The 57671-nt window shown below is 36.9% G+C and carries 48 protein-coding genes (1 of these 48 running past the window's edge); 28 read left to right on the top strand and 20 right to left on the bottom strand.

The annotated features are described in order from the left end of the window. On the top strand, positions 1-58 hold the 3' portion of the coding sequence (locus CWS31_RS13235; RefSeq protein ID WP_101342716.1) for a GNAT family N-acetyltransferase. 410 nt of this gene lie to the left of the window's left edge; the window shows 58 of its 468 coding nt (coding positions 411-468); the start codon falls outside the window, past its left edge; the stop codon is at positions 56-58. 95 nt (positions 59-153) lie between these two features. On the opposite strand, the gene CWS31_RS13230 is transcribed toward CWS31_RS13235, so the two are convergent. The 11 genes from CWS31_RS13230 to CWS31_RS13180 form a co-directional block, all read right to left on the bottom strand. Next, the gene (locus CWS31_RS13230; protein WP_101342717.1) at positions 154-1623 is read right to left on the bottom strand and encodes a M28 family metallopeptidase; all 1470 of its coding nucleotides are present in this window, start codon (positions 1621-1623) and stop codon (positions 154-156) included. A gap of 56 nt (positions 1624-1679) precedes the next feature. Further along, a complete protein-coding gene (locus CWS31_RS13225) occupies positions 1680-2213 on the bottom strand; it encodes a YaeQ family protein (RefSeq protein WP_101342718.1) in 534 nt (177 codons plus the stop codon). Positions 2214-2387: 174 nt separating this feature from the next. Further along, positions 2388-2807, bottom strand: a complete 420-nt coding sequence (locus CWS31_RS13220) for a VOC family protein (protein ID WP_101342719.1) — start codon at positions 2805-2807, stop codon at positions 2388-2390. Between the two features lie 221 nt (positions 2808-3028). Then, complete coding sequence (nth, locus tag CWS31_RS13215) at positions 3029-3691, bottom strand: endonuclease III (protein WP_101342720.1); 663 nt, start codon at positions 3689-3691, stop codon at positions 3029-3031. 105 nt (positions 3692-3796) lie between these two features. Next, the gene (locus CWS31_RS13210; RefSeq protein ID WP_101342721.1) at positions 3797-4615 is read right to left on the bottom strand and encodes an electron transport complex subunit E; all 819 of its coding nucleotides are present in this window, start codon (positions 4613-4615) and stop codon (positions 3797-3799) included. After that, positions 4605-5297 carry an electron transport complex subunit RsxG gene (rsxG, locus tag CWS31_RS13205; RefSeq protein WP_211355835.1) on the bottom strand — a complete coding sequence of 231 codons (693 nt, stop codon included), beginning with the start codon at positions 5295-5297 and terminating at the stop codon, positions 4605-4607. The genes CWS31_RS13210 and rsxG overlap by 11 nt, the downstream gene beginning before the upstream one ends. Then, a complete protein-coding gene (gene rsxD / locus CWS31_RS13200; protein WP_101342722.1) occupies positions 5297-6358 on the bottom strand; it encodes an electron transport complex subunit RsxD in 1062 nt (353 codons plus the stop codon). Before rsxD ends, rsxG begins: the two co-directional genes overlap by 1 nt. Positions 6359-6428: 70 nt before the next feature. After that, positions 6429-8696 carry an electron transport complex subunit RsxC gene (gene rsxC / locus CWS31_RS13195; RefSeq protein WP_101342723.1) on the bottom strand — a complete coding sequence of 756 codons (2268 nt, stop codon included), beginning with the start codon at positions 8694-8696 and terminating at the stop codon, positions 6429-6431. Positions 8697-8702: 6 nt separating this feature from the next. Next, a complete protein-coding gene (gene rsxB / locus CWS31_RS13190; RefSeq protein ID WP_101342724.1) occupies positions 8703-9272 on the bottom strand; it encodes an electron transport complex subunit RsxB in 570 nt (189 codons plus the stop codon). Between the two features lies 1 nt (position 9273). Further along, positions 9274-9855 carry an electron transport complex subunit RsxA gene (gene rsxA / locus CWS31_RS13185; protein ID WP_101342725.1) on the bottom strand — a complete coding sequence of 194 codons (582 nt, stop codon included), beginning with the start codon at positions 9853-9855 and terminating at the stop codon, positions 9274-9276. A 203-nt stretch (positions 9856-10058) separates the two neighbouring features. After that, entirely contained in the window at positions 10059-11963 is a 1905-nt protein-coding gene (locus tag CWS31_RS13180) for an EAL domain-containing protein (RefSeq protein ID WP_101342726.1), read from the bottom strand. A 653-nt stretch (positions 11964-12616) separates the two neighbouring features. Here CWS31_RS13180 and rimP point away from each other — a divergent pair. The 9 genes from rimP to CWS31_RS13135 all read left to right on the top strand — a co-directional run bounded on the left by rimP (position 12617) and on the right by CWS31_RS13135 (position 24849). Beyond that, positions 12617-13072, top strand: a complete 456-nt coding sequence (rimP, locus tag CWS31_RS13175) for a ribosome maturation factor RimP (protein ID WP_101342727.1) — start codon at positions 12617-12619, stop codon at positions 13070-13072. A 44-nt stretch (positions 13073-13116) separates the two neighbouring features. Then, on the top strand, positions 13117-14610 hold the full coding sequence (gene nusA / locus CWS31_RS13170; protein WP_101342728.1) for a transcription termination factor NusA: 1494 nt from the start codon (positions 13117-13119) through the stop codon (positions 14608-14610). Positions 14611-14631: 21 nt separating this feature from the next. Continuing rightward, positions 14632-17313, top strand: coding sequence for a translation initiation factor IF-2 (gene infB / locus CWS31_RS13165; RefSeq protein WP_101342729.1), 2682 nt, complete (start codon positions 14632-14634; stop codon positions 17311-17313). A 220-nt stretch (positions 17314-17533) separates the two neighbouring features. Then, positions 17534-17977, top strand: coding sequence for a 30S ribosome-binding factor RbfA (gene rbfA, locus CWS31_RS13160; RefSeq protein ID WP_101342730.1), 444 nt, complete (start codon positions 17534-17536; stop codon positions 17975-17977). A 3-nt stretch (positions 17978-17980) separates the two neighbouring features. After that, on the top strand, positions 17981-18928 hold the full coding sequence (truB, locus tag CWS31_RS13155) for a tRNA pseudouridine(55) synthase TruB (RefSeq protein WP_101342731.1): 948 nt from the start codon (positions 17981-17983) through the stop codon (positions 18926-18928). 388 nt (positions 18929-19316) lie between these two features. After that, complete coding sequence (rpsO, locus tag CWS31_RS13150) at positions 19317-19586, top strand: 30S ribosomal protein S15 (protein ID WP_101342732.1); 270 nt, start codon at positions 19317-19319, stop codon at positions 19584-19586. A 408-nt stretch (positions 19587-19994) separates the two neighbouring features. After that, positions 19995-22109, top strand: a complete 2115-nt coding sequence (gene pnp / locus CWS31_RS13145) for a polyribonucleotide nucleotidyltransferase (protein ID WP_101342733.1) — start codon at positions 19995-19997, stop codon at positions 22107-22109. Between the two features lie 125 nt (positions 22110-22234). Beyond that, positions 22235-23197 carry a lipoprotein NlpI gene (gene nlpI, locus CWS31_RS13140; RefSeq protein ID WP_101342763.1) on the top strand — a complete coding sequence of 321 codons (963 nt, stop codon included), beginning with the start codon at positions 22235-22237 and terminating at the stop codon, positions 23195-23197. Positions 23198-23274: 77 nt separating this feature from the next. Further along, the gene (locus tag CWS31_RS13135) at positions 23275-24849 is read left to right on the top strand and encodes a hypothetical protein (protein ID WP_148747766.1); all 1575 of its coding nucleotides are present in this window, start codon (positions 23275-23277) and stop codon (positions 24847-24849) included. Positions 24850-25054: 205 nt separating this feature from the next. On the opposite strand, the gene CWS31_RS13130 is transcribed toward CWS31_RS13135, so the two are convergent. Then, on the bottom strand, positions 25055-25417 hold the full coding sequence (locus CWS31_RS13130) for a hypothetical protein (protein ID WP_101342735.1): 363 nt from the start codon (positions 25415-25417) through the stop codon (positions 25055-25057). A 196-nt stretch (positions 25418-25613) separates the two neighbouring features. Here CWS31_RS13130 and CWS31_RS13125 point away from each other — a divergent pair, with 196 nt between their 5' ends. After that, entirely contained in the window at positions 25614-27329 is a 1716-nt protein-coding gene (locus tag CWS31_RS13125) for a SufS family cysteine desulfurase (protein ID WP_101342736.1), read from the top strand. A 49-nt stretch (positions 27330-27378) separates the two neighbouring features. Here CWS31_RS13125 and tcdA read toward each other — a convergent pair whose 3' ends face one another. Continuing rightward, entirely contained in the window at positions 27379-28209 is an 831-nt protein-coding gene (gene tcdA, locus CWS31_RS13120; RefSeq protein WP_101342737.1) for a tRNA cyclic N6-threonylcarbamoyladenosine(37) synthase TcdA, read from the bottom strand. Positions 28210-28686: 477 nt separating this feature from the next. After that, positions 28687-29973 (bottom strand): citrate synthase, encoded by a 1287-nt coding sequence (locus CWS31_RS13115; RefSeq protein WP_101342738.1) that lies wholly within the window; start codon positions 29971-29973, stop codon positions 28687-28689. Positions 29974-30621: 648 nt separating this feature from the next. Between CWS31_RS13115 and sdhC the strand changes: the two genes are divergently transcribed. The 9 genes from sdhC (at position 30622) to nadN (ending at position 43173) form a co-directional block, all read left to right on the top strand. Beyond that, on the top strand, positions 30622-30996 hold the full coding sequence (gene sdhC, locus CWS31_RS13110) for a succinate dehydrogenase, cytochrome b556 subunit (protein WP_101342739.1): 375 nt from the start codon (positions 30622-30624) through the stop codon (positions 30994-30996). Continuing rightward, the gene (gene sdhD, locus CWS31_RS13105) at positions 30990-31337 is read left to right on the top strand and encodes a succinate dehydrogenase, hydrophobic membrane anchor protein (protein WP_101342740.1); all 348 of its coding nucleotides are present in this window, start codon (positions 30990-30992) and stop codon (positions 31335-31337) included. The genes sdhC and sdhD overlap by 7 nt, the downstream gene beginning before the upstream one ends. Further along, a complete protein-coding gene (sdhA, locus tag CWS31_RS13100; protein ID WP_101342741.1) occupies positions 31338-33104 on the top strand; it encodes a succinate dehydrogenase flavoprotein subunit in 1767 nt (588 codons plus the stop codon). Positions 33105-33115: 11 nt separating this feature from the next. Next, positions 33116-33823, top strand: coding sequence for a succinate dehydrogenase iron-sulfur subunit (locus CWS31_RS13095; protein ID WP_101342742.1), 708 nt, complete (start codon positions 33116-33118; stop codon positions 33821-33823). A gap of 96 nt (positions 33824-33919) precedes the next feature. Beyond that, on the top strand, positions 33920-36730 hold the full coding sequence (locus CWS31_RS13090) for a 2-oxoglutarate dehydrogenase E1 component (RefSeq protein ID WP_101342743.1): 2811 nt from the start codon (positions 33920-33922) through the stop codon (positions 36728-36730). 23 nt (positions 36731-36753) lie between these two features. Beyond that, on the top strand, positions 36754-38241 hold the full coding sequence (odhB, locus tag CWS31_RS13085) for a 2-oxoglutarate dehydrogenase complex dihydrolipoyllysine-residue succinyltransferase (RefSeq protein ID WP_101342744.1): 1488 nt from the start codon (positions 36754-36756) through the stop codon (positions 38239-38241). A 322-nt stretch (positions 38242-38563) separates the two neighbouring features. Then, positions 38564-39730 (top strand): ADP-forming succinate--CoA ligase subunit beta, encoded by a 1167-nt coding sequence (gene sucC / locus CWS31_RS13080; RefSeq protein WP_101342745.1) that lies wholly within the window; start codon positions 38564-38566, stop codon positions 39728-39730. Beyond that, complete coding sequence (gene sucD, locus CWS31_RS13075; RefSeq protein ID WP_101342746.1) at positions 39730-40602, top strand: succinate--CoA ligase subunit alpha; 873 nt, start codon at positions 39730-39732, stop codon at positions 40600-40602. The genes sucC and sucD overlap by 1 nt, the downstream gene beginning before the upstream one ends. Positions 40603-41247: 645 nt before the next feature. Then, the gene (gene nadN, locus CWS31_RS13070; RefSeq protein ID WP_101342747.1) at positions 41248-43173 is read left to right on the top strand and encodes an NAD nucleotidase; all 1926 of its coding nucleotides are present in this window, start codon (positions 41248-41250) and stop codon (positions 43171-43173) included. Positions 43174-43310: 137 nt separating this feature from the next. Here the strand turns inward: nadN and trxC are convergent, their stop codons facing one another. Then, positions 43311-43748: a thioredoxin TrxC gene (trxC, locus tag CWS31_RS13065; RefSeq protein ID WP_101342748.1), complete on the bottom strand. Its 438-nt coding sequence runs from the start codon at positions 43746-43748 to the stop codon at positions 43311-43313. 300 nt (positions 43749-44048) lie between these two features. Between trxC and CWS31_RS13060 the strand changes: the two genes are divergently transcribed. The 3 genes from CWS31_RS13060 (at position 44049) to CWS31_RS13050 (ending at position 49222) form a co-directional block, all read left to right on the top strand. Continuing rightward, on the top strand, positions 44049-44483 hold the full coding sequence (locus CWS31_RS13060) for a CBS domain-containing protein (protein ID WP_101342749.1): 435 nt from the start codon (positions 44049-44051) through the stop codon (positions 44481-44483). Positions 44484-44646: 163 nt separating this feature from the next. Beyond that, on the top strand, positions 44647-48807 hold the full coding sequence (hrpA, locus tag CWS31_RS13055; protein ID WP_246143530.1) for an ATP-dependent RNA helicase HrpA: 4161 nt from the start codon (positions 44647-44649) through the stop codon (positions 48805-48807). 115 nt (positions 48808-48922) lie between these two features. Further along, positions 48923-49222 carry a PilZ domain-containing protein gene (locus tag CWS31_RS13050; RefSeq protein ID WP_101342751.1) on the top strand — a complete coding sequence of 100 codons (300 nt, stop codon included), beginning with the start codon at positions 48923-48925 and terminating at the stop codon, positions 49220-49222. Positions 49223-49312: 90 nt separating this feature from the next. Here CWS31_RS13050 and CWS31_RS13045 read toward each other — a convergent pair whose 3' ends face one another. Continuing rightward, positions 49313-50503, bottom strand: coding sequence for a class I SAM-dependent methyltransferase (locus CWS31_RS13045; RefSeq protein WP_101342752.1), 1191 nt, complete (start codon positions 50501-50503; stop codon positions 49313-49315). A gap of 154 nt (positions 50504-50657) precedes the next feature. On the opposite strand from CWS31_RS13045, the gene CWS31_RS13040 reads away from it, so the two are divergent. Next, positions 50658-50927 carry an acylphosphatase gene (locus CWS31_RS13040; protein WP_101342753.1) on the top strand — a complete coding sequence of 90 codons (270 nt, stop codon included), beginning with the start codon at positions 50658-50660 and terminating at the stop codon, positions 50925-50927. Positions 50928-50949: 22 nt separating this feature from the next. Here CWS31_RS13040 and CWS31_RS13035 read toward each other — a convergent pair whose 3' ends face one another. The 4 genes from CWS31_RS13035 to CWS31_RS13020 all read right to left on the bottom strand — a co-directional run bounded on the left by CWS31_RS13035 (position 50950) and on the right by CWS31_RS13020 (position 53469). Beyond that, entirely contained in the window at positions 50950-51159 is a 210-nt protein-coding gene (locus CWS31_RS13035) for a DUF1653 domain-containing protein (RefSeq protein WP_101342764.1), read from the bottom strand. Positions 51160-51213: 54 nt separating this feature from the next. Further along, positions 51214-51705 (bottom strand): hypothetical protein, encoded by a 492-nt coding sequence (locus tag CWS31_RS13030; protein WP_246143529.1) that lies wholly within the window; start codon positions 51703-51705, stop codon positions 51214-51216. Between the two features lie 172 nt (positions 51706-51877). After that, the gene (gene cysK, locus CWS31_RS13025; protein WP_101342754.1) at positions 51878-52858 is read right to left on the bottom strand and encodes a cysteine synthase A; all 981 of its coding nucleotides are present in this window, start codon (positions 52856-52858) and stop codon (positions 51878-51880) included. Positions 52859-53016: 158 nt separating this feature from the next. After that, entirely contained in the window at positions 53017-53469 is a 453-nt protein-coding gene (locus CWS31_RS13020; RefSeq protein ID WP_101342755.1) for an META domain-containing protein, read from the bottom strand. 369 nt (positions 53470-53838) lie between these two features. Here CWS31_RS13020 and CWS31_RS13015 point away from each other — a divergent pair, with 369 nt between their 5' ends. From CWS31_RS13015 to CWS31_RS13000, 4 genes are all read left to right on the top strand, one after another. Then, a complete protein-coding gene (locus CWS31_RS13015; protein ID WP_101342756.1) occupies positions 53839-54582 on the top strand; it encodes a DUF599 domain-containing protein in 744 nt (247 codons plus the stop codon). Then, positions 54572-55060, top strand: coding sequence for a DUF2919 family protein (locus tag CWS31_RS13010; protein WP_101342757.1), 489 nt, complete (start codon positions 54572-54574; stop codon positions 55058-55060). The genes CWS31_RS13015 and CWS31_RS13010 overlap by 11 nt, the downstream gene beginning before the upstream one ends. 95 nt (positions 55061-55155) lie before the next feature. After that, entirely contained in the window at positions 55156-55926 is a 771-nt protein-coding gene (gene dnaQ, locus CWS31_RS13005; protein ID WP_101342758.1) for a DNA polymerase III subunit epsilon, read from the top strand. Further along, entirely contained in the window at positions 55917-57308 is a 1392-nt protein-coding gene (locus tag CWS31_RS13000) for a TIGR03503 family protein (protein WP_246143528.1), read from the top strand. The genes dnaQ and CWS31_RS13000 overlap by 10 nt, the downstream gene beginning before the upstream one ends. Positions 57309-57671 lie beyond the last annotated feature (363 nt).

The following is a 57671-nucleotide window of genomic DNA, read 5'->3' as shown; positions in this document are numbered from 1 at the left end:
AAAGAAAAATAGATTAGAGTTTCAATTACGTTGCCCATTAGAGGTTATAGCCGCCTAATGTGACATTAACCATTAACCATTAACCATTAACCATTAACCATAACCGAAGCTGAACCGGTAATCCCCCAAAAAAATAACACAATTAGCCCAACACTAGTAAATTAAGCCCTTATTATCAACCTTGGTGGCATCTATACGTAACGGGGTCATTGTGCCTTTAGCGAGTGGTGTAGTCGCTAACGCCAGTGTTTTTATTACGGTTAACATTGACGGTAAATTCAAGCTATTAATATCATCAGTGGCTTGATGATAATGCGGGTCTTTATCTAGTTGGGTACTACTAAAGCTATGCGCTGGCACACCTAAACGCGCCAACGTGGCATTATCCGAGCGATAAAATAAATTTTCTGTAGGGTAGGGATCGGCATAAACTTTTAGATGATCAGCGGCTAAAGTTTGGTTTAATTGCTCACCTAAATTTGAACGATCCATACCTGTCATCCAAACACTACCTTCACCAAACATTGAGGGTTTTCCTATCATTTCAATATTTATCATTGCAGTGATCTTGTTAGGATTTATTTGCTCAGAGAAATAACGCGATCCAAAACCACCTATTTCTTCAGCACTAAAGGCAGTAAACATTAATGTTCTTTCATTATTATCTGTTTTAGCAAAATAATTGGCTAAGTTAATGATGGCTGAAACACCTGATGCATCATCATCTGCACCATTGAAAATATCACCAGTTACTTGCTTAGCGCCAACAGGGGGAGTACTTTCTTTAACACCTAAATGATCATAATGTGCTGAATAAAGCACGATCTCATTTGCTTTACTTTTACCTGGTAAGATACCCACAACATTACTTAACTGGGTGTTTTTAACAGTCGCCTTAGCGTTTACGGTTAATTGCTTTACTTTACTGATATCAGTTAAAGCAATAATAATAACGCCATTATGTTTAACTGCTGACTTAGTAACGAGTGAAGTTAGACCGTTGGCAAAGTAACTTTGGTAGCGCTTGAAGCTCTTTTCATGTTTGGGATGAAGCAATACTAAATGTTGGCCACCTTGGTGGTTTAATTCACTCAAAGCTTTACGCATATTGACGTTTTCACCAATTATCTCAAGGTTAACTGCTGAGGCACTTACCGTAGCAGTATTTGGTATTGAGTTAATGGCTAGTGAATTGGTATCCCAGTTAACCTTTGCAACTGTAGTTGCCATAGCTAATGAATTTTGCTTAATAATTTGTCCATTAATTTTTACTTCAATGCTGCTAGGTTTAATCTGTTGTACAGTGTAATTTTGCTTAAAATTGGGTGCGCTTGGGGCAGGTGTTAACCCCACTTCACTAAAACGCTGAGCGATATAGTCGGCAGCAATGTGAATTTCGGAAGAAAAATTATCTCTACCTTGCATCGCATCACTCGATAAATAAGCGACATCATTACTAACTTGCGATAGCGTGATGGTGTTATCAAGTGTTGGGGATGGCGTGTGATTTACCTGACTCTGATCATAGCCCAAATGAGTACAACTAGTGAGTACTACACTGGTAACGGTAAATAGCGTTAGCTGTGTTACAACATTTAGTGGTTTGAATTGTTGATTAGTCATAAGTAGCCTTTAATAAGCGATATTTTAATGTATTAGCTAATATTGTTAAACACAGTTTATTTGAGTTTCAGTGTTTCCACCAATAAGGTTTCATCGCCTGATGTTAACCACAATTGGCCATCTTGAATGCTACATTGAAAATCCATATTGCGGCTGAGTAAATTTACTAAAGCGTCACAGGTAGATTGCTCAAACTGCTCTACAGTTAATTTATCAAATTTTTTCAAACTTTGCTCTGTTTGTGACCACCAGGTATTAACACTGCTGCCGTAACAATATAACTTGACGTTTTTAGCTTGATTAGAAGCTTTCTTTAAGCGTTTCTCATCTAATTGACCAAGTTCAATCCATAATTCAATTTCATCGCTATAGTTAACTTGCCAGATAGTGGCTTCATTTTCATCACTCAAACCTTTACCAAATTGTAAGTCTTCATGCGCGTTAAGAATATAAGCGAGTATACGCACCATTAATCGTTGTGGTGTTTCTGATGGGTGTTGAGCAACGGTTAGTTGCAAGCTTTGATAATAATTGCGATCCATATCGGCAAGTTCGATATTGGCTTTGTATATAGTTGCTTTTAGGGCCATGATGTTTCTGGATTAGAAAATAAAGGCTTATCATAACAGTATGAAGCCCACATACCAAAAGGCTATGATCATCAATAATGATATTCAGAGCCTTTTATTTTTATTTAGTGGTTAAGTTAAATGCTTTTTAGCGATTTATGTTGCGATGCTAAATAAGAAGGCCAAGTACTAACGTTACCAAGTGCCAATATTTTCCATACTCAACCATGGCTCTTGTGGTGCTAATGGTTTACCTTTTTGTAATAACTCAATTGATATGCCATCAGGTGATTTAATGAAAGCCATATTTCCACAGCGAGGAGGGCGGTTAATAGTAACACCATTGTCTTGAAGATTTTGGCAAGTTTGATAAATATCATCAACTTCAAAAGCTAGATGGCCGAAACTTCGACCCGTATCATAATTTTCGGTAGAGCCCCAGTTGTATGTAAGCTCAACTTCTGGCGCACCTATTTCTGTCGCTAGATAAATAAGTGTGAACTCACCTGCAGGCACTTCGATACGTTTAGTTTCAATTAAACCAAGTTTACTAACATAGAAATCAAGTGACTGGTCTAAATCACGTACACGTACCATGGAATGTAAAAACTTCATAAGGTTCTCTTATAGTTAGGATTGATAAGTTAAAAAATAAATTGAATAAAATAACATATAATACATGGCTTTCGTGATGTGTTTTAAGCGAAGAAGGTTTATTAATCTGAGCTTGGGTAATAACTTGCATTCTAACCGCTGTTTTTCCTTATTACCGTATCAAATTTAATATCAATAGACTCGCTATTGACGCGCAAATTTTTCATGTACTTACAGGTTTATTAGTTTTCAGACTTTTCTTTAAACTCACAAAGATCTTCAATAATACACGAGCCACATTTAGGTTTTTTGGCGGTACAGGTATATCTACCATGCAATATAAACCAGTGATGTAAGTTAAACATAAACTCGGTTTTGTTAGGGGTAAGCTTGATGATATTAGCTTCAACTTGTTCAACCGTTTTACCTGGCGCATATTTAGTTCTGTTGGCAAGTCTATAAATATGAGTATCAACCGCTAAAAAGTATTTACCTTCATTATCTTTTAACCAACCAAAAGCGGTATTTAGCACAACATTGGCAGTTTTACGACCAACGCCTGGTAAAGCTTCTAAAGCAGCTCTGTTTTCAGGTACTTCTCCGCCGTGTAAATCAACTAACATTTGACAGGTTTTAAGGGTGTTTACCGCTTTGGTATTAAATAAACCAATGGTTTTGATATAGCTTTTTAAGCCATCAAGACCAAGATCTAATATAGCCTGGGGCGTATTCGCTATAGGGTAAAGTTTATCGGTAGCTTTATTAACCCCAACATCGGTTGCTTGCGCTGACAAAAGTACAGCAATGAGTAATTCAAACGGCGTAGAAAAATTTAACTCTGTGGTTGGTTCAGGATCATTGTCACGAAGTCGTGTTAAAATTTCTATGCGTTTGTTTTTATTCATTATCTACTCTGTGCTGTTATTCGTTATTTTTTATTCGTTATTTTTTATTCGTTATTGGAAAAGTAAAGCATGGTTATAAGCGACTACAGTTAAGGTTAAAATTAACTAAGAGTCGAAGTTAACACGTACTCGTTCAATAACTTTTTCACCTTTTACCGCTTGTTTAGCTTTTATATGACTGTCTATAGCGTTTTTAAGTGCAATTAAGATACCCATAGCGATAAAGGCACCCGGGGGTAAAATAGCCAATAAAAACTGTGTATCAAGTTGCATTACTTGTATTTTTAAACCGCTTGCCCAGTCACCTAACAGTAACTCAGCACCGTCAAATAAGGTACCTTGACCTAATATTTCACGTATAACACCCAATAAAATTAAGATCAATGCGAAACCTAGCCCCATCATAAGGCCATCGAATGCAGCTTGTTTAACGGGGTTTTTAGATGCATAGGCTTCAGCTCTACCGATAATGGCGCAGTTGGTCACAATTAGCGGCAGAAAAATACCTAATGATTGGTAAATTCCGTAAGTAAACGCATTCATCAGTAATTGTACACAAGTAACAAAAGCGGCAATGATTAATACAAAAATAGGTATTCTAATATCTTTTGGAACCCAGTGGCGGATCGCTGATACGGTAATGTTTGAACAAATCAATACAAGCAAGGTCGCCAAGCCTAAACCTAATGCGTTGGTCACGGTTGATGTTACAGCCAATAGTGGACATAAGCCAAGTAGTTGTACTAAACCAGGATTGTTTTTCCATAAGCCTTGAATAGCGAGTTCTTTGTATTCAGCTTTGGCTGCTAATTTCAACTCTGCTTTACGTGCTGCTTCTTGAGCTGCATCAGCTGCAATTGTGTCGTTTACTTGCTCAGTGTTTATGTCTGAGTTAGTGCTTTGTGGGGCTATATTATTGCTCATTAGCAGCCTCATTTATTGCGATGTCTTTAGCGCAGGCATTAGGGGAGTTTAATAAATTCACTTTGTTTTCGTTAAAATAAAGTAAAGTGTTTTTTACACCTTTGACCACAGCGCGGGGGGTAATAGTTGCTCCAGTGAACTGATCAAATATACCGTTGTCTTTTGTGACCGCCCATCTACTATCGTCTTCAGATTGTATACGTTTACCAGTAAAACTGTTGATCCAATCACTTTTTCTTAATTCTATTTTGTCACCTAAACCAGGAGTTTCTTGATGCTTTAGTACGCGAACACCATTAACACTGCCATCATTATTAATGGCCATGATGAAGTCAATATTGCCATTATAACCTTGTGCCGCAGTACTTGTAATTGCTACGGCGACCACTTGTCCTGCTTTTCGAGCGATATAAGCCGTGTTGATTTTATCTGTGCCTAATTCTGGAGAGTTCATTAAAATACAATCGTTGGCTATGTCGTTATCATAACGACTGGGATCAATAATTGAATGTAAAGTATTTAATAGCTGTTGTTGCTCTTGTACTTTAATCCGATCTTTGGTGAGTTCGCTTACGGCACTTACCGTTAACGTACAGGCAATAGCGAATAAGGCTAAAATTTTTGTATTTTGTGTTATAGCTAAAGTTAATGGTGAGTTAGTTTTACTTTCTTTATCAGACATTATTTTTCTCCCTTAGCATGGCCATAAGTGCGAGGGCGTGTGTATTGATCAATTAATGGTGCTGACATATTACAAAGTAAAACAGCAAAAGCTACCCCATCAGGATAACCTCCAAGGGTGCGAATTAAATACACTAATAAGCCCGCAAGAGCACCGACAATAAGCCTACCTTTATTACTCGTAGCACCCGTTACCGGATCGGTTAAGATAAAAAAGGCACCAAGCATAGTAGCACCAGAAAACCAATGAAACATAGTAGAAGGGTTTGCATCAGGATTGATGCTATAACCGATAAATGAACAAACAAAGATACTTAATAAAAAGCTTACTGGTGTTTGCCAAGCAATGGCTTTTTTGGTGAGTAGAAATAAACCACCAAGTAAAAATCCCGCATTTACCCATTCCCAACCTAACGAGAAGTTCTCGCCAAATACCGGGCTAGTAATAGTTTCAAGTACAGTAAAACCTAAACCTAAATTTGTTTTTAAAGTATCAAGGGGGGTTGCCATGGTAATACCATCGATACTGGTACGTACTTGTTCAACTGAATAACCTTCAACGGTAAAACCGGTTAAAATCGTGGTTAAGGTATTGGCAAAATTTAAATCAACCGTTAATAAACTTAAGGGAGGTTGCCAAAGTGTCATTTGTATAGGGAAAGACACTAGGAGCATGACATAACCCGCCATTGCAGGGTTAAATGGATTATGTCCTAAACCACCATAAAGTTGTTTAACAATAACAATCGCAAATAGGGTACCAATAACTGATATCCACCAAGGCGTTAATGCCGGTAAACAGATACCAATTAAAAGTGCGGTTAATAGACCACTACCATCTAATAAATGGTGGGCGATTGGTTTTTTACGTAGCGATAGGACGATAAATTCACTAAGCAGAGCGGTAATCATTGCTAAACCAATATGAATTAAGTTACCCCAACCAAAGAAATACCATTGAGCAAAAACACCTGGTATTGTAGCTAAAATAACCAAACGCATTAAATTTGGGGTTTTGGTATGGTTATGATTATGTGGTGAACTTGCTATCCAAAATGCCATTATTTATATCGACTCGTTGGTTTATTTCGCGGGTGATGATTGTTTAAATCTAGTATTGTCGGCTTCATAATTAATTGCTGTCTTTTTTATCTTCATTGAGTAAAATCGCAGCTGATTCTTTTGTTGCCGCATCTTTTAATTTTTTCTTCGCTTTTGCTTTAGCGATAGCTGCGGCCATTTTAGCCTTTTTATCTATAGCAGCGGGTATAGCCGCATGCACCAATTCACTTGCTATATCGTTAGTATTAGTAATGTTAGCGTTGCTTATGTCACTAATGTCACTGGTATTAGTGTCGGTATCAGTATCGATATTGGTGTCGCTATTATGTTTTCCGGCTTTAGCAAGGTCCGTTTTGCCAGTATGTTTTTTTTCAGAGATACTTTTTTCAGGGATAGTTTCTTTACCGATAGTGTTTTCAGTTACCGTGGTAATTTCAGTCTCTGTATTCTTTGTCTCTGCTTGTTGTGCGCTAGCTTCTTTCAATTTCTTTTTTGCTTTAGCCCTGGCTATTGCGGCGGCCACTTTTGATTTTTGATCTGTTGGCTGCTCAGTTTCTGCGTTATTTTCACTAATTTTATTAGGTTCAGTATTTGTTGTACTAGCTTCAGATTGCTGAGCACTAGCTTCTTTCAGTTTCTTTTTTGCTTTAGCTCGAGCAATTGCAGCGGCCACTTGTGATTTTTGATCGTTTACTATTTCAGTAGCCGAAACTTCAACTGTTGACACTTCAGCTGAATCCACTGGTTTTGTTACTTCAGGATTTTCTTGGGCGGCTTTTTTAGCTTTTACTCTCGCTAACGCGGCAGCAACAGCTGATTTAGCGCCCGTTGCTTCTGGTGTAGCTTTATTCATGGCCGCTTTGCGTGCTGCCGCGGCTTTTTTGTTTTTTTCTTGGCGAGCTATTTTTTCTTTTTCTAAACGCATTTTTCGCGCTTCAAAACGAACTTTGGCTTTTTCTGCTTTTAAATCGAGTTGATGCTGCTCTCTGATTTCTGCTTTAGCAATTCGATAGTAATGTACGAGTGGAATTTGACTTGGGCATACGTAAGCACAAGCACCGCATTCAATACAGTCACTTAAATTGAGTTTCTGTAATTGAGGGTGATCTTTTGCTTTTGCGCTCCATTGCAACTCTTGTGGTAATAAGTTACTTGGACACACATCACTACATTGGCCGCAACGAATACATTCTACCTCTTGGCTTTCTTTTTCAAATGCGCTTGGCATTTCTTTTTTACTAGGTACTAAAATACAGTTACTAGTTTTAATAATTGGCACAATGTCACTTGCAATACTAAAGCCCATCATTGGGCCGCCCATAATGACCGGTTGTTTAACATTTTCAATGGCTTCAACTTCACATTGTTCAAGTAAGAAGTTAATTGGCGTGCCAATTAATGCCCAAACGTTTTGTGGTTTATTCAAGGCTTGACCAGTAACAGTAACAACACGGCGAATAAGCGGCGTGTCATGTCTGACTGCTTCATTAATAGCAAAACAAGTCGCCACATTTTGCATGACAATACCACTATGAATAGGTAATTGACCAGCAGGGACCTCTTGGCCCGTTAAGGTGTGAATTAACTGTTTTTCGCCACCAATAGGGTATTTTGTTGGTACAACACAAACTTTTATCTTTTCATTATCTTTAGTAGCTTGTTGTAATGCTTTGATCGCTTTAGGCTTATTATCTTCTATGCCAATTAAAATAAAGGCAGGGGATAATAATCTATCAAGTATTTCTATGCCATCAACAATGGCAATACTTTGCTCCATCATTAATAAGTCATCAGAAGTAATATACGGTTCACACTCAGCGCCATTGATTATTAGAAAGTTAATATCAGGCTTACTGTTGGCTTTTATATGCGTTGGAAAACCAGCACCACCCATGCCAGCAATACCTGAATCAGCTATTTTTTCAATGATTTCGTGGTTTGATAACAAAGATAAATCAGGACAAACAATGCGTTTACGCCAAGTATCTAAACCATCAACATCAAGAAATATACATAATTGCTCTAAGCCTGAAGGGTGTGCAATAACCGACATTTTTATTGCAGTAATAGTACCACTAGTTGGTGCATGAATTGGCACCTCCATTGGGTTAGTACTGCCTGTTAATGGTTGGCCTTTTAATACATGCTCTCCAATGCTTACCAACACATCGCCTTCAAGGCCAATATGTTGCTGTAGAGGAATAATTAACTGTTTAGGTAACGTAAGCTGTTTTATGGGCTTTGTTGAGGTTAATGTTTTTTGTTCAGGCGGGTGAATGCCACCATGAAAGTCCCAGAACTGACCACGCGTGATACGTGCTATGACTGATTCCATCATAATCTCCTAATTTACCTGTTTGACTGGAATACTGTTTAAATCCCATTGCCAATTATGTATGGTTTCTGGTATCTCACGCATTTCAATACAATCAACAGGGCAAGGAGCAACACATAAATCACAGCCAGTACATTCATCAATTATAATGGTATGCATCTGTTTTGCGGCGCCAATAATAGCGTCAACAGGGCAGGCTTGAATACATTTGGTACAGCCAATACAGTCTTCTTCAATAATAAAGGCGACTTTCGGTCGATTACTTTGCGCAACATCGCCTTTTACATGACTTTCATCCAATGGTTGAACTTCAACACCCATTAAATCGGCTATTTTTTTAATGGTATCTTCACCGCCAGGTGCACATTTATTAATAGCTTCACCGTCAGCAACGGCTTGAGCGTATGGTTTACAGCCAGGGTAACCACATTGACCACATTGAGTTTGGGGTAGTAGGGCATCAAGTTGTTCAACAATAGGATCGGCATCAACTTTAAAACGAATAGAAGCATAACCGAGTAATGCACCGAATACGGCAGCAATACCGCCTAATACTAAAATAGCAAGAAGGATATTCATGTTAAATATTCACCAAACCGGAAAAACCTAGAAACGCTAATGACATTAAACCGGCAGTGATCATTGCAATTGCCGTACCTTTAAAAGGACTTGGCACATCGGCGTTGGCTAATTTTTCGCGCATCGCTGAAAACATAATTAACACTAAAGAGAAGCCGAGTGCGGCACCAAAACCGTAAATAATTGATTCAAAAAAGCCATGCTCTAACCTTAAATTAAGTAAAGCAACACCTAATACCGCACAGTTAGTCGTAATTAGTGGTAAGAAAATACCTAATAAGCGGTAAAGACTCGCACTGGTTTTATGCACAACCATTTCAGTAAATTGCACGACAACGGCAATCACTAAAATAAAGCTCATAGTAGTAAGGTACTCAAGATTAAGTGGTACCAATAGATAGGTTGTAACTAAATAACTTAACAATGAAGCTAAGGTCATAACAAACACGGTAGCAAATGACATACCTATAGCAGTTTCAGTACGAGAAGAAACGCCCATAAAAGGACATAGTCCAAGGAATTGCACTAAAACAAAATTATTTACAAGGACGGTGCCAACGAGTAGTAATAGGTAATCAGTCATTTACTTATAAGGTCATTAGGTTATTAATAATAAAGCAGCTATTATCCGCGTTTTTCAATTATATAACAACACTATCGGTAGTAAGGGTATTGGTATTTATTTAACTTTTGCTGTGTTGTGTTGCTCAAAGAGTAATATTAAAGTGTATAAAAAAGCCGAATAACATAATTATTCGGCTTTATGGTATTAGTCAATAACCATGTTTACAAATCAGAAGGCTTGCCAACATAGTAACCTTGGCAACCATCAATAAAGAGTTTCTCTAATGTATGTTTCTCTTCTTGGCTCTCTACACTTTCAGCAAGAACACTTATGCCAAGTCGATGGGCTAAATCTACCATCAAGCGTAAGAAGTATTGGTTATTTTTATCATCATCAATATCACGTGTATATGAGCTGTCCATTTTAATATAATCAGGCGTTAAATCCCTAAAAAACTTAAATGAAGTTAAACCAACTCCAAAACGCTCAACCGTTACTCGTGAACCAACACGATGTAATACAGCTACCAAACGCTTTGCTGTTTTAATATTTTGTTGTAAACCAAGCTCTGATATTTCAAATACTAAACGCGGCGCAGCAGCAGGTTCACGTAATAATTTTCGCTCTAACCAAATCATAAAATGTTCATCATTAATACTACGAGAACTAATATTAATCCCAAAACTGCTGTCTAGCATGTTTTTCGTGGTGATTTCTTTAATGGCTGTTTCTATTATAAGACGATCTACTTCAATAATTTTATCGAGTTTTTCAGCCATCGCAATAAAGGTAGCAGTAGGTAACATATCATCGTTAGCATTTAAGAATCGCGCTAAAATTTCACTGTATACTTTACTATTACGACCACTTGGCTGAATTGGTTGTAGTAAAAGTTTTACTCGACCTGCAGCCAAAACGCTTTCAATTTCTTGTCGCCAATTTTGACTGCCAAAATTAGCACTATTATTTGTTAAAATATTAACATCTGTTTGTGAATACCAAGAGTTGGTTTTTTGCGTTTGTGCAATACTTACTCCAGTATCTGCTAACGCCAATAATTCACCTAATGGTTTTGATTTATCAAAATAGACTAATCCGCTAAAAGCGACTGAATCTAGTTCATTAACGCGTTGGTAATCATCAAATTTAATTTTTAATTCACTTGCAAAATCTTCAGCAGCTTTAAGTTGTTCATTAGGTAATATTGTGGCGAAATCAGAGCTGTTTAAACGGAAAACTTTCCCTGTTGGCTTATTTATTAAAGTTTTCTTGATGATCTCAACAACTTTTAATATGTATATATCACCAGAATTGTAACCTTGAACTTGGTTAATAGTTTGTAATTCAGTACAGCGGGTAATAAGTAAAACACCGTAATTAACTGGGCTTTCGCGTACTATTTCATTTTCATAATACTGTACAAAGCGGTTTCTATTATCAAGACCAGTTAAATTGTCTACATGTGCTTCAACTTCTAAATTTGAAGTGTTTTTAAATTGTTCGGTCATCAAAGCACGTATTTCATCAATTCCTTCTTGTAACGCGGGTATTTCGAAAGATTTATTAATAACGCTCTTTTTAGTAATGAAATCGCCATTGTTAATTTGTGCCAGTTCGTTACTTATTTCTTTCCCAATAACTTGGAAAATTATAGTTTGCAGTTTGTAATTTAATTTTGCCGCGATAAAAGCAAAAATAAAAGTTAAAATTAAGACACCAATAAATAATTGCGTTAAAAAGTGAATAACCTCAGAAAAGCTTAATTGGTATTGAATTTGTAAGCCGAGCTTGCCCGCAGAAACTGTTTTACGTTGCGCTAAGAAAGAATCAATAAGATGAAGTTCTGTATTTTCATAATTGAATAATACATTGCTATTATTTTTAATTACTAAGGTTTGATAATCCGCACTTGTTGTTAATACTGAGGCAAATTGACGCGCAACATCTTCGATTGGTTGTTCGTTACCAACAAAAACTTGACTAATAGCTTGTATGCTTTGTTGATGTTTTTGAGTTTTATTATCAACATAGCCAAAAAGCAAAGAAAATAAGATAGCAGAAAATACTATAATAAAGATCAGTGAAAATGTGAGGTTTTTAAAAAATAATTTAGAAAATTTATACATAATGAAATTAAATACTCCGTTTAAAATCTAGCTAGAGGAGGTATCCTCAGTACTATTAACACACTCGCACTATACTGGTATTACTCTGGCGTTACTCTGGAATTAAACCGGCATCATACTGTAATTAATTGTATAAAATAATAGCTATATTATAGGTTCAATAGTAACGCATTGTAAAATATAAATTATATTAATCTATCTATTTAAATTAAGTGGTTCTGTATTTTAGGTTTAATTAAGTCGTTAAATAAGTAAATTTTATCAATGATAATGCCATATGCCTCTTGCGCTTATTAATACGTCACGATATAATTTACCTCAATAGAACTTGGTAAGATGTCACTGAATAAACATAGAGAACGTTGTTCACACCGCGTAATAATGTTTATATTCTTATTAATATTTTTAATAGTATTACTATTAATAACTAGATTAAGCTTATTATATTTTGCTTTTCTAGGGGGAAACAGTGAATTAAGCCCCTGTTTTGGGGTTTTTTGTTTTTTAAAGACTGAATTTTTATTACGAAAAGCAGTAATTAAAGAACAATAATTGAAAGATTTCGACGGGCTATATGCCCTTTTTTTATATCTAAAATTTATATTATGTCATGATGAATTCTAACCATCGGGCAAAGTAACAGGAGAAACCGCTTGGCTAAATTTGAGCAAAAACTAACTGAGTTATTAAGACCAGCCGTTGAAGAAACAGGTAAAAGCTTGTTAGGTATTGAATACCTTAGTGCCGGTAATAATTCGGTTTTACGTTTGTTTATTGACCATGAAAATGGCATTAATGTTGATGATTGCGCAGAAGTAAGTCGCCAAGTAGGTGCCTTACTTGATGTTGAAGATCCTATTAGCAGTGAGTATAGCCTAGAAGTTTCATCACCAGGCGTTGATCGTCCTTTATTTGAATTAGCCCATTACCAAGAAGTTATTGGTGAAACAGTTAATTTAAAATTATCGATGCCATTAAACGGTCGTCGTAAATTTAAAGGGCCTTTAGTTGCCATTGAAAATGATACCCTAATAGTAGAAGTTGACGGCATTGACTATGAACTTGCTTTTAGCAATATAGTTAAAGCGAATCTTGTCGCAAAATTTTAAACCTTAAATCAAATCAGATCACATAAAAATAAAGGCTAAGTAGCATGAGTAAGGAAATATTACTGGTTGTTGATGCTGTTTCTAATGAAAAAGCATTACCACGAGAAAGCATTTTTGAAGCAATGGAAACAGCTTTAGAAACAGCTACCAAGAAAAAATACGAAGGTGACATTGAAGTACGTGTTGCTATTGACCGCATTAGTGGCGAATTTGATACTTTTCGTCGTTGGTTGATCATTGAAGATGGTACGCCAATGGACAACCCATATGCAGAAATTGGTCTAGCGGCAGCGCAATTTGACGACCCATCATTAAATGTGGGTGATTATGCAGAAGATCAAATTGAGTCAGTTAAATTTGACCGTGTAACAACACAAACAGCAAAACAAGTTATTGTACAAAAAATTCGCGAAGCGGAACGTGCTTTAATTGTTGATGCATATCAAGACCAACTTGGTGAAATAGTTACTGGTGTTGTTAAAAAAGCAAGCCGTGAAAGTGTAATTATTGACTTAGGTAACAATGCTGAAGCGATTATTTATCGTGACGACATGTTACCACGCGAAACATTCCGTCCAGGCGATCGTGTTCGTGGTTTATTATATGAAATTAAACCAGAAGCACGTGGCGCACAATTATTTGTAAGCCGTACTAAACCTGAAATGCTTATTGAGCTTTTCCGTGTTGAAGTACCAGAGATTGGCGAAGAAATGCTTGAGATAAAGGGCGCAGCTCGTGATCCTGGCTCTCGTGCGAAAATTGCCGTGAAAAGTAATGACAAACGTATTGACCCAGTAGGTGCTTGTGTTGGTATGCGTGGTTCACGTGTACAAGCCGTATCTAGTGAGTTAGGTGGCGAGCGTGTTGATATCGTATTATATGATGACAACGTAGCACAATATGTTATCAATGCTATGTCTCCAGCTGAAGTTGCCTCAATCATTGTTGATGAAGATAAAGGTACGATGGATATTGCTGTTGAAGAAAGCAACTTAGCAATGGCCATTGGTCGTAGTGGTCAAAACATTCGTTTAGCTAGCCAATTAACTGGTTGGGAACTAAACGTAATGACAGTTGCTGCTATGAAAGAAAAGCATCAAGCAGAAAATGATAAAGTTTTAAACTTATTCATTGATAAGTTAGACCTTGATGAAGACTTCGCTACTTTACTTGCTGAAGAAGGTTTCACTTCTTTAGAAGAAATAGCGTATGTCCCTGTTTCTGAAATGTTAGACATTGATGGTTTAACGGAAGAAATTATCGAAGAGCTTCGTGAACGCGCTAAAGAAGCGTTAACAACACAAGCACTCGCTAGCGAAGAAACATTAGAAGGTGCAGAGCCTGCACAAGACCTACTTGACCTTGACGGTTTAGAACGTCACTTAGCCTTTGTTTTAGCAAGTCGTGGAATTCGCACCTTAGAAGACTTAGCTGAACAAGGTATCGATGAAATAAGCGATATTGAAGAATTAGATGAAACCAAAGCGGGTGAGCTAATCATGGCCGCACGTAATATTTGTTGGTTTAACGAAGAATAATAACACCGGAGAATTATATAGATGGCAGAAATAACAGTAGCAGAACTTGCCAAAGAAATCGGAACGCCGGTGGATCGCTTAGTTAGTCAATTAGCTGACTCAGGCGTGAATAAATCGGCTACCGATGCTATTTCGCAAGATGAAAAGGAAGCCTTACTAGGCCACCTTAAAAAACAACATGGTGACGATTCGGAATCAAAACCGAATAAACTTACCTTAAATCGCAAAACTAAATCTACCTTGACTATGGGTCATGGTAGTAAAGCAAAGTCAGTTAATGTTGAAGTACGCAAAAAACGCACTTACGTTAAGCGTAGCGATGTTGAAGATGAAAAGTTAGCGGAAGAAGCGGCAAAAGCAGAAGCTGAAGCAATTAAAGTAGCAGAAGCGGCAGCAGCAGCTGAAGCGGCAAAGGCAGAAGCAGCAGCTAAAGAAGCAGAAAACGCTAAAGGCGTTGCAGCAGCTAAAGCAGAAGTTGAAGCTGAACGTAAAGCGGCGGCAAAAGCAGAAGCAGCAGCTAAAGCTAAGCAAGCTGCGATTGAAAAATCTAAAAACATTGAAAAAGCACCAGAAAAAGTTGCTGAAAGCGAAGAAGCTAAAAAACTTCGTTTGATCCAAGAAAAAGAACTTGCGGCTAAAGTTGAAGCAGAAGCAGCAGCAGCGGCAGAAGCAGCTAAAAAACTAGCAGAAGAAAACGAAGTTCGTTGGAAAGAGCAAGAAGCTGAACGTAAAGCGAAAGAAAAAGAAGTAGTTCATGTAACTTCTTCAAAATACGCACAAGAAGCTGAAGATAAAGTTGATGCTGCAGATGAAGGCGCTGGCCGTCGTCGTAAGAAAAAACCTAATGATAAAACAGCTGCCCGCGGCGGTCGTAATCCTAAAGGTCGTAAGCAAACGTTATCAGCACCACAAAGTTTAAAACATGGTTTTACTAAACCTGTTGAAACTAAAGTACAAGATATTCGTATCGGCGAAACTATTTCAGTTGCAGAACTAGCGAATAAAATGGCTAAGAAAGGCGCTGAAGTAGTTAAAGCAATGTTCAAGTTGGGCGCTATGGCGACCATCAACCAAGTTATTGACCAAGAAACTGCAGCGCTTGTTGCTGAAGAAATGGGCTTTGAAGTAGTACTTGTGAAAGAGAATGCTTTAGAAGAAGCTGTACTTGCTGATCGCAGTCATACTGGTGAAGAAATTACACGTGCACCAGTTGTTACTATTATGGGTCACGTAGATCACGGTAAAACGTCATTACTTGATCACATTCGTGAAGCGAAAGTAGCAGCAGGTGAAGCTGGCGGTATTACTCAACATATTGGTGCTTACCATGTAGAAACTGGTCACGGTATGATCACTTTCTTAGATACTCCGGGACATGCTGCCTTTACAGCAATGCGTTCTCGTGGTGCTAAAGCAACAGATATTGTAATTATTGTTGTTGCTGCTGATGATGGTGTTATGCCACAAACAGTTGAAGCGATTCAACATGCGCAAGCATCTGAAGCGCCAATTATTATTGCAGTAAACAAAATGGATAAAGAAGGCGCAGATCCTGATCGTGTTAAAAGTGAATTATCACAACACGGTGTGCTTTCAGAAGAGTGGGGTGGAGACGTTCAATTCTGTCATGTATCTGCTAAAACTGGTTTAGGTATTGATGAACTACTTGATGCTATTTTACTACAATCTGAAGTATTAGAATTAACGGCTGTTGTTGATAAAATGGCAAGTGGTGTTGTGGTTGAATCTAAACTAGATAAAGGTCGTGGTCCAGTTGCTACAATTCTTGTACAAGAAGGTACATTAAACCAAGGTGATATCGTGCTTTGTGGTTTAGAGTATGGTCGTGTACGTGCTATGCGTGATGAAAATGGTAAAGATATTAAATCTGCCGGTCCATCTATTCCTGTAGAAATTATTGGTTTAAGTGGTGTTCCAGTTTCGGGTGATGAAGCAACTGTTGTAAAAGATGAGAAAAAAGCACGTGAAGTTGCTCTATTCCGTCAAGGTAAGTTCCGCGATGTGAAACTTGCTCGTCAACAAAAAGCTAAACTTGAAAATATGTTTGCAAGTATGGCTGATGGTGAAATTTCAGAAGTAAATGTTGTTATCAAGTCTGATGTTCAAGGTTCACTTGAAGCAATTACTGATTCATTACTTAACTTATCTACTGAAGAAGTTAAAGTAAGAATAATTGGCTCAGGTGTTGGTGCTATCACTGAAACAGATGCTACTTTAGCTGCTGCGTCTAACGCGATTGTAGTTGGTTTTAACGTTCGTGCTGATGCTTCAGCGCGTAAAGTTATTGATTCAGAAAATATTGATTTACGTTACTACAGTGTTATCTATGCATTAATTGAAGAAGTTAAAGCGGCAATGAGCGGTATGCTAGCGCCAGAATTCAAGCAAGAGATCATTGGTTTAGCCCAAGTTCGTGATGTGTTTAAATCACCAAAAATTGGTGCTATTGCTGGTTGTATGGTTACTGAAGGTCTTATTAAACGTAGCGCACCAATTCGTGTATTACGTGATAACGTGGTTATTTACGAAGGTGAACTTGAATCATTACGTCGCTTTAAAGACGATGTTCAAGAAGTTCGTAACGGTACTGAGTGTGGTATCGGTGTTAAGAACTACAACGACGTGCGAGTTGGCGATCAAATAGAAGTTTTCGAAACAGTCGAAATCAAGCGCTCGCTGTAACTTTATATTATTGCTAATTTTGCCGATAGCGGCATCGGTAGTACTCATTGACATTCGTCAATTCCGTGCTTCCTCTTTGCTCTCGACAAAATTAACTTCAATCTAAAGCAACAGAAAGTTAATAGTAAATGTTAAAAGGGGCTTATGCCCCTTTTGTGTTGATTACTTATTTATTATTGAAAGTTATTTTTAAAAGTTAATAACTTCAAAGGAGTATACGATGGCTAGAGAATACGCCCGTACTGACCGTGTAGGTCAGCAAATCCAAAAAGAAATCGCGACTATTTTAATGCGCGAAATTAAAGATCCACGTTTAAGTATGACAACAGTTTCTGCTGTTGAAGTAACTCGTGATTTAGCTTACGCAAAAATTTTTGTTACTTTTTTTAACGACGATGCAGAAGAAATTAAAGCATCACTAGATGTATTAGCAGAAGCTGAAGGTTATATTCGCTCGTTATTGGGTAAACGTTTACGTGCGCGTATTATGCCGCATTTACGTTTTGTTTATGACAGCTCGATGAGTGAAGGTGTTCGCATGAGTGCCCTGGTTGCACAAGCAGTTGCAAGTGATAAGCATGCTGACGAAGCTGAAAATATTTCAGACAATGATGAAGATAACGATTCAGGCATTGAAAGTTCTGGTAGCGAGCAGGATAAATAAGGCATGGCAAAAAAAAGAAAAGGTCGTGCAGTTAACGGTGTCTTACTTTTAGATAAACCGCATGGATTATCGTCTAATCATGCATTGCAAACGGTTAAGCGAATTTATTTTGCACAAAAAGCCGGACATACCGGTGCTTTAGATCCTCTTGCAACGGGTATGTTGCCAATCTGTTTAGGTGAGGGAACTAAATTTTCTCAATATTTACTTGATACCGATAAAACCTATCAAGTAACCGCAAAGCTTGGAGTTCGTACTACTACCAGTGATGCTGGTGGTGAAGTGGTTAGCGAAAAAGATGTTAGTGTAAGTGATCAGCAATTGGCTACCGCACTAGATAGCTTTCGCGGCACTACTCAACAAGTTCCTTCAATGTACTCAGCGCTTAAATATAAAGGTCAACCTTTGTATAAATATGCAAGAGAGGGGATTGAAGTTCCACGTGAAGCGCGTGATATCACAGTGTTTAATCTTGAATTATTACGTTTTGAAGGTGATGAAGTTGAGTTAAGTATTCATGTATCGAAAGGGACTTACATTCGCACCATTGTTGATGACTTAGGTGAGTTACTCGGTTGTGGAGCACATGTGGCACACCTTAGACGTTCTGCAGTGGGTAATTACCCTATTGCTAAAATGGTTACTTTAGCTGAGCTTGAAGCATTACTTGAAAAAGCAATTGCTGATGAGGTAACCCCTTCAGAAGTACTTGATCCATTATTACTGCCGATGAATAGTGCAGTCGATGGTATGCATTGCGTATATGTTGATGATATGTCGGCTAACTTTTTACGTCATGGAAATCCAGTACAAGCTTATAACGCACCAAGTGATGGCAGTGTACAAGTATATATTGGTGATGACGAAAATGATCCGGATGCAGAGTTTATTGGTGTTGGATTCATTGATGATAATGGTTTAGTAGCCCCTAAACGCATTGTTGTTTTATAGAACTATTGTTAAAACAGCTCTATAAATTGTTTGTTAAGCACTTATCTTTTTCTGATGCTTTATCGTTTAATTGGCACTGCCAAAGTTAGTTTTACTTTGGCTTTGATATTAAATAACCTGAAAACTATATTTATTACTTAATTTTTATGTATTTATAAAGTTTATTAGTCAGTATTTAGGCTAAATAAAATGGTTACGCATAAGAATGATATTAGTAATGACTAATTACTTGCTTTTTAGTCATTGGCTGATAGAATACGCGCTCTTCGTCATCAAGGCTGAATTAGTGTTTGGCTTGATGATTATTTAATGCTCTTATTTCAATAGCTAGTTAACTGATATGTTAATTAATGTAGAGTTGAGAGTTATAACACACTAAGGATACATTATGTCTTTAAATGCTACAGAAAAAGCTGCAATCGTTGCAGAGTACGCTCAATCAGAAGGTGATACTGGTTCTCCAGAAGTTCAAGTTGCTTTGTTAACTACACAAATCAACCACTTACAAGGTCACTTTAAAGCACACATTCATGATCACCATTCACGTCGTGGTTTATTACGTATGGTTGCTCAACGTCGTAAGTTACTTGATTACCTTAAAGGTAAGAATGTTGACCGTTACGGTGCGTTAATTGCTAAATTAGGTTTACGTCGTTAATAGCAGATTTTGCTAAAAACTGATATAAACAACTAAAAAAGGAGCCAATTGGCTCCTTTTTTGTTTTTATTTTAAACATGATTACAAATTTATACCCAATAAAGCCTGCTTTCATTCAATAATTGCCTTTTCGCTCTAGCATTCAGTCTTTTACTTAGTATAATAACCGAGAAAATTTTTAACCTTAAATTCGTTAGCATTTAATTGATGATAATTAGTTACTGTTAAACTTTTAAAGTAAATTTTCAAAATAAACCAATCCAAACTGTATAATTTTTTGTTCGACTTGGCTGACATTCAACATAGTTGTTGCTCAAGCTACAGTGAATAAATAATTGTACAGATTGGTGAAATATTAATAATAATTATTTAAGCGATGTAAGCTTATTTAAAAAGGAAAAGAATTAAATGTTAAATCCAATAACTAAAAAATTTCAACTTGGTAAACATACCATTACTCTAGAAACAGGTGCAATTGCACGTCAAGCATCAGCTGCTGTAATGGCAAGCATGGACGACACTTGTGTACTTGTTTCTGTTGTAGGTAAAAAAGATGCGAAAGAAGGTCAAGACTTCTTCCCATTAACAGTTAACTATCAAGAGCGTGCATACGCTGCTGGTAAAATTCCAGGTAGTTTCTTTAAACGTGAAGGTCGTCCTTCAGAAGAAGAAACGCTTATCGCACGTTTAATTGACCGTCCAATTCGTCCATTATTCCCAGAAGGGTTTACTAACGAAGTTCAAGTTATCATTACAGTTGTTTCAGTTAACCCTGAAATTGCACCAGACATCATCTCTTTAATTGGTACTTCTGCAGCACTTGCTGTTTCTGGTTTACCATTTAGCGGCCCAGTTGGTGCAGCACGTGTTGGTTATACTGATGGTCAATATATTCTTAACCCACTTCAATCTGAATTACCAACAAGTCAATTAGACTTAGTTGTTTCAGGTACTGATTCAGCAGTATTAATGGTTGAATCTGAAGCTGACGTTTTATCTGAAGAAGTTATGCTTGGTGCTGTTGTTTATGGTCATGAACAAATGCAAACCATCATTTCAGCTATTAAAGAGTTTAAAACTGAAGTTAACACGCCTGAGTGGGAATGGACTGCACCAGTTAAAAACTCTGCATTAGCGGCTAAAATTGCTGAGTTAAGTGAAGCACAAGTAAATGAAGCTTACCAAATTACTGAAAAAGCTGTACGTTATGAAAAAGTTGCTGAAATCCGTAATGCAGTTGTTGAAGCGTTACTCGCACAAGATGCTGAACTTAATGTGCAAGAAGCAAAAGATTTATTCCACGATTTAGAAAAAACAGTTGTACGTGGTCGTATTACAGACGGCCACCCTCGTATCGATGGTCGTGATCCTGAATCAATTCGTGGTTTAGACGTGATGACAGGTGTATTACCAAGAACTCATGGTTCAGCAGTATTTACACGTGGTGAAACACAAGCATTAGTTACTGCTACTTTAGGTACACAACGTGATGCACAACGTCTTGACACATTAATGGGTGATAAAACTGACCCATTCATGCTTCATTACAACTTCCCTCCATACTGTGTTGGTGAAACTGGTTTTGTAGGCAGCCCTAAGCGTCGTGAAATCGGCCATGGTCGTCTAGCTAAACGCGGTATGTTAGCTGTTATGCCTACTATTGAAGAATTCCCGTACGCGGTACGTGTTGTTTCTGAAATCACAGAATCAAATGGTTCATCTTCAATGGCATCAGTTTGTGGTACTTCATTAGCACTAATGGATGCTGGTGTTCCAATTAAAGCATCTGTAGCTGGTATCGCGATGGGTCTTGTTAAAGAAGGCGAAAAATTCGTTGTTCTTTCAGATATCTTAGGTGATGAAGATCACTTAGGTGACATGGACTTTAAAGTAGCTGGTACTACTGGTGGTATTACTGCACTTCAAATGGACATCAAAATTGAAGGTATCACCCAAGAAATCATGCAAATTGCTTTAAACCAAGCAAAAGCAGCGCGTACTCACATTTTATCTGTTATGGATGAAGCTATCGGTGGTCACAGAACTGAAATTTCTGAATTTGCGCCGCGTATTCATACAATGAAAGTTAGCCAAGATAAAATCCGTGACATCATTGGTAAAGGTGGTGCAACTATCCGCCAACTTACTGAAGAAACGGGTACTACAATTGAAATCGAAGATGACGGTACAGTTAAAATTGCTGCTACTTCTGGTGAGCAAGCTGAAGATGCTATTAATCGTATTAAAGCATTAACCGCAGAAATTGAAGTAGGTACGCTATACACAGGTACTGTTGTACGTATTGTTGACTTTGGTGCGTTTGTAAATGTACTTCCAGGTAAAGATGGTTTAGTACATATTTCACAAATCTCTGATGAGCGCGTTAATAACGTAAGTGAAGTACTAACTGAAGGCCAAGAAGTTAAAGTTAAAGTATTAGAGGTTGACCGTCAAGGCCGTGTACGTTTGAGTATTAAAGAAGCAATGGAAAAGCCAGCTACAGAAGAAGCAGCCGCTGAGTAATTGCCTACCAGTGATAATGTAAAAAAACTTTTACAATTCATGTGTTAAAAAGGAGCCTACTGGCTCCTTTTTTGTTTATAATAAAGGTACTTTTATTGTTCGCTATTTATTTACAAGGCGCGTTTGTGCATTCTTTTATCAAAATATCTCTGCTTAGCTGCTTGCTATCTAGCCTTTTAATCGCACAAGGCTGTACTGCGATTAGCTCTTCCTTACACAGTTCAAACGACACAAATGATACAAGTACTATTTTAATTGATAACTTGGTTATAGCAGAGCCATTAGCGGTGAATTTCAAAAGTGAAATTGCTATTGCTCGTTTAACAGAAGTACTAAATTTAGCGCAAATTAGCGATGAACAAAAAGCGCAATTATTTTACGACCGAGGGGTTTTATACGATAGCGTAGGATTACGTGCTTTAGCCCGCTTTGATTTTTCACATGCGCTAAAATTAAATCCAACGTTAATTGACGCCTATAATTTTTTAGGTATTCATTTTACCCAATTACAGGAGTTTTCACAGGCTTACGAAAATTTTGATTCGGCATTAGAATTATCACCAGAGCATGAATATGCATACTTAAATCGCGGTATCGCTTTATATTATGGCTCTCGTCCTGAGCTTGCGGCAATAGATTTTCAAGCCTTCCATGAAAAACAGCAAGATGATCCTTATCGTGTATTATGGCTATACTTAACAGAGTTTAATATTGATGCGACCATGGCACAATCTTCATTAAAGCAAAGAGCTGAATTAGTAGATGATAGAGTATGGGCGAAACAAGTCATTAATCTTTATCTCGGCAATATATCGCAAGTTGAATTTTTAAAAAGCTTAACCATGAATGTCCATTCGAATAAAGAACTAACCGAGCGGTTATGCGAAGCTTACTTTTATTTAGGAAAATATAATCAAACACTCGGTAATAATGCAAGTGCGGCTAATTACTTCAAGCTTGCTTTAAGCACCAATGTTTATGAATTTGTCGAACATAGGTATTCAAAACTTGAATTAGACTTAATGAGAACAGAACAAGCTGAAGCACTTGAACCTGAGCCTGAACTTGAAGTAGAACAAGAGCAGTAATTTACAACTCGACAGATGAGCTAATTGTAACTTTGCATATTAAACACTTTACTATTTTATTCATAATGATGAGCTCGATGATGTTTTTATCATCGAGCTCATTTTTTTTATCGGCGTATTTAACGAAAAAAATTATCGCCCATGAATTTAGTGCTAAGCAGTTTGCTTATGCATTAAAAAGCAATAATTTAGCGGCGTTAACACTTGCTGAGCGTTCAGCAGAAGTAGGCGGGGAAGATTGGCTTTTTTTTAATAGAAAATTAGCTAAAACTCAGAAAAAAGCCGCACTTACACTTGCCAATTGGTATATTAAAAGAGTAAATGAAACTGATATGCTTGATGCCGATCTCGCAATTATGTGGTTTAAACAAGCGATCCGCTTAGGTTCAACTTCTGCAGTTATAGCCCTGAGCCAGTTATATTTTGAACAAGGTAAAGTAGATAAAGCAGAAATAACTCTTAACCTTTTAGCTAATCACTCAAACTTAAATAAACTCAATACTCATATTGTAGAAAAGGCACTATTGTTGCGTCTTAAAATGGCTATTTATGTAGGTGACACAACACAAGTCAAAAGGTTATTAACTCATGAATTTCCAAGTAAGACCAATAATATCAAATTAAAGGAGTTATTAATTGATATTGAAAAATATGGGATCGTTAATGTAGACGTTACGAAAAAAAAACGTAAATCTAATGAACACTTAAATTCACTTTTGTTACAGCCTGCTAGTTGTGAGTCAAGTTTACAGCTTTTTGCAACTAATCTTAAACACTTACATCACCTTGAAAATTTGATTAAAGATTTTAAAAAAAATCAACCCCTTTCTGCCTATATATGTATTAATCCACCTTCGTATATCAGCAAACAATTGCTTGATTGCGCCGCGAAGCCAGAGCGAGCGATATCCTGTGATGAAGCTCTTTGGCAGAATATTGCTAAGCAGGTAGAAGCTAAACATATTGGTTTATTACTTGAAAGCGGCGGCGCTAATGTACATTTAGGAATTGTGTATTTAGATGCTAAAGATAATGTTGATGTGTTTAATCATGAATTAAGTCATTTACTTGGCTTTATTGATGAGTATCCGTTAACTGCAAATCATCAGATATGTGAAAGTGTACAAAACAATAATTTCGCCCATAATATCGCGGTATTAAATAGTTTTTATCAGGGGAGTCGACAAAAAGTAAGAGAGCAGGTGTTAAAGAATATCCCTTGGGCTAGTCATATTGATGAAGATACACCCATTTTACAAAGAATCTCGGGTGATGAAAATGATGTTAATAGATGGCGATTAGGTACACCATTAAGCCATCAAGATAAGTTTGGTATTTATCTAGCAGAAACTTGCCAAAATTCGAGGCAATCTGAAATTGCCAGAATCAACACGGATAGCGCTTTTTCAGCATATAAACCTGTCAGTATAACGACTCAGTTAAGGTACTTTAATGAAGACTTTCCACAACAATATTTAACGCTATTGGCAACGAATGATAAACAATATTTAATGCCTAGCTTTCATTATAATATCGCGTTGGCTTTATACCAAAAAGGTCAGATCAGCGAGGCAAAATATTGGCTTGAAAAATCATCGCAATGGGAAACTGATCCATTAAAAAAGAAAATTATATTAAACGGTGCTTTTTAGTCATTTAGCCTAATTAAAGTAGACCAATAAAATCGCTGTTGTGAAAGTCAGCATAGCTTTATTTAAGTTTTTTTAATGGTACTAAGTTTATTACTTATTGTGGCTTTATTAAAAGCGTAACGATTAAAGGGTAATATTTTAATACCTATTTGGGGCATATAAAACGTATTATTTTTAAGTAAAAGCTGATTTATACTTACTGTTTTTATACAACATTTTTAGTTAGCGTATGTTTAGTTGGATTATTCAGAGGTAACTTATCATCTTGTCCTAAGGTAGGCGTGGTTATGTCTTTTGGGTCAATGTTTTTTTTCGCCTTGGTGATTGGCCAATGACTAAAGTTGTTGATGAATTCTCGTTTTTGAGCGGCGATTTCACACTTAAGTTTTAAATTGTGTGGTAACTCAATTTGCAACTCTTGCTCAGGCTCGGCCTTTACATGATCAGTTTTTAAATGCTCCACCTTTAAATGATCAACCTTTAAGTAATGAGCAGCTAACGATGTTTTTGAATAAAGTAAATTGATAAAACTTATTTTTAATTGGTATAAATAGGACAACAAACGCATATTCAATACCTTTTGTTAAGGGGCACTTATTAGTTATAGCCTACATTTTACTCTTTATCCCCTAGGTTATGGCCTAACTAGTTTACTCACAAAAGGTGAAAGTGTTTACATTTTATTAAGTAGTTAAATTACTAAGAAAAAATAAGTTATAATCATTTTAATTATTTTATAAAATTTTTAGTTGTTTAACTTTATTATGACATTTTTTGATCCTCAGCTTTTTCGTCAACAATTTCCATTACTCGTAGACAATGACAAATCTAACTTTGAAAAAAGTGATTCAAACACTGGTTTAATATATTTTGATAATGCAGCAACTACACAAAAGCCTAAACAAGTTATCGATAGCCAACAAGGTTATTATCAAGAGCTTAATGCTAATGTACATAGAGCATCTCATCAACTCAGTACTAAAGCGACAATCGCATTTGAAAATGCAAGAGCGTTAACTCAAAAATTTATCAATGCCCAACATATTAATCAAATAATATGGAGTAAAGGGGCAACTGAAAGTATTAATATCATTACGCACAGTTTAGCGAGAAACACCCTTAAGCAAGGCGATGAAATAGTACTTTGTGTTAGTGAACATCACGCTAATATTGTTCCTTGGCAAATAGTTGCTGAGCAGACCGGTGCGATAATTAAAGTATTACCGATAAATGCTCTGGGTTACCTCGATGTTAATCAGCTAGATAAGGTTATTACTGAAAAAACTAAGTTTGTTGCTTGTGCTCATATATCAAACGTCATAGGTAAAATAAATCCGATCTCTTTGATTATTGAAAAAGCAAAGTCAGTTGGCGCAATTAGCGTGATTGATGGTGCTCAAGCAGTTGCGCATGTGAACATTGATGTTCAAGCACTTGATTGTGATTTTTACGTGTTTTCAGCGCATAAAATGTATGGGCCGACGGGGGTTGGCGTACTGTATGGAAAGCAAGCACTGTTGGAAAGTATGTCACCTTATCAAGGTGGCGGTGAAATGATCAAAACAGTTAGTTTCATAAACGGTGTCACGTATAACACATTGCCTTTTAAACTCGAAGCGGGCACACCTAATATTGCCGGAGTAGTTACTTTTGCGGAGAGTATTAAATTTTTAAGTCCGTTATTGACTAGTGTAGATAATAACTATGCCTTGTACGAAAAATCACTAATTGACTATTGTTATCAAGCATTATCAAAAATACCACAAGTTACTTTTATTGTTGAAGGGGCTCCAGATATTCCCGTTTTTGCGTTTACTGTTGTTGGACATCATAACCAAGACTTAGCTATAGCCCTAGACGCCCATGGTATTGCTATACGCTCAGGTCATCATTGCGCAATGCCGTTAATGGAGACTTTAAGTCTTAGGGGTTGTTTACGAGTATCTTTAGCGGCTTATAATACAAGGGCTGAAGTCGATTATTTTATTGATTGTCTCCAATCACTCATCAATGATAATCACACCATGGATAATAACATTGAAAATAACATCGTTTTATTAGCCGATGAACCGTCAACAGATACATCTGCGATGGATAATATAATTACATTGTTTTCAAAAATTAAAGGCTGGGACGGACGTCATCGCGAAATTATGCTATTGGGTAAGGTACTACCGCGTTTAGATAAAGATTTACGTGACGAAACTACACTTATTACTGGGTGTGAGAGTCTCGCTTGGTTAGCGGTTAATGTTTCCGATACGGGGAGATATACTTTTACAGCAGACAGTGATGCAAAAATAATTCGTGGTTTGCTTGTTATTGTATTAGCCGCTTTTAATGATAAAACGGCGTGCGAAATACAAGCAATAAATATTAATCACTACTTTGATAAATTAGGTTTAATGCAACATTTAAGCCCATCAAGAGGTAATGGTTTATTGGCTATTGTCGAAAAAGTGAAGTGTTTAGCGCAATAATTACACTAAATACATTTATAATGGTGATAGTAAGTATTAATGTTATTAATTATTTTTGATACTTTTTTAATAGCTTATCAATAGCTCTAGCAACAGCAAAAAAAGCAAATGTTGCGGTTACATGCGTTGTTGCGCCAAACCCACTGTGACAATCTAATCGAGTAGAGCTTCCTTCTGAGTTATTAGCATCGGGTTTAGCTAAACACACTTCCCCCTCATTATCATCTGCGGGGTAACGAAGTTGCTCAGTAGAAAATACTGCATCAACAGAAAATTTACGTTTATTAGCTTTAGCTATATCTGCTCGTGGAAAGTTAAATTCACGGCGTAATTGGTTTTTTACCTTAGCGAGTAGGGGATCTTGATAGGTTTTACTTAAATCAGTAATTGCAATTTGACTTGGATCAACCTGACCTCCCGCTCCACCAATAGTGATTATGGGTAGTTTATTACGTTTGCAAAATGCAATAATACGAGTTTTTATATCAACAGAGTCAATGGCATCAATAACATAATCAAATACTTGATTAGCTGTTGGATTAAGTAGTTCGGCTAAATTATCTACGGTAACAAAATCTTCTATAACCGTAACTTGGCAATCAGGGTTTATTTGCTTAATTCGACCTGACATCACTTCAACTTTACTCATACCTACCGTTTCCGTTAATGCATGGATTTGACGGTTAATATTAGTAGTACAGATATCATCTAAATCAATCAGAGTAATATTACCTATTCCATTACGTGCAAGTGCTTCTGCAACCCATGAACCAACACCACCGATACCAATAACACAAAAATTAGATTGCTGTAGTACATTTGCGCCGTGCGCACCATATAAACGGCTAATACCACCGAAACGTAAAGAATAATCAGACATAATTAATTTTAGGTGACTTATAAAGAGGAAGAAAAAGGCGGCTATTATAACGACTAGTTCTAGCAAAAGAAATAATCATCGTTTGTCAAAATATACCCGTAAAGAACTAAGGCGGCTCGTAAACTCAGGTTATTTAATAAAAACAGGTATAAATTTTGACAATAAAGGTCCAAAAAACATTTCTTTTGTGAATAACAAGTATCAGGTTGGTGTATGAAAATTAGCGTGTGAAAATGACTATTTAGTGTGAAAAACAGTCTATTCTAAGCTATAAAAAGGTGAAGTAAATCGACAATGTTATTAGAAAAAAGCGGAGTTATTATCATTTTATAAGCTTATTACTATAGCTATAAAATAGCTTTTTAATGTAATTAATCCCCATATTTGATGAAAAACAAACAACAAAAAAGGCAGCCTAAGCTGCCTTTATTATCTATTAACGTACATTATTTCGTACATCAAAATAACATATTATTGCTATTTTTTGTTCAGTGGAACGAATTCACGGTTAATTTCGCCAGTGTATTTTTGACGAGGACGACCAATTTTTTGTCCTGGTTGAGTTAACATCTCATCCCAATGTGAAATCCAACCAACAGTTCTAGACATCGCGAAGATAACTGTGAACATGCTTGATGGAATACCAATTGCTTTAAGAATGATACCTGAATAGAAATCTACGTTAGGGTATAACTTACGTTCAACAAAGTAAGAGTCTTCTAAAGCAACCTTTTCAAGCGCCATAGCAACGTCTAATAATGGATCGTTAATACCTAATTCAGCAAGTACTTCATGACATGTTTCACGCATTACTGTAGCGCGTGGGTCAAAGTTTTTATAAACACGATGACCAAAGCCCATTAGACGGAATGGGTCATTTTTATCTTTTGCTTTAAGTACAAATTCATCTACACGAGAAATATCACCAATCTCTTCTAGCATAGTTAAACAAGCTTCATTCGCGCCGCCGTGAGCAGGGCCCCATAAAGAAGCAACACCAGCCGCAATACATGCGTAAGGGTTAGCGCCTGAAGAACCAGCTAAACGTACTGTAGAAGTAGAAGCATTTTGTTCGTGGTCTGCATGTAATGTAAAGATTCTGTCCATTGCGTTAGCAACAGTAGGGCTTACATTGTATTCTTCTGCAGGTACAGAGAACATCATATGTAAGAAGTTTTCTGCGTATGAAAGGTCATTACGTGGGTAAACAAATGGTTGACCAACACTATATTTATAAGCCATTGCAGCGATAGTAGGCATTTTAGCAATTAAGCGGTGTGCGCTACGTTTACGTTGCTCTGGGTCTGTAATATCTAGGTCACTGTGGTAAAACGATGACATTGCACCTACAACACCACATAACATAGCCATAGGGTGTGCATCAGGTAAGAAACCATGGAAGAAATGTACTAATTTCTCATGAACCATAGTGTGGTTCGTGATCACTGACTTGAATTCTGTGTATTGTTCTTCAGTTGGTGCTTCACCATTCAATAAGATATAACAAACTTCAAGGTAATCAGCTTCTTTAGCTAAGCTATCAATAGCATAACCACGGTGCTGTAAAATACCTTTGCCGCCATCAATGAATGTAATAGCCGACTCACATGAAGCTGTTGCTAAGAATCCAGGGTCATAGGTGAAATAGCCATGGCTACCTAAAGTTCTAATATCAATTACGTCAGTACCGGCAGTACCTTTTAGAATTGGAAATTCTCCAATTACTTTGCCATCGACACTTAAAGAGGCTTTTGATTCAGCCATAATATTTTTTTCCCTATCAAGTATAATTTATATGAACGTACTGATATTCACTCTATTGTTTAATTCCCAAATTAAACTGAGTGAATTATCAGCTGAACTAGTATAGCTAACTATATTTATAGTGAACTATTTTTAGTGGCTAATTATCAGTATTGTGATTTTTCTTGTTTGCTTAGGTTTTAAAACTGTAATCATTCTAACTCAAAAACAATTTAAAATGTAAGAGCAATTATACTAAAGTTTGTTACCACCTTAAAAGTAGTTCAAAAAACAAACAAAATGACGACATCTTAAATCTACGAGAAATTGTATTTATAGAGTAACGACTATATAATCCATTCGTCCTGTAATCTTTTATAACAGTTTACAGATTTAACTATATTTTTACATTTTAGTTTATAGTTTTAATCTTATTACAAAATCTAACTAGAATAGGCTTATAAAGTTGGTTAGACTGGTGTACGAGCTGGTACACATAATAAAACTTATGAAAGGTTACCGTTCACTTTCGGGAACTGTTTTATTTATTATATCTTTTCATTATATTGTTTTTAAAATTTCAATAAAATTTAAAGACGAGTAAATAAGGCTAGTTCATGAGTAACAATAATAATAGTTGAAGGCTTTCGAGCTCTTTAGGCCATAATTGTGAAAAAACAACGTCCTGTAAACCTAGATTTAACTACAATAAAAATGCATCCTGCAGCTAATGCTTCTATTTTACACCGTGTATCAGGTGTAATAATGGTTTTTGCCATTGGTATTTTATTGTTTACCCTTTCAACCTCTCTTTCTTCTGCTGAAGGATTTGCTCAAATTCAAGAATGCCTAAATGGTTTATTCTTTAAATTTATTATTTTTGGCTGTCTTTCTGCCTTAACGTTCCATTTACTAGCAGGTGTTCGTCACCTGCTTATGGACTTAGGTCATTTTGAAGAATTAGCTTCAGGTAATATAACAGCAAAATTAATCATGGTACTTTGGTTAGCAATATCAGCAGTTATAGGAGTATGGTTATGGTAAACATCGTCACATCAGCAGGCCGAAATGGCGTGCATGATTTCATTCTGTTAAGAGCTAGCGCTATTATTCTTGTGCTATATACTTTGTTGATTGCAAGTTTCTTCGTAGTTACACCTACAGTTACTTATGATGTTTGGCAAGGCTTCTTTGCATGTAATGTTATAAAGGTATCTACAGTAATCGCATTATTAGCGTTACTTGTGCACGCTAAAATAGGTGTATGGCAAGTATTATCTGATTATGTAAAACCAGCATTTTTACGCGGTTCATTACAAGTTATCTTTTCTGTTATCTTATTAGCCTACTTAGTGTTTGGCTTTTTAACTGTGTGGGGTGTATAAGTGAGCGTTCCAATTCGTGAATTTGACGCCATTGTAATTGGCGCAGGCGGCGCAGGTATGCGTGCTGCATTAGCAATTTCTGAATCAGGCAAATCATGTGCCTTGATTTCTAAAGTATTTCCAACACGTTCTCATACAGTATCTGCACAAGGTGGTATTACCGTAGCTTTAGGTAATGCGCATGAAGATCACTGGGAACAACATATGTATGATACGGTTAAGGGCTCTGATTATATCGGTGACCAAGATGCTATCGAGTACATGTGTAAAACAGGTCCAGAATCTGTAATCGAATTAGAGAAAATGGGTTTACCTTTTTCTCGTACTGAAGAGGGCAAAATTTATCAACGTCCTTTCGGTGGTCAATCTAAAAACTTTGGTGGTGAACAAGCCGCACGTACAGCAGCTGCAGCTGACCGAACAGGTCACGCGTTACTACATTGTTTATACCAACAGAACGTTAAAAACAAAACTAACGTTTTTTCTGAATGGTATGCATTAGACCTAGTTAAAAATTCAGACGGTGCTATTGTTGGTACAACAGCTATCTGCATTGAAACTGGTGAAATTGTTTACTTTAAAGCCCGTGCCACTGTATTAGCTACAGGTGGTGCAGGTCGTATATTTGCTTCTACTACTAACGCTCACATCAATACAGGTGATGGTGTTGGTATGTCGCTTCGTGCTGGCATTCAAATGCAAGACATGGAAATGTGGCAATTCCACCCAACCGGTATCGCTGGTGCGGGTGTATTAGTTACTGAAGGTTGTCGTGGTGAAGGTGGTTACCTTCTTAATAAAGACGGCGAACGTTTCATGGAGCGTTACGCGCCTAATGCTAAAGATTTAGCTGGTCGTGATGTTGTTGCACGTTCAATGATGACAGAAATTCGTGAAGGTCGTGGTTGTGATGGTCCTTGGGGTCCACACATTAAGCTTAAACTTGATCATTTAGGTCGTGAAACGTTAGAAAAACGTTTACCAGGTGTTTGTGATTTATCTAAAACATTCGCACACGTTGACCCTGCTGAAGAACCTATTCCAGTAATTCCTACCTGTCACTATCAAATGGGTGGTGTACCTTGTAACGTTAATGGTCAAGCTATTAATATTGCAGCAGATGGTACTGAAACTATTGTTGAAGGTTTATTTGCCGTTGGCGAGATTGCTTGTGTATCTGTACATGGTGCTAACCGCCTTGGTGGTAACTCATTACTTGATTTAGTGGTATTTGGTCGTGCTGCAGGTAACTTCTTAGGTACTTACTTAAATAATACAGAATTTGGTAAAGAAGCAACAGAATCTGAAATTGAAGCTGCACTTGCGCGTACTAAGCGTTGGGAAAATTCAACAGGTGGTGAAGACCCAGTTCAAATTCGTAAAGATTTACAAAAATGTATGCAACTTAACTTCTCGGTATTCCGTGAAGGTAAAGCTATGGCTGAAGGTATGCAAGAGCTAGAAGAAATTCGTGAACGCTTAAAGAATGCCTATTTAGATGATAAGTCTCCAGATTTTAACACTCAACGTATAGAATGTTTAGAGTTAGATAACTTAATGGAAACGGCTTTCTGTTCAGCAAAAGCAGCAAACTTCCGTACAGAATCTCGTGGTGCACATGCTCGTCAAGATTTCACAGAACGTGATGATGAAAATTGGTTATGTCATTCTATTTACACACCGGAGTCTCAAGATATGTCGAAACGTGATGTAAATATGAAACCCGTTCACCGTGAAGCTTTCCCACCGAAAGCTCGTGTATACTAAGGAGCATTGTAATGAAACAGTTATTTTCGATTTACCGTTATAACCCTGAAGTTGATAATGCGCCATACATGAAAGAGTATGAGCTAGAGATACCTGATGGCTCAGACCTAATGGTTCTTGATGCACTTATCTTATTAAAAGAGCAAGATTCAAGTTTGTCATTCCGTCGCTCATGTCGTGAAGGTGTTTGTGGCAGTGATGGTTTAAACATGAATGGCAAAAATGGTTTAGCATGTATTACGCCATTATCAGAATTGAAAGCTAAAAAAATCATTTTACGTCCATTACCTGGTTTACCGGTAGTACGTGATTTAATTATTGATATGACTCAATTTTATCAGCAATATGAGAAAATTAAGCCATACCTAATAAATGATGCACAGCCAGCGGCACGTGAAAACATTCAAACAATCGAAGAACGAGATAAGTTAGACGGTCTTTACGAATGTATTTTATGTGCATGTTGTTCAACATCATGTCCATCATTTTGGTGGAACCCAGATAAATTCATCGGTCCTGCAGGTTTGTTACACGCTTATCGTTTCTTAATCGATAGTCGTGATACTGCAACCGAAGAACGTTTAGATGGTTTACAGGACGCTTATAGTGTTTTCCGTTGTCACGGAATCATGAACTGTGTTGATGTTTGTCCAAAAGGATTAAACCCAACCAAAGCAATTGGTCACATTAAGTCAATGTTATTGACTAGAGCTGTTTAATTTTATTGACAGGGCACTGTTTATTATATAAATAGTGTCCTGCTATTATTTAGTTAAGCAATTTATGATTGCTCTTATCCCAACAAGGAACAGGCAATGCCAGAAGGTGCAATGAAGACTTGGTTAGAGTCTTCTCATTTTAGCGGTGGCAACACAGCTTATATTGAAGAATTATACGAATCGTATTTGGATAATGCCCACTCGGTTTCTGATGAGTGGCGTGAAATTTTCCAACAACTTCCTAAAGTTGAAGGTTCAGAGCTTGAGTATCGACATTCAGAAATTCGTGACGAATTTAGACAGCTTGCTAAGCAACCTGCTAAAACTGTTGTAATTTCAGGCGGTGGCGATGCAAAACAAGTTAAAGTACTTCAGCTTATTAACGCATTCCGTTTTCGTGGACATCAGAACGCTAATCTAGATCCGTTAGGGATTTGGCAGCGTGATAAAGTACGCGACTTACAACTTGCTCATCATGATTTATCAGAAAATGATTTTGATAAAGAATACAACGTTGGTTCTTTTGCTATTGGGCAAGAGTCAATGAAGTTAGGTGATTTATACAAAGCCTTAAGAAAAACATATTGTTCTTCTATTGGTGCTGAGTATATGCATATTACTGATACTGATGAAAAACGTTGGTTACAAAACCGTTTAGAGTCTGTTCAATCTAAAGCTGATTTCTCAGTTTCAGAAAAAGAAGAGATCTTAAAAGGTTTAATTGCTGCAGATGGTTTAGAACGTTACTTAGGGGCTAAGTTCCCAGGTGCTAAACGTTTCTCACTTGAAGGTGGTGATGCCTTAGTTCCTATGTTGAAAGAGCTTATTACGCGTGCTGGTACAAATGGCGCTAAAGAAGTTGTTATCGGCATGGCTCACCGTGGTCGCTTAAACGTTTTAGTTAACGTTATGGGTAAAAATCCATCAAAGTTATTTGATGAGTTCGGCGGTAAGCACGACGAAATAAAATCTTCTGGCGATGTTAAATATCACCAAGGTTACTCTTCAGATTTTGTGACCCCAGGTGGTAATGTTCATTTAGCCTTGGCGTTTAACCCATCGCATCTTGAAATTGTTAACCCTGTTGTTATCGGCTCTGTGCGTGCACGTTTAGACCGTCGTAACTGTAAACAAGGTGATTTAGTTTTACCTATTACTATTCACGGTGACTCAGCAATTGCTGGTCAAGGCGTTGTTCAAGAAACCTTTAACATGTCACAAGCGAATGCCTTCAAAGTAGGCGGTACTATTCGCATCGTGGTAAACAACCAGGTTGGTTTCACTACATCTAAGCAAGAAGATACACGCTCTGGCGAATACTGTACTGACATTGCTAAAATGGTTCAGGCACCAATTCTTCATGTAAATGGTGACGATCCAGAAGCGGTTATCTTAGCAACACAAATTGCCATAGATTACCGTAATGAATTCAAACGTGATGTTGTGATTGACTTAGTTTGTTACCGTCGCCACGGTCACAACGAAGCTGATGAGCCTAGTGCAACACAGCCGTTGATGTATAAAAAAGTTAGAAAACATCCAACACCACGTCAAATATACGCAGACCAATTAGCAAACGAAGGTTCAGTTACTGCAGTGAAAGCTGAAGAGTTAACTAACTATTACCGTAAGCTATTAGATGAAGGTCAATGTACTGTAGAACAATGGCGCCCAATGACTGCACACTCAGTTGACTGGACTCCTTACCTTGGTCATGAATGGAACGATGATTATGACAAAGAAATTTCAGTTGCAAAACTAAAAGAGCTTGCCGATAAAATTGTTACTATTCCAGAAGATCATAAAGTACATAGTCGTGTTAATAAAATTTATGATGATCGTAAAAAAATGGCATCAGGTGAGAAGCTACTTGATTGGGGTATGGCTGAAAACTTAGCATATGCTTCAATTGTAGATTCTGGCGAACGTGTTCGTATTACAGGCCAAGATTCTGGCCGTGGTACTTTCTTCCATCGTCATGCTGTATTGCATAACCAAAATGATGGCAGTAAATATTTACCGCTACAAAATATTCGTGAAGGGCAAGGTCCATTTGATGTACATGATTCTGTATTATCAGAAGTATCAGTACTTGCTTTTGAATATGGTTATACAACCGCAGAGCCTGCCGGTTTAACTATTTGGGAAGCACAATTTGGTGATTTTGCTAACTGTGCACAAGTAGTATTCGATCAATTCATTAGCTCTGGTGAGCAAAAATGGGGTCGTTTATGTGGTTTAACTATGTTGTTACCACACGGTTATGAAGGTCAAGGCCCTGAGCATTCATCTGCTCGACTTGAACGCTTCTTGCAACTTTGTGCAGATCACAATATGCAAGTTTGTGTACCTTCAACACCTGCGCAAGTATTTAACATGTTGCGTCGTCAAGTAGTACGTCCTATGCGTCGTCCGCTTGTTGTTATGTCGCCTAAATCATTATTACGTCACCCATTAGCGGTTTCTTCAATGGAAGAATTATCTACTGGTGTGTTCCATAATGTTATTGGTGAAGTAGATGATATCAAACCAGAAAACGTAGAACGCGTTGTTTTCTGTAGTGGTAAAGTTTATTACGAATTGTTAGAACAACGTCGTAAAGATGAACAAACTAACGTTGCAATTATTCGAATTGAACAATTGTATCCGTTCCCAGAAGATGAGCTAAAAGCCGAGTTGGAAAAATATCCAAACGTGCAGCAATTCGTATGGTGTCAGGAAGAACCGCAAAACCAAGGTGCTTGGTACTGTTCACAGCATCATTTTAGAGCGGCAATTCCAAAAGGTACTTACTTGACATATGCTGGCCGTAAGCCATCTGCAGCTCCTGCTGTAGGTTATATGTCTGTCCATGTTAAAGAGCAACATGCGCTAGTCAATGACGCGCTTAATGTTGAAAAAGACTAGTTTTTGTGAAAGGAATATAAAAAATGACAACCGAAATTAAGGTTCCAGTTTTACCTGAATCAGTAGCTGATGCTACTGTTGCCACTTGGCATGTACAAGTTGGCGATAAAGTTACACGTGATCAAGTATTAGTTGATATCGAAACAGACAAGGTAGTACTTGAAGTACCAGCTACGTCTGACGGTGTTATCACTTCAATCACTCAAGAAGAAGGCGCTACCGTACTTGGAAATCAAGTAATTGGTGTTTTCTCTGCAGGTGAAGCAGAATCTTCATCTGAAACGGAAGCTAAAGCAGAATCAAAAGATGCACCAGCAGCATCAACCGAATCTTCAGCTAAAGTAATCGATATTGTTGTTCCAGTTTTACCTGAATCAGTAGCCGATGCTACGGTAGCTACTTGGCATGTTGCTGAAGGCGACACGGTAACTATGGATCAAAACTTAGTTGATATCGAAACTGATAAAGTTGTATTAGAAGTTGTAGCGCAAGACAACGGCGTGATTGGCAAAATAATCCACGTTGAAGGTGATACTGTATTAGGCGCACAAAAAATTGGTGAGCTTAACGCAGGTGCTACAGCATCTGTTGCAGCAACTGCTGCACCAGTTCAAGATGCAGTAAGCTCTGATGAGATAGCAAGCCCATCAGTTCGTCGCTTAATGTCAGAAAAAGGTTTAACAGCTGCAGACGTTAGAGGCACTGGTAAAGGCGGTCGTATTTCTAAAGAAGACGTTGAAGCAGCAGCTAACAAACCAGCAGCAGCTCCGGCATCTGCACCTGCTCCAGCAGCTTCTCAAGAATTAGGTGAGCGTAGTCAAAAACGTGTACCTATGACACGTTTACGTAAAACAATTGCTACGCGTTTATTAGAAGCTAAAAACTCTACAGCAATGTTAACTACGTTTAACGAAGTTAACATGAAGCCAATCATGGATTTACGTGCTCAATATAAAGATTTATTTGAGAAAACACATGATACACGTTTAGGCTTTATGTCTTTCTACGTGAAAGCTGTAACTGAAGCCCTTAAACGTTACCCAGCAGTTAATGCTTCAATTGATGGTGATGACATTGTTTATCACAACTTCTTTGATATCTCTATTGCTGTTTCTACGCCACGTGGCTTAGTTACTCCAGTATTACGTGATTCAGATCAATTAAGTATGGCTGGCATTGAAAACGGTATTCGTGATTTAGCTATTAAAGGTCGTGACGGTAAATTGTCTATGGCTGATATGACTGGCGGTAACTTCACTATCACTAACGGTGGTGTATTTGGCTCGTTATTATCAACGCCAATCCTTAACTTGCCACAAGCGGCAATTTTAGGCATGCACAAAATACAAGACCGCCCAATGGCGGTAGATGGTAAAGTAGAAATTTTACCTATGATGTATTTAGCATTATCTTATGATCATCGTTTAATTGATGGTAAAGAATCTGTTGGTTTCTTAGTAACAATCAAAGAATTGTTAGAAGATCCTACGCGTCTTTTACTTGACGTTTAATTGCTTTTAAATATGTACTGAGCATGAGCTAAGTGCATATTTAACTCATGACAAACAGTAATCTTAAGGTTTAAAAACCTTACTTAAAAAGCCTCAATAAATCTTATTGAGGCTTTTTGTTTTCATAATGTACAAAAAAACATAAGCAGGGCAATAGTTATATGTATTGTGAATACCCGATATACTAAATACAAATATCTATAAAACCTACCGTAGGCATCTCTTATGTACTATACTGCATACGATTTTTTATTGGCAGCCTTGTACATCGAGTTATCGATTTGGTTGCTGTCACAATTTTCAGATAAATGGATAAAACACCATGAATTTGCATGAGTATCAAGCGAAACAATTATTCGCTGAATATGGTTTACCAGCATCACGAGGTTTCGCTTGCGATACACCTGATGAAGCTGCTGAAGCTGCCGATAAACTTGGCGGTAACGTATGGGTTGTTAAAACTCAAGTACACGCTGGTGGTCGCGGTAAAGCGGGCGGCGTTGCTGTTGTAAAAACTAAAGAAGAAATCAAAGCATTTGCTCAAAAATGGTTAGGTCAAAACTTAGTGACTTACCAAACAGATGAGAAAGGCCAACCGGTTTCTAAAATTTTAGTAGAAGACGCATGTGATATTGCTAACGAATTATACCTTGGCGCAGTTGTTGACCGTGGTTCTCGTAAAGTTGTATTCATGGCATCTACTGAAGGCGGTGTTGACATAGAAAAAATCGCTGAAGAAACTCCTGAATTAATTCATAAAGCTGAAATTGATCCATTAGTAGGCGCTCAAGCTTACCAAGGCCGTGAATTAGGTTTCAAATTAGGTTTAAACCCTACTCAAATGAAACAATTCGTTAAAATCTTTTTAGGTTTAGCGAAAATGTTCGAAGATTTCGATTTCGCATTATTAGAAATCAACCCACTAGTTATTACTGGCGAAGGCGATTTAATCTGTCTTGACGGTAAAATTGGTGTAGATGGTAACGCTTTATACCGTCAACCTAAAATCCGTGAAATGCACGATCCATCTCAAGAAGATGCACGTGAAGCTCATGCAGCAAGCTTCGAGCTTAACTACGTAGCCTTAGATGGTAATGTTGGTTGTATGGTTAACGGTGCCGGCCTAGCAATGGGTACAATGGATATCGTAAACTTACACGGCGGCAAGCCAGCTAACTTCCTAGATGTTGGTGGTGGCGCTACTAAAGAACGTGTTGCTGAAGCATTCAAAATCATCCTTTCAGACGACAACGTTTCTGCAGTATTAGTTAACATTTTCGGTGGTATTGTTCGTTGTGACATGATCGCTGAAGGTATTATCGCTGCTGTTAAAGAAGTAGGCGTTAAAGTTCCTGTTGTAGTACGTTTAGAAGGTACTAACGCAGAAGCTGGTCGCGCAGTATTAGCAAGCTCTGATGTGAACATCATCGCTGCTGAATCATTAACTGACGCAGCACAAAAAGTTGTTGCAGCTGCGGAGGGCAAATAATGTCTGTATTAATTAACAAAGATACTAAAGTAATCTGTCAAGGTTTCACTGGTGGTCAAGGTACTTTCCACTCAGAGCAAGCTATTGCATACGGTACGCAAATGGTTGGTGGTGTATCACCAGGCAAAGGCGGTCAAGAACACTTAGGTTTACCAGTATTCAACACAGTTCGTGAAGCTGTTGAAGCAACTGGCGCAACTGCTACAGTGATCTACGTACCAGCACCATTTTGTAAAGATGCTATCTTAGAAGCTATCGATGCAGGTATTGAACTTATCGTTACTATCACTGAAGGTATTCCAACTTTAGATATGGTTGACGTTAAAGTTAAGCTTGAACAGTCTGGCGCTCGTATGATTGGTCCTAACTGTCCAGGTGTTATTACTCCAGGCGAAACTAAAATTGGTATCATGCCAGGTCACATCCATTTACCAGGTAAAGTTGGTATTGTTTCACGCTCAGGTACGTTAACGTACGAAGCCGTAAAACAAACTACTGACGCTGGTTTCGGCCAATCTACTTGTGTAGGTATTGGTGGTGATCCAATCCCAGGTACTAACTTCATCGACGTTTTAGAAATGTTCCAAAACGATCCACAAACTGAAGCAATCGTAATGATTGGTGAAATTGGTGGTACTGCTGAAGAAGAAGCAGCTGAGTACATTAAAGCTAACGTTACTAAACCTGTAGTATCTTACATTGCTGGTGTTACTGCACCTGCTGGTAAGCGTATGGGTCACGCTGGTGCGATTATTGCCGGCGGTAAAGGTACAGCTGACGAGAAATTCGCAGCATTAGAAGCGGCTGGTGTTAAAACAGTTCGTTCTTTAGCGGATATCGGCAGCGCACTTAAAGAGAAAACAGGTTGGTAATCAGCTTTTGATTGCAAACTGTTGTTCTTAATAAAAACCCGCATTCTTTAATAGAGGATGCGGGTTTTTTATTAGCTTCGAAAATGTCGCCACCTCGACGCCAGATAGAAAAGTAAACGCCAAGCACTAATAAAGGTTCACTATACCCAAAGTAATATATTCATTTAGGTAATAGGTTTAGTACTTAAATTTGATTGTAGTGCTCTGCTGAGCAGGAAGCCGCAGGGGTTCCAAGGGGAGACGCGGCGGTACGTCGCGCCTTGGTGTGGTCGCCACTGCGACGCCAGACAGAAAAATAAACGCCAAGCATTAGTTAAACGTTTTCTACACATCCAAATTCATATATTCATTTAGGGATTTAATTTAAGCAGGCTTGAGGAACGCCTACCTAACAGTTAAAGAACTAACTTTAACTTTTGCGTTTATTTAATTTAATGATGGAAGTACATGTGAAAACGTCATTCCCGAAGTATCTTGTCGGGAATCCATTGTCTTTATAGTGAGTAATACCGTAAAAGATGATGAAAAATAAAACTGTCATAAAACCATAAAATTACTGTCTTTTATTATTCAATTATTTGTCACATTTATTTTGTAACTTGTTAATTAATCTAACTTACTTCAATTAACAATACGAGTGCCAACATGAAAGCTTTCAAATTAACCAGTTTAGCCTTAATTATTTCTGCAGCTTTAGTCGGTTGCGATAGTGACGATATAAAAGATGCGCTTGATATAGATAACGAGCCACTAGAATTAACCATTTTACATATGAACGATCACCATTCTCATATTGCGGCAGAAGACTTTGGTTTCGATGTGTCAGGTTTGTCATTAGCAACTAAAACTGAAGATGGTTCAAATATTGAAGAAGTCAACGTAACTTACGGTGGTTTTCCAATGATGGTTAGCTTGTTTGACAAGCTTGCTAGCGAAAACGCTAACGTATTAAAACTCCATTCAGGTGATGCAATTACTGGTACGCTTTACTATTCATTATTTAATGGTGAAGCAGATGCTGCAGTAATGAATGAAATTTGTTTCGATGCTTTTGCATTAGGTAACCATGAGTTTGATGATGGTGATTCAGGTCTAGCTAACTTTTTAGATGCATTAAATTCTACCGATTGTCATACGCCAACATTAGCTGCTAACGTAGTACCTGCAGCCGATTCAGCGATAGTTGAAGGCTACATTGAACCATATACTATTATCGAACGTGATGGTCAAAAAATTGGTATTATCGGTATCGACATTTCAAGTAAAACTAAAAATTCTTCAAGTCCAGATAAAGAAACACAGTTTTTAGATGAAACTACAACAGCGCAAACAAATATTGATTTGTTAAGAGCGCAGGGCATTAATAAAATAATTTTAATGACGCATTATCAATACGCCAATGACTTAAAACTAGCAGCAGCGTTAAATGGTGTTGATGTCATTGTTGGTGGTGATTCTCATACTTTATTAGGTGATAGCTCTTTTAGTGATTTAGGTTTTAACCCTGTTGCACAATATCCTACTCAAGTTGTTAATGCTGATAATGAACCTGTATGTGTCGTTCAAGCATGGGAATATGCACATATTATGGGTGAGCTAAATGTAAGTTTTGATAAGGACGGGGTGGTTACTCAGTGTTCAGGTCAACCATATATGCCTATTGCTGCTGATTTTGAATATGAATTTAGTGACAGTGAAGACAAAATGTTAACAGATGCTGATAAAGCTACAGTTACTGCTGCGTTAACTAATCATTCAGAAGTGGTTGTTACAACACCAGATACCGCAACAGCAAGTTTACTAAGTACCTTTGATGAACAAGTAGATGTACTTAAACAAACGGTTATTGGTTCAAGTGTTGATGATTTATGTTTAGATCGTTTTCCAGGTCAAGCACGCTCAAGCATTTGTGATAAGTCTGCAACCTATGAGCGCGGTAGTGATATTTCAAATATTGTTGCTAAAGCTTTTTTAATGGTTACGCCTACAGCTGATATTGCTATTCAAAATGGTGGTGGCGTTCGTGTTGATGTAGCAGCCCAAGATTATACTATTGCCGATGCTTTCACCTTATTACCTTTCTCAAATACGTTAGTAACACTTGAGTTAACAGGTCAACAAGTGATTGATGTATTAGAAGACGCTCTTGATGCTGGTCTTAATCCGGACGGCTCTACTGGTGCTTATCCTTACGCTTCAGGTTTACGTTTCGATGTAGATGCGTCACAAGATAAAGGTAGCCGCATTAGCAATGTAGAGGTTAACTCTCAAGTAGCATCTACTTGGAGTGATATCAACTTAACGGCGACTTACATCATCGCAACTAACGATTTCATTGCTTCAGGTCAAGATGGTTATGACACATTTGGAGTGGTTTACGATCAAGGTAAATTTGTTAATACTTATACTGAATATGCACAAGGTTTTATTGATTATGTTAATGCCTTAACAGCTAACAATGAAACACTGATGAAGTTACCTATTGCAGAGTACTCAACTAAATCGTACATAGACTCAGCGGGTTGTGATCACAGTACAGTAACAACTTGTGCAGACGATAGTAACTTATAGTTTATAAAGTCTCGATTTTGTCGAATACTTTTAAAACTTAGGTTGCCGTAAATCTGTTTAATATAAAAATGCCTTAACAATATTTGTTAAGGCATTTTCATTTTAAAAAAACGTCTTCTTAAACGTTTAATAAGAGATTATACGTTACCTATTTTTTGCACGCTCTGTGCAATCCACTGCTTCATTTGCAACTCATTTAAACCACCAGATATTCTATCTATTTCTTTTCCAGCATGAAAAAAGACTAAGGTAGGTAAACTACGAATATTCGCATCAGCAGAAACTTGTTGTACTTGCTCAGTATTTACCTTTGTAAAAAGCAAAGTAGGGGATGTTTGCGCAACTTTGTTAAATATAGGTGCCATATTCTGACAAGGTCCACACCAACTCGCCCAAAAGTCGACAATTACAGGTAAAGTGTTGCGCTTAATAAAAGGACTAAATGTATTAATTCCAAGCACTACAGGTGTTGAAGAGTAAACTGCTTGTTGGCATTTACCACATTTTCCTTTGTTATAATCTCTATCATCAGGAATACGATTTGTCGTAAAGCAGTTAGCACAGACTATGTTCATAATTTTCCATTATTTAAATCTTGAATTGAATAAGGAGTAGTTTGTTATTTTACCTTAATAGCATTTAACTGTTAATTGTTGTTTTTTAAATGGGTTAACCCTTTATATTGAAAGTTTCAATGATGCTGAAACAATATTATAAGTTTATTCATTGTCAAGTTGGTTTTTTGGCAAACCCTTATCTACAATTATTAATGTCGAGTTGATGTAATTTCATATTTGCATTAAATATGAAATAACTCTTTTAAATAACTAAAAAAACTAAACTACAGTGAGTAGATTAATTAGTTAAGGGCGAATATGGAATCATTACAAGTAAAAAATCATATGAATCACTACCCAGTAACCTTTACAGAGCAAATGTCGGTGGAGGAAGCATCACTACGTTTTATAAAAACTAAGCAAATAGGTGGGCCAGTTATTGATTCAAATTATAAATTATTAGGGTTCATTTCAGAGAGTGATGTTTTGAAAAAAATGTTGGATACCTTATACTTTAATGAAAATGTCGCCTTTATAAAAGACATAATGCGCAAAGATGTGTTATCGGTAAAACCTTACGATAGTATTATTGAGCTAGGACAAAGCATGTTGAACAATAAACCCAAAGTGTACCCTGTTATTGATGACTCAGGTAATCTGGTGGGTACTATTTGTCGTAATGAAGTATTGCAAGCTTGTTATCAATACGCCCAAACAAGGGGAATTATTGAGAAAGCGCAAGCGTCTTACTAATGTCAACATGCTCTCTAAAATAGGCTTTTATCGAGACTGTCATAAATATAGTGTAATGTGATAAGCCATCTTAAAGATGGTTTTTATCTTATTTACACACTGTAATTACACAACTTTACTGTTAAAATAACCCTTTAATATTCTATTTGGGTTTGTTTTTTCCGTGTCGACTGAATCTTCTGTTATCTCTATATCTCATCTACAAAGCCTTTTTGATCTACTTCCGCAAGCCAAAACCTGTGATGTTGGTCGATTCAAAAATCGCTTAATTTCACTCAAAAAAACGTTTAATCAAAATTCCTATAAAAATATAGCTAAAAACAAAGATGCCGATGATTCATTAGCTGAGCAAGAAACGTCTGAAATAGCATTGTCAGATAAGCAAATTAAATTGGTTGAGCAACTGCAGCAAGCGATTATCAAGTCGATTCAAGACAAGCAATTTAAACTCAATAACTTACCAAAAATCACATATCCTGAAGGCTTACCTATTTCTGATAACGCAGCTGAGATTGCTGAGGTTATTAAAGCTAATCAAGTGGTTATTATTGCAGGTGAAACAGGCTCAGGTAAAACTACACAAATACCTAAAATATGTCTTGAACTTGGCCGTGGTGTTGATGGTTTAATTGGCCACACACAACCCAGACGTATCGCTGCAAGAACTGTAGCTACCCGTATCGCTGAAGAACTAGGTACACAATTAGGAGATCAAGTTGGTTATAAAGTTCGCTTTAATGATCAAGTAAGTGATAAAAGTTATATCAAATTAATGACCGACGGTATTCTACTGGCGGAAATGCAAAAAGATAGGTTACTGCGAAAATACGACACTATCATTATTGATGAGGCTCATGAACGTAGTTTAAATATAGATTTTATTCTAGGTTATTTGAAGCAAATATTAATTAAACGACCTGATCTTAAATTAATTATCACCTCAGCAACTATTGATCCACAACGTTTTGCTAAACATTTTGCGAATGATAAAGGTGAATTAGCACCAATCATTGAAGTATCGGGAAGAACATTCCCCGTTGAAATGCGTTACCGCCCATTAAATAATCGCATAGATGAGGATGGCGAAGATCAGTCTCAGCAAGATGTTGATGTGATCAGCGGTATTTTAGATGCCGTTGATGAACTCAGTGATTGCGGACAAGGTGATATTCTTATTTTTCTTAATGGTGAACGAGAAATTCGTGATACTGCAGCCGCGTTAAACAAAGCTAATTTACGTCATACCCACATACTACCTTTGTATGCGCGCTTAACGGTTGCCGAGCAAAATCAAATATTTAAGCCGCACACGGGGCGAAATATTGTTTTAGCGACTAACGTTGCTGAAACAAGTTTAACAGTACCAGGGATTAAATACGTTATTGATCCAGGAACTGCGCGTATATCACGTTATAGCTACCGTACCAAAGTACAACGTTTACCTATTGAGCCTATTTCTCAGGCCAGTGCAAATCAACGTTCTGGGCGTTGTGGCCGTGTGTCAGAAGGTATTTGTATTCGGTTATATTCAGAAGATGATTACCTAAGCAGAGCTGAATTTACCGATCCTGAAATATTACGTACTAATTTAGCCACCGTTATATTGCAAATGCATGCCTTAGATTTAGGTGATATTGCTAACTTCCCGTTTGTAGAAGCGCCTGATAACCGTAATATTACCGACGGTATAAGATTACTAGAAGAAATAGCTGCGGTTGAAACTGCAACCGTAATTAAAGGTCGTAACGGTAATCGAGACAAGGTATCAAAAACAGCAACACAATTAACTAAGTCTGGTCGATTACTCGCTAAGTTTCCGATAGATCCGCGTTTAGCTAAAATGGTGATTAGCGCTATTGACTTTGGTTGCCTTGAACAAATTCTTATTATTGTCAGTGCGTTAAGTATTCAAGATCCGCGTGAACGACCACATGAAAAACAACAGCAAAGTGATGAAAAACATAATCGCTTTAGAGATAAACAATCAGATTTCATCAGTTTGTTAAATCTTTGGCAGTATATTAATGTTCAGAAAAAAGACTTAACACAAAATCAGTTTAGAAAATTATGTCAGCGTGAGTTTCTTTCTTATGTCCGTTTACGTGAATGGCAAGATATTTACACACAATTAAAAATGACGCTAAAAGAACAGAAAATTACGTTAACTTCGGTTAATTATCAGTTTAGTATGCCAAATGCTGCGTCTGATGCTAATCAGGGGAAAGCAGAAAATAACGCGAAAGAAAACGAACAAGACTCAACATTAATCCCTGTGCACCAAGCGCTACTTTCAGGTTTACTTAGTCATATTGGTCAACAAGATGAAAACCGTGAGTACAAAGGTGCGCGGGGAATGAAGTTCTTCATCTTCCCAGGATCAGCATTAGCGAAAAAATCACCTAAATGGTTAATGTCTGCAGAGCTTGTTGAAACCAGTCGTTTGTTTGCTCGCATGAATGCAAAAATAGATCCTCTGTGGTTAGAGCCACTTGCCGAGCATTTGGTTAAACGAAATTACAGTGAGCCGCATTGGGAGAAAAAACAAGGTGCAGTAATGGCCTTTGAACAAGTCACCTTATATGGCTTAAGTATTGTTACTAAACGTAAAGTTAATTTTCATACCATTGAGCCTATAACCTGTCGTGAACTATTCATTAGAGAAGCTTTGGTGAATGGCGACAGTACAATTAAAGAAAAGTTTTTAACTAAAAATCAGCAATTAGTTGAGAGCATTGAAGCCCTTGAGCAAAAAGCCCGTCGACGAGATTTTTTAATTGATGAGCAGCAGCTTGTTGATTTTTACAGCCAAAAGCTGCCTGAAACTATTGTTTGTCAGCGAAGCTTTTTAGCTTGGTGGAAAAAAGAAAAACACACTAACGGCCAGTTACTCGACTTTACTAAATCTTTTTTATTAAATGAGTCATCTGATGAACTAACTGTCGCTGATTACCCTGACTTTTGGCAACAAGATAGTATTACTTTACCCTTGAGTTACCACTTTAGCCCTGGCGATATTGACGATGGTATTAGCGTAATAGTTCCCATCGCTTTATTAAACCAAGTACAAGACCTAGGTTTTGATTGGTTAATTCCTGCATTACGTGAAGAGCTTGCAATCGCATTAATTAAAACGTTACCAAAAGCACAACGCCGTAACTTTGTACCGGCACCAAATTACGCGCAAGCGTGTCTTGCTGCTATGCCTTCAGAACAAGGTAGTTTACAAGACGCGTTAGCTAAACAGTTATTACGCATGACAGGTGTACGTTTACCTGAAGATGCTTGGCAAGATATTAGCTTGCCAATACATTTAACCATGAATTTTCAAGTAGTAGATGACAAAGGTAAATTACTAAAGCAGGGCAGAGATCTTAATTTACTTAAATCTGAATTACAGGGCAAAGTAAAAGCGACCATAAAACAAGTGGCTGAAAAGGGCATTGAGAAAGCTGAATTAACCCAGTGGAACTTTGGTGATTTACCTACAGGATATGAGAAGAAAGTAGCTAATATTACTATTAAAGCGTTTCCTGCATTAGTAGATCATAAAAACAGTGTTGCTATTGAGTTATTTGAGCAAGAGCAACATGCACAGGCCGCTATGTTGAAAGGGCTTAGTCGACTTATTCTATTAAATATTCCGACTCCGTTAAAATATTTACAAGAAAAACTCCCTAACAAAGCTAAACTTGGATTGTATTTTAATCCTTTTGGTTCAATTAATGACTTATTACAAGATTGTATTCAAGGCGCTTGTTTGTCACTGGTAACAGAATTCTCTAATCGATATAATAATAGCGAGTTACCGCGGGATGAAAAACAATTTAAACAATGTTGTGATTTTGTTCGTGCAGAAATTGCAGAATGCGTATTAACAGCTGCTATAAAAGTTGAGCGGGCGTTGAGTTTACGCCATGACGTAACCAAAAAAATGAAAGGCAGTGTGCCACTTAATGTTATTCAATCACATGGTGATATTAAACAACAATGTGAGCAATTAATATTTAAGGGTTTTGTTAGTGCCTCAGGATTAGATAAACTTGACGATATTATTCGTTATCTACAAGGTATGTTACGCCGTTTAGAAAAGCTGCCTATCGATCCGAATCAAGATAGGTTAAAGCTTATTGAAGTTACAAAAGTAAATGATACTTTTCAACAAATTATTGGCAAACAACGTAAAGATAAACCGATTGAAACTGAGTTACTAGATACCCGTTGGTTAATTGAAGAGTTGAGGGTTTCATTGTTTGCGCAAAATTTGGGAACGTCATCACCAATATCAGTGAAGCGTATTTTAAATCATTTAAAAGCTTTTGCTTAATTGCCCAATGTAAAATGAGCTGAGATGAGCGATATTTTTTAATACTGTTAGTTGACACATCTGACTTTGCTCCGTATAAATAATAAGATGATAAATAATCTACTTAGGTGGGCAAATGAAAGGATACGATGATAAACGCAATTTTTATCGCATGATGTTAAATAGTGAAGTAGCTGTTACCGTTATAGATGATGAAGTAAACACAACTATTACCGCGACTTGTCGTGATTTAAGTGCCACTGGTATGGCATTTGAAATTGATCATCCGTTATCAATTTCTACCCAAGTAAAAGTTAAAGTCGACTCTGCTAGCAGCCAAGTGCAGGCACTTGACGTAAGCGGGCGTGTAGTTCGTATTGAAGAAGAGAGCGCAAATTGCTATCTCATTGGTATTGCGATTGAAGAAATTGACTAATTCAACGTATAATTACTAACGTGATATAAATAATGCGATATAAAAAAGCCAGAAGTTATTCTGGCTTTTTAGTTTTGATGCATAAAGTTACTATTCAATCTGACAAACTAACCCTTTTAAATAATACCCTTCAGGGTAATTACTTGAAATAGGATGATCGGCAGCTTGTTGTAATCGCTCAACAAAATAAGCATTTCGTTTTGCATCTAAAGCTGCATCAGCAACAACTTTTTGGAATAAGCTTGCTTCCATTAGGCCAGAGCAAGAAAAAGTTAATAACAAACCGCCAGGCTTTAATAACTGCATTGCTAGCATGTTAATGTCTTTATAGCCTCGACATGCACCCGTTAATTGCGCTTTTGATTCAACAAATTTAGGTGGATCGAGAATAATCATATCAAACTGACGTTTTTCTTCACGATATCGTCTTAATAACTTAAATACGTCTTCTTTTACAAAGCTGACATTACTATCAGATAAACCATTAAGGGCAAGGTTACGTTCACCCATATCAAGCGCTGATTGTGAAACATCAACATTAATCACTTCTTTAGCGCCGTTGGCCGCACAATGTAATGAAAAAGTACTAGTATAAGAAAAGCAATTAAGAATGGTTTTGTCTTTAGCAAATTTACCTGCAGCAAGGCGAGAGTCACGCTGGTCTAAATAAAAGCCAGTTTTGTGACCTGTGGCTACATCAACATGAATTTTTATACCGTGCTCTTCAATAATGCATTCGGTTGAATCTTGTGGCTCGGTTAACCAGCCAGTAACAGGCTCTAAACCTTCTTTTTTACGGACATCTACATCAGATCGTTCATAAATATGACAATCAGGGTAAAGTTCAGTAAGACAATCTACAATCGTATAACGATGAAAATCAGCGCCGGCGCTAAGTAACTGACAAACAATGAAGTTATCGTATTTATCGATGGTTACACCGGGTAAACCGTCAGATTCACCGGCAATCAGTCGATAGCCAGTTAAGTTACCTTGAGCAATAAACCAATCACGTCGGGCTTGAGCACTTTTTAATTTAGCTAAGAAGAAGTTGCGATCAATTTCTTCATTTTCATTAAAGCTCCATACACGTATTCTAATTTGAGATTCAGGTGAATAAGCTCCTTTTGCTAACCAGTTACCTTTGCTGTCTAATACATCAACGGTATCTCCTAGCATTGGTTTACCTTTTATTTTGTTTACGGCTTTCGAAAAAACCCATGGATGTTTACGTAATAAAGATTTTTCTCTACCAACATTTAAAGAAATTCTTGCTGACATATGTCTATACTTATTTTTAATGATCAAATAACATAATAAAAAACAAGGTTATTTAATCTGTGAGAAGGGCATGTGCCGATCTTAGTCGTTGACAGACTGAGGTGCAAACTTTACCGCGATAAATACGAATTTTAATTTATGAAGGGATACAAATATGAATGTAAGCTACATTGTACATATTTCAGGAAGGGTGCAAGGCGTATATTTCAGAGCATCAAGCCAGCAGCAAGCAATAGACCTTAGTTTAAGTGGTTATGCCCGTAATTTAACCGATGGTGATGTTGAAGTGATGTTGTGCGGCGAGCAAGCTAATATTGATAAAATGTTACTGTGGTTAGCACACGGCCCAGAGGAAGCCGAAGTAACTGATATAAAATATAAGCAAGTCGCATTACAGTCGTACAGTTTTTTCTCAATTAATTAATATTTGTTTTGTATTGGTGAAATTATGGTTTTATAAAGGTAAAGCGTTTAATTGTTTTACCGTCGCGCTCTATGGTTTCATCAAACATAGCTAACGGACGTAACCAAATATCTTCAGGGGTAGCTAAAGGGTGATAAACCACCAGATATTCTTCAGTTTCACTGTGTCTGGCGACATGTAAGACTTTATATAAGTTACCTTTGAAGTGTTGATATGTACCTTTTTTTAGCATCATTTTATCTTACTTATCTTATTGAACATTTTTAGTTAGTGCTTCATGTAAAAATTAAAAAGGGTCTTTTAATATTTTATCAATATACCATTTTCCATTCTTTTGAACCAAAGCAAGACGTTTTACTTCTTTAATTAGGTTTTCTTGATAATAACCATCTAGATAGATTGTTATAATGGCATTGTCTTTAAATTGCTCGCGTACTTTAACACCATCGGTATCGGGTCTCACTTCAACATTGTCATAAGACATATTAAATAAATGCCTACCAACAGCTTCAGGTGAGCGATAATGAAGAATTAAGCGTGCTAATTTAGGATTACAAACAGAAGCGGCTTTTTCTACATTTTTTTCATTATAGAGAGCATTAAAAAAAGCTATAGCGACATTTTCAGGATTATCAACTTCGTTTATTTTGGTTTTATCTTCTCGTCCACAGCCATTTAATATTAATAAAAAACAAGTAAAGACAGTGAGTAATAAAACTTTAGAGCGAAACGTTTTAGCAGAGTACACTTGAGAATAATAATTTTTAGAAGAATGCATAGTATATCGTCAGCCATAAAAATATTATTAAATAGTAACGTAGTTGCTTTATGAAAGTGAAGCTAAAACTTATCACGAGTAATTAAAAAGGCACCGAAGTGCCTTTTTTGAATGAATCATTAACTATAATTCATTTTTCTTGTAAATTAGAACGCTTTTAAGCAGAGTTAGTTTACTGAACTAATTCTTTTTCACTAAAGCTTTCACTAAATAGTGCGCTTGATAAATAGCGTTCAGCTGAACTTGGTAAAATAACAACAATGTTTTTACCTTTGTTTTCAGGACGCTCTGCAAGGCGCTTAGCTGCAACAACTGCTGCACCTGAAGAAATACCAGCTAAAATACCTTCTTCTTTCATCAAGCGATGAGTCATAGCAAAAGCATCTTCGTTTGAAACAAGTTCAACCGCATCAACCATTTCAAGATCTAAGTTTCCTGGAATGAAGCCAGCACCAATACCTTGAATTTTATGAGGACCCGGTGTTAACGTTTCGCCCGCAAGTGCTTGGGTAATAACAGGTGAGTCAGTCGGTTCAACAGCAACAGTTTGTATCGCTTTACCTTTAGTTAATTTGATATAACGACTGGTACCTGTTAGCGTACCACCAGTGCCAACACCAGCAACAAAAATGTCAACATTACCGTCTGTATCATTCCAGATTTCAGGACCAGTAGTTTCTTCATGAATTTTAGGGTTTGCAGGGTTATCGAACTGACCTAATAAAACGTATTTATCAGGGTTTGAATCTCTAAGCTCTTGTGCTTTAGCAATTGCTCCGCCCATACCTTTAGCACCGTCGGTTAGTTCAACTTTAGCACCTAAGGCGACAAGAAGCTTACGACGCTCTAAACTCATAGTGCTTGGCATAGTTAAGGTAATGCCGTAGCCACGGGCTGCAGCAACAAATGCTAAGGCAATACCTGTATTACCACTAGTTGGTTCTACAATTTCTTTACCAGGGCTTAATAAACCTTTTTCTTCAGCATCCCAAACCATGCTTGCGCCGATGCGACACTTTACACTGAAGCTAGGATTTCTTGCTTCAACTTTAGCGTATACATTAGCGCCACTGTCTGCACCAATTACGCGATTTAATTTTACCAAAGGCGTGTTACCAATGGTTGTTGTATTGTCATCAAAAATTTTAGACATGTTGGATCCTGTGAATGAGTTATTTAACAGCATAAGAGTAGCGAGTTGTTATAAAAAAAGAAGTGATATTTTGTTATAACTTATAATGCTATATCAAAAAATCATATAACATTGATTTATTGTATGTTTTTAACGCATTTCTTATGACCAGATTACGATTACGACTTTGTTCTTCTCGCTTTTAATTGTACAACACCTTGTTGATCAAACAAGGATAATTGTCCATTGTTTAAGGCGAAACGTTTAACCTTACTTAATGCTTGTAATACACTTGACTCTTGGTCCATTAATGCAGGTAAACACATTTTTCGAGTGACAGCCATCTGACCAATAGTTAAGGTATTATTTTCAATAGTGTAGCCTGTTGAAAAATTATTACATGATGCTGAACCAGATAATTGATTTTCAGCAGTAAATTTTAAATCTACCTTACTGTCTTTAATGGTTGGTGAGTCATTAATTGACTCAACAGTCCACATGCCGGGTAATTCTTCATCTAACGGTAATGTAGCTGTGTTATTACTACACGCAGTAAGTACGGTTGAAAGAGAGGCGAGTAAAAGCAGACTTTTAAGACTTTTAGTCGATAACTTGGTGATATTATTTTTCATAGCTTTCCTATTAGTTATTTCATGCTAACTTAAGCAATAAATATTAGTTAACTAGCTTAATGATTTAGATAGTGTTATTCAAATAATATTAAAACTCAAGAGATTAGTTGTTACCGTAAATTACAGTGTTTTAAATGTAAGGTGTTAAAGACCTATGCGGTTATTAATTTAGTTATCAATTTAAGTATTAATTTAGTTATCAATTTAAGTATTAATTTAGTTTTAATGTAATCATCAATAAAAGTGTTTACTTAGACTGATGATTGTTTTTTTTGCAATCATATGAATTCAATGAAGTTGTTGGTCAATAAAACGTCTTGACGTATAATCTAACAACTTGGTGTATTCGTTATATTTTAGGAATTTATTTTGCCTTTTAGCCCCATCGATATTCTAGCCTTATGTGTTTTTATTAGTGCCTGGTATGGCTACTCAGTTTTTGCTCGAAAGAAAGCAAAAACAACAGATTGCATCGCACGTACATTACATCAACACCGAATACACTGGATGTATGAAATAATTGCTCGTGATGTCAGAGTATCGGATGCGGCACTGCTGGCAAATTTAGAGCGTAACATTGCTTTTTTCGCCTCAAGTACGTTATTAATATTAGCAGGTATTTTAACTTTGTTTGCGCAAGTTGAAACGCTTGAACGAGTGATTGCGTCGTTACCATTTGCTGTAGAAGTTGACCATTTAGCGATACAACTTAAATTAGGTGTGTTAAGCCTTATTTTTGTTATTTCTTTTTTCCAGTTCACTTGGTCAATGCGCCAATATGGCTTTGTAAACGTTTTAATTGGCTCGGCACCAACGGCAGAAAACTTCTCCAGCGATAATGAAGACCTTAAAGAATATGCAAAAGAGATGGCTACAGTGCAAGACCAAGCGGCACATTCGTATAATTATGGCTTACGATCATATTATTTTGCCATTGCTGAAATTTCATGGTTTATACACCCAATATTATTAATGGCAGTTACATTTTGGGTTGTTTATACCCTTTATACACGTGAGTTTAATTCAAAAGCAGTACGTGCAATTATTAATGCACAACGATTACTTAATCAAGAACGTCACATAAGCAAAGTGAAAGTCACGAATGGAGAATAGTTATAAAGAATATTCCATTGAAGATTTTGATAAGTTTGATTGTTTAAAGTTATCGAAACGTTTTTATATTGTTTTGCTGTTTGTGCTACGCGGTTACTTGATCTGGCTGATGTCAGTCACGAACATGAAAGATAGAGTTGCAACCATGCAGTGGGTGTATCCTGAAACGAGTTTGTTTTTTTTAAGTTTACTTTCAGGCGCTTTAGGTTTGCTTGTTGTATTTATTATAAGTATGCGACGACCTGATGCGCCAAGTTGGGTGCAAACATTATGGCCTTATACTCGGATACTTCTTGTTACAGCATTAATATTTGATTTTCTTGTTAACCTAATAGGATATTTTTATTGGCAACTCACCTCAGTATTTTGGCTAACAAGTCAAGCGACAATAATTATAGTCTTAATTGCTTTATGTTATAGCAGTAAGCGCATGCAAATAAACTTAATAGAATTCCCACAAAAATTACCAGAAAAATAATACGTGATTATGTTATGACTACTATAGTTAAACGAATACCTTTAAACTAGTAGCTTTAAATCAATATCCTGAACATTTTTATAAAAAGGCTCACCGTGGATCATACGACAACAACTCAACAACCAGAAAAAGACCAGAGATTAATTATTTTAGATACTGAAACCACGGGTATAAACCCGAGGGAAGGTCATCGCATTGTTGAAATTGGTTGTGTTGAGATGATAAATCGTCAATTAACAGGCCGAAAATTTCACGTCTATATAAAACCCTTAGATCAACAGGGTAATGTATTAGAAATGGAACAAGAAGTTATTGATATTCATGGTTTAACAAATGATTTCCTACATGACAAACCTATATTTTCACAAGTTGTTCATGAGTTTGTTGAGTTTATTCGTGGTGCGGAATTAGTTATTCATAATGCCAAGTTCGATGTTGGCTTTATGGATCATGAATTCGCCTTATACAACTCAACCGTACGTAGCCAAGATAAAGTGCCAATGACGGAAGATATATGTACTATCACGGATACACTAAAAGTATCGAAAGATGAACTCGGCTCACCAAAAACCTTAGATTATTTAGCTCGATTTTATCGGGTAGATAAGTTAGTCGACCGTACTTACCATGGCGCGTTAATCGATGCACAGTTATTAGCGTTTGTGTATGTTGAAATGACACGTAAACAGTCTACTTTCAACTTATCTTCAAGTGAAGGTAGCGATGAAGATGCCAATTCCATAAGACGTTTATCATCAACACGTAATAAATTAAAGGTTATTACCGCTTCTGCCGATGAATTAATAGCGCACGAAGAACGTGTAGCGGTTATCGCTAAAAAAGGAGCTGAGCCACTTTGGAAATAATAAGCAGACAATATATCAAGCAACATGTAAATACAGTACCAATGTTAGTGGGCACATTGCTTACTTTACTCTTATCTTTTAATGCCAATGCTTTTTATAGCACTGCAATAGAAAGTGCAGTGCAAACAGCTAGTAATGAAAGCGCTGTTATTAATGATGAAATAGTAGAAGCTAAAAAGCTTGATGTGTCTGCGGTTAATTATTACCAAAAAGATAATATAACAAACCAAATACCTTATTTTGATAATCGTTTTCGTCTAGATGCCAATATAGAAGAAATCACACTCATTTTTTACCGTAAAAGCGGCAGTACGCCCATTATCTTAATTAGGCCTGATGGCAGTAAAATTAGAGTAAATAATTTTGATGAAGAAAAAGTGCAGTGGTTTGACGATAGCACTTTTGACATGATAAAAATCATCAAACCTATGCCTGGGCCTTGGCAAGCAGTAGGAGATATTTTACCGCAGAGCCAAATTTTAGTTGTTTCGGATGTTAAATTAGTTGTAGAACCGTTACCTGAAATTGCATTTTCAGGAGAGACGTTAAAAGTTGAAGGTAAACTAATTAATGGCAATGAGCCAATTAGAACGCCACATTTTAAGGATGTGGTAAAACTTGATGTTAACTTCTACAGTACCAACAATTCACTTTTTGATAACTTTGGTGCTGATGCCATAAAAGTGACCTCTTTTCGAGATGATGGTTATGCACTTGATGAATACGCCAACGATAATATATTTACTGGCGAATTTGTTTTGGATTTTGCTCCAGGTGAATGGCAGCCGGTTTATTTTGTAAAACTTCCTATGACAACGCGTGAGTTAAATCAAAGACCTATTGTGTTACAGAAAAATCCGATTGAAATAAGTGTTGTCCAATCTGATGACGTGGAAAAACCACATCAACTTATTTTGACTATCGATTCAAGTTTTGTAGATCCTAATAGTTTAGTATTTCAAGGGAAATTTACTTATCCAGATCGACAAAGTGAACCGTTTTCTATCATGGAGGATAGCGGTGTCACAAGAACAACAACCATTACTAATACTGAGCCTGGCATATACCGTGTAAATGTTAATGCTTTTGGGCAGTCTACGACAGGGCGAGAATTTCGTTTGGTTGTTCCAGAGTTTAGCTTTAATGTTGAAAAGGCATTAGAGTTAACAACACCAATGAACATGAAAGATGGGCAGCCATTAAATATTCAGTCGGCGGACGATTTTATTGTCGACTTAGATGAAGATATAGAAGAGGCTATAATAGCCCAACAACAAGCAAAATCTGACCAAGACCAAAAAATTATTTTATTAATTGTTGCTGCGAACATAGTAATTATAATTGTTGGCTTAGTATTATTTTGGATAATGCGTAGAAAATAACCAGAGGTTAGTCATTTTAATAGCAGAAACTAATCATTTAACTTATGCCAAATAAGTTGATTTAGTCTCGTTGACATAACTAATGATGATAAAAAGTTTAAATTTAAATTATCTTTAAACGAATTAGCAAATAAGAGAAGTTATTCATATCGACATAAATCGATAAAATCAGTGAAAATATGCTTGTAAATTCATCAGATTGCTCTTCAAATGCTCATGCAGACAATTTTATTAAAAAAGTGGTTGACTGCAGTTCATCATAACCGTATTATCTCGCCGCATTCAACGACTTGTTGTTGAAACAGACGAAAGATCGCGGAGTGGTAGTTCAGTTGGTTAGAATACCGGCCTGTCACGCCGGGG

The sequence above is a fragment of the Colwellia echini genome (assembly GCF_002843355.2).
GTDB lineage: Bacteria > Pseudomonadota > Gammaproteobacteria > Enterobacterales > Alteromonadaceae > Colwellia > Colwellia echini.
Note: the sequence above shows the minus strand (reverse complement) of the source record. Positions and strands in the feature narration are given on the sequence as shown.

What these genes read in the sequence shown, in the direction of transcription:
- sdhD (WP_101342740.1), top strand. Translation starts at nt 30,990, where the DNA reads ATGGTAAACATCGTCACATCAGCAGGCCGAAATGGCGTGCATGATTTC.
- rsxD (WP_101342722.1), bottom strand. Translation starts at nt 6,358, where the DNA reads ATGGCATTTTGGATAGCAAGTTCACCACATAATCATAACCATACCAAA.
- rbfA (WP_101342730.1), top strand. Translation starts at nt 17,534, where the DNA reads ATGGCTAGAGAATACGCCCGTACTGACCGTGTAGGTCAGCAAATCCAA.
- truB (WP_101342731.1), top strand. Translation starts at nt 17,981, where the DNA reads ATGGCAAAAAAAAGAAAAGGTCGTGCAGTTAACGGTGTCTTACTTTTA.
- CWS31_RS13010 (WP_101342757.1), top strand. Translation starts at nt 54,572, where the DNA reads ATGGAGAATAGTTATAAAGAATATTCCATTGAAGATTTTGATAAGTTT.
- sucC (WP_101342745.1), top strand. Translation starts at nt 38,564, where the DNA reads ATGAATTTGCATGAGTATCAAGCGAAACAATTATTCGCTGAATATGGT.
- sucD (WP_101342746.1), top strand. Translation starts at nt 39,730, where the DNA reads ATGTCTGTATTAATTAACAAAGATACTAAAGTAATCTGTCAAGGTTTC.
- cysK (WP_101342754.1), bottom strand. Translation starts at nt 52,858, where the DNA reads ATGTCTAAAATTTTTGATGACAATACAACAACCATTGGTAACACGCCT.
- CWS31_RS13060 (WP_101342749.1), top strand. Translation starts at nt 44,049, where the DNA reads ATGGAATCATTACAAGTAAAAAATCATATGAATCACTACCCAGTAACC.
- CWS31_RS13220 (WP_101342719.1), bottom strand. Translation starts at nt 2,807, where the DNA reads ATGAAGTTTTTACATTCCATGGTACGTGTACGTGATTTAGACCAGTCA.
- rsxC (WP_101342723.1), bottom strand. Translation starts at nt 8,696, where the DNA reads ATGATGGAATCAGTCATAGCACGTATCACGCGTGGTCAGTTCTGGGAC.
- CWS31_RS13095 (WP_101342742.1), top strand. Translation starts at nt 33,116, where the DNA reads ATGAAACAGTTATTTTCGATTTACCGTTATAACCCTGAAGTTGATAAT.
- CWS31_RS13050 (WP_101342751.1), top strand. Translation starts at nt 48,923, where the DNA reads ATGAAAGGATACGATGATAAACGCAATTTTTATCGCATGATGTTAAAT.
- CWS31_RS13090 (WP_101342743.1), top strand. Translation starts at nt 33,920, where the DNA reads ATGCCAGAAGGTGCAATGAAGACTTGGTTAGAGTCTTCTCATTTTAGC.
- odhB (WP_101342744.1), top strand. Translation starts at nt 36,754, where the DNA reads ATGACAACCGAAATTAAGGTTCCAGTTTTACCTGAATCAGTAGCTGAT.
- CWS31_RS13030 (WP_246143529.1), bottom strand. Translation starts at nt 51,705, where the DNA reads ATGCATTCTTCTAAAAATTATTATTCTCAAGTGTACTCTGCTAAAACG.
- CWS31_RS13020 (WP_101342755.1), bottom strand. Translation starts at nt 53,469, where the DNA reads ATGAAAAATAATATCACCAAGTTATCGACTAAAAGTCTTAAAAGTCTG.
- CWS31_RS13230 (WP_101342717.1), bottom strand. Translation starts at nt 1,623, where the DNA reads ATGACTAATCAACAATTCAAACCACTAAATGTTGTAACACAGCTAACG.
- rsxB (WP_101342724.1), bottom strand. Translation starts at nt 9,272, where the DNA reads ATGAATATCCTTCTTGCTATTTTAGTATTAGGCGGTATTGCTGCCGTA.
- nth (WP_101342720.1), bottom strand. Translation starts at nt 3,691, where the DNA reads ATGAATAAAAACAAACGCATAGAAATTTTAACACGACTTCGTGACAAT.
- CWS31_RS13130 (WP_101342735.1), bottom strand. Translation starts at nt 25,417, where the DNA reads ATGCGTTTGTTGTCCTATTTATACCAATTAAAAATAAGTTTTATCAAT.
- CWS31_RS13210 (WP_101342721.1), bottom strand. Translation starts at nt 4,615, where the DNA reads ATGAGCAATAATATAGCCCCACAAAGCACTAACTCAGACATAAACACT.
- infB (WP_101342729.1), top strand. Translation starts at nt 14,632, where the DNA reads ATGGCAGAAATAACAGTAGCAGAACTTGCCAAAGAAATCGGAACGCCG.
- CWS31_RS13115 (WP_101342738.1), bottom strand. Translation starts at nt 29,973, where the DNA reads ATGGCTGAATCAAAAGCCTCTTTAAGTGTCGATGGCAAAGTAATTGGA.
- CWS31_RS13035 (WP_101342764.1), bottom strand. Translation starts at nt 51,159, where the DNA reads ATGCTAAAAAAAGGTACATATCAACACTTCAAAGGTAACTTATATAAA.
- CWS31_RS13225 (WP_101342718.1), bottom strand. Translation starts at nt 2,213, where the DNA reads ATGGCCCTAAAAGCAACTATATACAAAGCCAATATCGAACTTGCCGAT.
- CWS31_RS13125 (WP_101342736.1), top strand. Translation starts at nt 25,614, where the DNA reads ATGACATTTTTTGATCCTCAGCTTTTTCGTCAACAATTTCCATTACTC.
- CWS31_RS13135 (WP_148747766.1), top strand. Translation starts at nt 23,275, where the DNA reads ATGATGTTTTTATCATCGAGCTCATTTTTTTTATCGGCGTATTTAACG.
- trxC (WP_101342748.1), bottom strand. Translation starts at nt 43,748, where the DNA reads ATGAACATAGTCTGTGCTAACTGCTTTACGACAAATCGTATTCCTGAT.
- pnp (WP_101342733.1), top strand. Translation starts at nt 19,995, where the DNA reads ATGTTAAATCCAATAACTAAAAAATTTCAACTTGGTAAACATACCATT.
- CWS31_RS13040 (WP_101342753.1), top strand. Translation starts at nt 50,658, where the DNA reads ATGAATGTAAGCTACATTGTACATATTTCAGGAAGGGTGCAAGGCGTA.
- CWS31_RS13045 (WP_101342752.1), bottom strand. Translation starts at nt 50,503, where the DNA reads ATGTCAGCAAGAATTTCTTTAAATGTTGGTAGAGAAAAATCTTTATTA.
- nusA (WP_101342728.1), top strand. Translation starts at nt 13,117, where the DNA reads ATGAGTAAGGAAATATTACTGGTTGTTGATGCTGTTTCTAATGAAAAA.
- rpsO (WP_101342732.1), top strand. Translation starts at nt 19,317, where the DNA reads ATGTCTTTAAATGCTACAGAAAAAGCTGCAATCGTTGCAGAGTACGCT.
- tcdA (WP_101342737.1), bottom strand. Translation starts at nt 28,209, where the DNA reads ATGTCTGATTATTCTTTACGTTTCGGTGGTATTAGCCGTTTATATGGT.
- rsxA (WP_101342725.1), bottom strand. Translation starts at nt 9,855, where the DNA reads ATGACTGATTACCTATTACTACTCGTTGGCACCGTCCTTGTAAATAAT.
- CWS31_RS13180 (WP_101342726.1), bottom strand. Translation starts at nt 11,963, where the DNA reads ATGTATAAATTTTCTAAATTATTTTTTAAAAACCTCACATTTTCACTG.
- rsxG (WP_211355835.1), bottom strand. Translation starts at nt 5,297, where the DNA reads ATGTCTGATAAAGAAAGTAAAACTAACTCACCATTAACTTTAGCTATA.
- nadN (WP_101342747.1), top strand. Translation starts at nt 41,248, where the DNA reads ATGAAAGCTTTCAAATTAACCAGTTTAGCCTTAATTATTTCTGCAGCT.